Raw genomic sequence first — 57,671 nt, 5'->3', positions numbered from 1 at the left:
CCTAAGTTATATGCGAATCTCTTAATTGCTAATATTGAGCAGGAGTTTGAACATAACCTGGCTCAGCAGATCTATATAAGTAATGAATGCTGGGATTATATTAAGACTGCAAAGAATGCGACCATCACGCTCATTAGAAAAGCTGGTGCTAAGGAGAATATTGAAACGGCCGATGAACTTCGTGAAGTTATCCTTAAAAGTCTTATGGATAAGCAATCTCCTACAGACGCTGCTCTTTCTTACATAAAAAAAGAAGTTAGAAGCCTAGCTTAAACCAGGAAGATTTAGCAGCCTTCTTTTCCATTTCTTTCTTTTCTGCATACTCATAACCTTGCTGCCACCACTCTGTCATGGCTTTTTTATTGAAGACCAATGAGTTCTCAGTAAGTTTTGTTGGAGTGTAATAAATATTCAGTTTTACTTTTTTATTCATTGCGGCCAGTTTACCTTCTACAATATCGTGGTATTCAACCTGATCCATCAAAAAGCCAAAGAGGTTTACCATTAAAGAAAATGGGTTTTTACCAAGAATTTTGTTGTACTCCATATTTTCAGCTTCAAGAATAATCGCATCCACTTCAGTAGCGCCTCTTTTAATGGCTTCCCTTATTGGCACCACACAGCCCAGACCGCCATCGGCATATTCGAACCCGTCTTTTTGCGCAAGGCTCATAAATGGAATATAATTGCAGCTAATCCATATCCAGTCTAGAAAATCATCATATTCAAAATCATGGATAGACTTATATTCCACCCTGTTTTTAGAAAGATTAGACACGGTCACTACTACATCTTTCACATTATTCTTAAGCTCTGTAAAATCGTGATGCGAAAAATTCTTACGAATATTTCTTCTTAATGCCTTACTCTCACCAAATGTTCTTCTGCTTCTCACAAACTGCCAGAACATATTGAAGTAATTGATGGTCACGTATTCTCTCCCGTCTTTCTTTTTTACAATAAACGGATTAATACTAAAGATCTTTCGCTGATTTACATTGGTATAAATATCATATACCTTCTGAATATTTCCCGCGGCTAGATGAGGAATTAAGAGACTACCGGTAGATGTCCCGAGATAAAGATCATAATTACGGTTTTTTTCCTGAATGAGATATTGAGCAACGCCACCGGCAAAAGCTCCTTTGCTCCCTCCTCCAGATATTACTAATGCTCGCATTAAGGTTCGATTTGGTTCAACTCTTTATTCCTGTGTTTTGCAAACTCAAAACCACTCTCCCACCAGACTTTCATCTTCTCCTCATCAAAAATAAGTGAATTGGTAGTCAAAATTGTTGGAGTATAATAAAAATTAAGAACGGCATCTTTATTGGCTGCTGAAAATTTGCCGATCTTAATATTCTGCGTTTCAATTCGGTCAAGCATGAATGCAAACAGATTAGTGATCAACGAAAATACATTCTTTGAAGGCATTCTATTAAAGTAAGTGACTTCAGTCTGCAAAATAATCGCATCAACCTCTGTAGCACCTCTCTTTATAGCTTCCTCTATAGGAACCATAGAGCCCAGACCACCATCGGCATATTCACAACCATTTTTTTTAACAAGACTCATAAATGGTGTGTAGTTACAGGAGATCCAGATCCATTCTATAAAATCTTCATATTCATAATCCCGAATGGACTTATATTCCACTTCATTCAATGAAATATTTGAAACGGTTACCACAATTTCCTTTGGCCCCGCCTTAAGCTCTTCGAACTCCTCTTTTGTAAAAGTTTTTTCCAGTAGCTTTTTTAAATTATGGCTTTCTCCAAAGGTCTTTTTTCCTTTCAGGAAATTAAGAAACACATTAAAATGGTTGATGCTTATATTTTCATGACCGTGTTTCTTTTTTATCAAAAAAGGACGATTGCTAAAGATGCTGGACTGGTTTACAGAGGTAAACACTTTTTTAACTTTTTCAGCCTTTCCTAATGCCATATGTGCCATAAGAAGACTGCCGGTAGAGGTTCCTATAAAAAGATCATAGTCTTTTTTTAATTCTTCGGTGAGGTATTGTGCCACACCACCTGCGAATGCGCCTTTGCTACCTCCACCAGAAATTACAAGGGCTCGCATATTATTTATTAATTTTAGATCTCAGGTAAGAAGTTTCTTTATCATCCATATTTTCAGCTATCTGTACCAATTGCTGACGATATTCTTCATTCCCAAGAAGCTCATTCATCAATTGTCTGCTATAATTTCTAAAGCTATAAGTATGGTGTTGGGTGCCTTTAATTAAACTATTTAAACTTTCAGGATTGAATGCGCCAAGCTGATACAAGTAACTAAAAGCATTCTCTCTTATTTGAAATGGATGCCATTCTTTGGTATATCCAGCTAATTCTTCATAATACTCCTGAGTATGTTCAGGTTCAAATTCAGGGGTAACCAGATTTAAAGTTAGCCAGAGCATCCTGATATTCTTATTATAAAAACCATTCAGATTCCGGGTTTGTTCTAAATATTTTTTTCGGTCTTCAGGATACTGTTCCCATAATTTAAAGAGTGCTGCCTCTATAGTGATATAAGATTCATCTTTTAAAAGAGATTCAAAATTCGCTTTTAAAGATCCCGGAATCTCAACCATAGTGCTTGCTATTGCCTGACGCACAAAGAGATTATTGGTCTCAAAAGCCTTTGCATATAGATCATTAACCTTTTGTGATTGAAGTCCGGCAAGTTGATTCACAGCTTCCTGACCAATATAGTCGTTTACGGGAAAATCCAGGGCATCTTCTAAATAGTCAAATTTTTGATCTAAAGGAGTTTCCCTTAGCGCTGCTATATTTAAGTAATTGATGATAAATGAAGAATTTTTAAGAGACTCTAATGATTGGTTCGCCTTAAATGCAGCTTGTTCCAGCCAGTCCTTTACAAAATTAGAGAGATCCATACCCGATGCCGTTTCCATTTCAGCAATAAAATTATCGGTCACTACATTTTTAAAACTATAGAGTTCCAGGTAGTTTTTCACCCCCTGGCGAAAAGCTTCATCCCCAACTCTCTCCCTTAAAATATGAAGTGCCCAGGCTCCTTTTTGATAAAAAGTCAATGAACTCGCTTTAGGATTTAATAAAGCCTCCCCTTTACCAGAGTCACTAAGTTCTTTAAGACTTTCTGCAGTTTGATATAATTTCCAGTAATAATAATCCTCTCCAAAAATCTCTTTTTCGGCTAATAAGGCATAATAGGTTGCAAAACCTTCATGCAACCAGTGATGCCTGCTCTCGGTTTCAGTAACCAGGTCACCAAACCATTGATGAGCCAGTTCATGTGCATTTACATTTACATAATTGCGATCGTTAAACCCTATAGAATCTGTTAAATAGGACGAGGAAAAAATGGTTGTCCCTGTGTTTTCCATCCCTCCATGTAGAAAATCAAGCACCGGCACCTGCTTATAATTTTGCCAGGGATAGGGAACTCCTATCTCATTTTCCAAAAAATCAAACATTTCTGAAGAGTACCTATAAGTTGGCTCTGCCATCAAAGAATCTTCAGGATTATAATAAAGCTGAATTTCATCTCCACTCGCTGATATTATGCTTTGTTTCTCAAACTGCCCGGCGGCCATTCCAACCAGATAACTGCTCATTGGCTTCTCCATGTCAAACTTCCAAACTAAGGTACTGTCATTAATTTGCTCAACACTTTTCTGTAATCCGTTTGATATAAGCTCATAGCCTTTAGGAAACTCATAGCTTAGATCAAATTCTAATTTTTCGGTCATATCGTCAAAGCTGGGAAGCCAGGTTGAAGTGTATTTCCCCTGTCCCTGAGTCCAAACCTGTCTTGTTGAAGCATAGATTTCCGGAGAATTCCAATTAATAAAATACATGCCGGAGGTTGGATGCGCGGTATAAGTTAAAGTGAGTTTCTTATTTTTTGCTGGAAGAAAATCAGAAACTATATAAATTCCTTCTTCATCGGAATAAAAATTAGCAGTATTTCCATTTAGAATCACATCAGAAAACTGCATCTTTCTTCCATCAATAAAAAGCGTGTCTTCCTGTGCTAGAATATCAAAAGTATAGGTAACCTCTCCCAGAACTTTTGCTTTTGAAGGTACTATGCTAATATTAGCATCAATATGTTTAAAATCGAATTTTTCGGTTTGAGAAAAACCTAATTGCTGAGCCGTTAATGTAACTGAACAAAATATGAACAGGAAAACAAATATTTTTCGCATGTAGATATGAAGAATAACTTCTGCAAAATACAAAATTGGAGTTTTAATCCATAGAAATATAAGTTTAAACATCATCTCACCAATGCAGAAGTTCAAAAATCAAACGGTTTTAATATCTTCGTTTCTATGATCCAAAATCTGTTGCAAACCCCCATTGAATATCTAAAAGGTGTTGGACCTAATAGAGCCGAAGTTCTAAAGAAAGAACTCAATATTCAATATTACAGGGATCTCATCAATTTCTTTCCAAACAGATATATTGACAAAACAGGTTTTTACAAGATCAATCAGCTCCAACGAAACTCGTCTGAGGTGCAGGTTGTCGGGAAGATCGTTCATCTTAAAATGGTGGAGCAAAAAAGGGGAAAACGACTGGTCGCAGATTTTATAGATGACACAGGAAAAATGGAACTCATCTGGTTTCGCGGCCACAAATGGATCAGGGAAAATCTTAAACTGAATACTCCTTATGTGATCTTCGGAAAAACGAACTGGTACAATGGAATTTTTAGTATGCCGCATCCAGAAATCGAACTGGTGGCAGATTACAAAAAGAATTTGCGCACTGCTATGCAACCGGTTTATCCCTCTACAGAATTACTTGTAAAAAAAGGAATTACCAACCGGGTGATCATGAAACTGATGCAGGAAGTTTTGCAACAAACCGGCCTGAAATTTTCTGAAAGTCTAAATGCAGACCTCATCAATGAACTGAAACTGATCTCAAAAGCCGAAGCTCTTTTTAATATTCATTTTCCAAAGAATCAGGAATTACTAGCTAAAGCTCAGTTCAGGTTAAAATTTGAAGAGCTGTTCTTTATTCAGCTTCAGCTTCTCCGAAAGAATATGCTTCATAAGCAAAAGATCAAAGGTTTTAATTTTGAACAAATAGCCGATAATTTTAATAATTTTTATCAGGAGCATTTACCATTTGATCTTACCGGGGCACAAAAGCGAGTGATCAAAGAAATACGGGGCGATATGGGAAGTGGCGCCCAAATGAATCGTTTGTTACAGGGCGATGTTGGTTCAGGAAAGACTATTGTGGCGCTAATGTCCATGCTTATTGCACTGGATAATGATTTTCAGGCTTGTTTAATGGCACCCACAGAAATACTTTCTATTCAACATTACAACGGCCTGGTTGAACTTTGTAAAGATCTGGATATTGAGATATATCTTTTAACAGGTTCAACCAAAACTGCAAAGAGAAGAGAGATTCATGAAAAACTTGAAAATGGAGAAATTGATATATTAATTGGAACGCACGCTTTATTAGAAGACAAGGTAAAATTTAAGAATCTTGGACTTGCAGTGATTGATGAACAGCATCGGTTTGGAGTCGCTCAACGATCTAAACTCTGGAAAAAGAACCATATTCCACCACATATTTTAGTGATGACGGCCACACCAATCCCAAGAACCCTGGCCATGAGCTTATATGGCGACCTTGATATCTCAGTGATTGATGAATTGCCGCCGGGAAGAAAACCGGTAAAAACAGTTCATAGATTTGATAGCAATCGTCTTAAGGTTTTCAGGTTTATTAAAGAAGAGATCCAGAAAGGAAGACAGGTTTATGTAGTGTATCCACTTATCCAGGAATCTGAAAAAATGGATTATAAAGATCTGATGGATGGTTATGAAAGTATTGCTCGCGAATTTCCAGAATTTCAAATTTCCATTGTACACGGACAAATGAAACCCGCCGATAAAGATTATGAAATGGATCGTTTTGTGAGGGCAGAAACCCAGATTATGGTTGCCACAACGGTTATTGAAGTTGGGGTAAATGTTCCCAATGCCAGTGTAATGATCATTGAAAGTGCCGAAAGGTTTGGATTATCCCAGCTGCATCAATTAAGAGGACGAGTTGGTCGTGGTGCTGAACAAAGTTTTTGCATTTTAATGACGGGACATAAACTTTCGGCTGATAGTAAGACAAGACTTGAAACTATGACTTTTACCAATGACGGTTTTGAAATTGCTGAAGTGGATCTAAAACTTCGTGGCCCGGGCGATCTCATGGGAACACAGCAAAGTGGTGTTCTAAATCTCAAAATCGCCGATATCGTGAAGGACAATTCAATATTACAATCGGCCAGGAATTATGCTTCCAAACTCCTTAAAGAAGACCCCAATCTTTCTGAAGAAAAAAACACTATGGTTAAAAACGCCTATGCCAGGTTGGTTAAGAATAAAACCATTTGGAATTATATTAGCTAAATACAGCGTAATTGACCCAAAATCACATTTATTTTTTATTTGTTGATTTCCAGCTAATTAATTTTTTGTGTATCTTTAAGATATCCGAAAAATTTATCTTACCTAATACGCTATGTATTGCTTCCCCAGGCAATACTATTTTCAAATTAGCTTGACCTATATAAAAGATCTAAACTATAAGATGGAGCAGTCTGTAAACATAATTGAAAAGGGGAAATTAAAGTTCCAACCAAAGAGAAAGAGGAAGAGAAAACTTTTTGCTTCCTCTTTTTTATAGGTGTAGACCGCCAAGATCACTTTACAAAAATTAAAACTTAATTCACTCCCCACTCGTAAAGACACATACAATCCTATAAAATTTGGCCCTTATCTTTTCTTAACCACAAAAATTCGCCTCAATATTTTATTAAGAATCATTTCTAATCAATTAATAAAAACTGAAATTATGAGTGCAACTACTAGAATTAAATTGGGTTTAAGCGTACTGTTGATTTGTTTTATCTCATCACTGTTTGCTCAAAACGACACTAAAGACGACATGGCTTCCAGTCTTTATGAAATTTATAAAGACAAGGGAGCAAAAGAAGTTCTTAAGGTTTACGAGAAGAATAATGCGAATAAGGATTACGAAGGGATGGCAGAGCCTTTGAATGTTCTGGCATATCGTATCATGCAGGAGGATAAGGATTTAAAATCGGCAGAAATTTTAATGCTGGCTCAAATAGAAGAATATCCAGACGAAGCAAATCCCTATGATTCATATTCTGATGTTCTTTTAGAAATGGATAAGAAAGAAGATGCCTTAAAATATATTGAGAAATCTCTTGCTATCGCTGAAAAAAAACAGCATGAACAAGACGATCTTATTATTGAAGCCGGGAAAGCTAAAATGGCAATTCTGGAGAATAAGGATAAGCAACTCAATTTTCTAATTGGTAACTGGGATAATGAGACTAAGGTTTTTCAAAAAGGTAAAGAAGTGAATAGCTTTAAAGGTTCCAACAATGTTACTTTTGATTCTGGTGGTTCCATAATGATCGTAGATCACGATGAAGATGATAAACCCTGCTGTAAAAGAGTAATGGTCTATGATCCGGTAAACGATGAATTTGATATTGCTTTTATGAGAAGAAATCAGGCAAACGGTATTTATAATTCAAAAATGGTATTAAAAGAAGTTAAGCCAGACCATTATGAAATGATTGAAAAGTATACCAATGATAATAATGAAGAAGTTGAAGTGAAACATGATATCCTGAAAAAATCAGATCAGGTAGAATGGGTTACTTACAATTCCAGCGATTCTGGTTGGGAAAAAGTGAGAAGTATGAACCTAAAAAAGAAAGGCTAGTACTAATTCTGCAAAAGTGAAAAAGGCTGTTTAAAAAGATGATTTTTCGTCAGGCTGAACTTGTTTTCAGCTTCCATTTAAATTTGGAGTTAACTTCAAAAGAAATTCCATAAGACGAAATTTTAACTTTTTAAACAGTCTCTTTTTTATTAACAAATATGCCGACAAAATTATTTTTCAGATTATGACAAAACCATTCGTAATACTATCTTTGCTGCCTGAAAAAGATTATCCATGAAAATTTCATATAACTGGCTGAAACAGTTCATTAAACTACCTGAAGAAGCTGAAAAAACAGGAGAATTATTAACAGATCTTGGTCTTGAAGTTGAGGGCATCTCAAACTTTCAAAGTATCAAGGGAGGTCTTGAAGGTATTGTTGTGGGCCACGTATTAAGTTGCGAAACTCATCCAAATGCCGACAGGTTACAGCTTACAAAGGTGAATATTGGAAATGGTGAAGAAGTTCAAATAGTTTGTGGAGCCCCCAATATTGGAGCCGGACAAAAAGTACCTGTTGCAACTATTGGAACTGTACTTTATGATGAAAAAGGTGAATCCTGGGAGATCAAGAAAGGAAAGATTCGAGGCGAAGTAAGTTTTGGAATGATTTGCTCTGAAAAAGAATTAGGGCTGGGACAAAGTCATGAAGGGATCATGATCATGGATAATGAATTGGTTCCAGGCACACAGGTTGCCAGTATCTTTGAAGTTGAAAATGATGATGTTTTTGAAATTGGATTAACACCAAACAGGGCCGATGCTATGAGCCATTGGGGTGTTGCCAGAGATCTAAAGGCAGGTTATCAGCAAATGGGTAAGCATTTGGAATTAATCACGCCGCCAGTAAGCAGTTTTCATGTAGATAGTCGCAGCCTAAAGATTCAGATTAAAGTTGAAGATTCTAACCTGGCGCCAAGATATTGTGGTGTTACCCTATCTGAAATTAAAGTAGGTGAATCTCCAAAATGGCTTCAAAACAGGTTAAAAGCAATTGGTCTTACGCCAAAAAACAATGTGGTAGATGCTACCAATTTCGTGATGCATGAACTTGGGCAGCCACTTCACGCTTTTGATGCTGGTAAAATTGCAGGTAACGAGATCAATGTAAAAACTCTTAAAGCAGGGACAAAATTTACTACGCTGGATGATATTGAAAGAGAATTGCATGAAGAAGATCTTATGATCTGTGATGCAGAAAAACCTCTTTGTATTGCCGGGGTTTTCGGTGGAATTGGTAGCGGTGTTACAGAAAATACTACTCAGGTATTTTTAGAAAGTGCCTACTTTAATCCGGTTAGCGTTCGTAAAACAGCAAAAAGACATGCAATAAATACAGATGCTTCATTCAGATTTGAAAGAGGAATAGATATTAATGCCGTAGAATTTGCCCTTAAACGGGCAGCCTTGCTTATTAAGGAAATTGCAGGTGGTGAAATAACCAGTGATATTGATGATCTTTATTTTAAGAAAATTGAAGATTTCCAGGTGTTTCTAACCTTTGAAAAGGTTAATAAACTTATTGGTGAAAATCTGGAAGAGGAGACGATAAAATCTATACTTGCTTCTCTGGAAATTCGGGTAAATAATGTCACTGAAACAGGAATGGGACTTACAATTCCTTCTTATAGAGTAGACGTTCAACGCGAATCTGATGTTATTGAGGAGATTCTTCGGGTTTACGGTTATAATAACATTAAATTTGGAGATAAGCTTAGTCTTTCTGTTGCCAATTCCTCCAAATTTGAAGATTATAAAATTCAGAATTTAATTGCGGGTCAGCTCATTGGACAGGGATTCTATGAGACTATGGCAAATTCACTAACTACGGCAAAATACAATAAGCTAAGTGAAGAACTAAAGGATGAATATCAGGTTGAAATGCTCAATCCTCTAAGTCAGGATCTTTCTGTGCTAAGACAAAGTATGTTATTTTCCGGACTGGAAGCGATTAGTTATAATATTAACCGAAAAAGGAGCAGTATAAAGATCTTCGAATTCGGAAAAACCTATCATTCTTATGTAAGCGGAAGGGAAGAAAACAAGCATCTTTCTCTTTTTATTACAGGTGAAAGAACTATAGAAAGATGGAATAGTATTGCAGGAAATGGTAACTTTTTCTTTTTGAAAGGAGCCATCAATGCGGTCTTTGAAAAACTTGGCATCAAGGACCTGAAAAGCAAGGCTGTAAAAAGCGATGTGTTTTCTGAAGGACTGCAATTAAGCAGTAAAAAAGCAAAACTCGTTGAATTTGGAGTCGTTAAAAAATCAATTCTGAAAAAGTTTGATATCGATCAGGAAGTGATTTTTGCCGATTTTAACTGGGATGAAGTAATTGAAACTACTAAACAGCAAAAAAAGAACTTCTCTCCTATTCCAAAATATCCAAGTGTAAGGAGGGATTTCGCGCTCTTGCTTGATCAGTCTGTTAGCTATGATGAAATTGAGCAGATCGCAACTCAAACGGAAAAGAAATTATTGAAAGACATAAATCTATTCGATGTTTATGAAGGTAAGAATCTTCCGGAAGGCAAAAAGAGCTATGCCGTAAGTTTTGTGTTTCAGGATGAAAACAAGACGCTTACCGATAAGCAGGTAGATAAAATGATGAAAAAACTTCAGCATAGATTTGAAAAAGAGCTGGAAGCTGAATTGAGATAATTCAGTATTCCTTAAAACCGAAATTTTGTTTTATACCTCAGCTTGAAACTGTAAAAAAGAAACCCCGCTACTTTGGTAACGGGGTTTCGCTTTTAAGAGTTTCGAATAAACTTAATAAAGTTCTCTAAATATATCATCTATATATTCCCTGATATCACGTTGAAGTCTATTAGTCCCAATAGTTTCATCTGAAGTTCCTCTCCATAAAATTTCATTAGATCTTCTATCTATAAAATCAATTACAATAGAGCGCTCCTTATATGGAATTTGGCTTACACGCGGACCATTAATTCTTTGGATCGTGAAATAATTATCATAGGCTACATCCTTATAATATGGACCAATATAAAAACCAGGACGATAATAAGGATAATTGGTATAGACCGGATTAGCATTTACGGCCACTTTTTCATCAAACATTGGGTGAACATGCACCAATACATCCGCTTGAAGTTTATCCATACGAAATCCATTCTCCCTCATATTTGCATTGATAGTTTGTAGGATGGTTTCATTAATCGCAGTATTATCGTAATCTCTGCTAATAATAGTATCCTTATTTGGCAGATACGCGTAAGAATCATAAGATTTTAATTTCTTAACGTCATCTTTAGCCGTGGGACCACTGGATCCACATGAAGCCAGTAGGATGGTTGCAAGAAATAAAAGATTGATTTTTAAAAATTTCATAGCATTAAAAATTATTTAGTTGAAACAAAATAACCTCAAAGCTTTGAACCACAAAAGGCCTGGCGTTAATTTGACGTTTATTTAACGCAAAAAGCGGCCTGTAGCCGCTTTTTCTAAATTCTATTCACAATTGTTATTACATTGCAGGCAATAAAACTGTATCTATCACGTGGATCACTCCATTTGATTGATTTACATCTGCGACAGTTACCGTAGCAACATTTCCAGATGCTCCTTTAAGTTTTACCTTATCACCATCAAGCATTGCCCATACTTCTCCTCCGTTTACAGTCTTGAAAGAAGCTTTCCCGTTACCTTTTTTAATTGCAGCAACAATATCTGCAGCTTTATAATCTCCAGCTAGCACATGATACGTTAGAACAGCTTGCAATTTCTTCTTATTTTCCATTTTCAGTAAAGATTCAACCGTTCCTGCTGGAAGTGCTTCAAATGCTGAATTCTTTGGTGCAAAGACAGTAAACGGGCCATCACTCTTAAGAATATCAACAAGCTCAGCAGCCTTTACCGCGGCAACCAGAGTGGTGTGATCTTTAGAATTCACAGCATTCTCAACAATATTTTTTGATGGATACATTTCTGCTCCTCCTACCATTTTTGTTTCAGCCATTCCGTTTTGACCAATTGCAATTGTCCCAATAAATAGGAACATACTTAAAACAGTTAAAAATCTTAGATTTTTCATAATTAAAGTTTGATTATTTGTATAGAAAAATACGAGGAAGCAAACAAGACGGTTTTTTGAAAGACCTTAATTAGTATAGAATTAACAATTGCGCGAATAACTATAAGTGTGATGAGACTTGCCTTTTGATAAATTTCAGATTGCTATTCTGAGCTTAATTAGCTAATTTAGTGAGGCTAAAGAAAAGATAATGAAGCTGAAATTTCCCCGTACGAATATTGAAAGACAATTGCTAAAAGTTAGAAGCAAAAGTACTACTGAAGCACAAATCCTGAAAGAGGTCAATTCAATTCTGACAAATTCTAAAATTAAAGATGAAAATATTAGAAAAGAGCTGGAAAAAGGAAAAAGCACTACAGAAAATAATTTTGAACCCGACCTCCTTAAAAGCCATAAAATTTTTCACCTGGACGATATTTATAAAATTTGTGTGAATTATAGATTGCGATTTCTCGACTCCAAATTCTTTAAATCTGAAATCCCATACGAAGCATTAATAGAGATCAAGCAACTAGAGAGGGACCACCACACCAAACTAAGGGGATTTAAAATAATAGCTCCCTCCAAACTTTTTAAACTGGAAAATGCTGACGATCCATTGCTATTCGCCCCCATAGGTAATGATTACTATTATTTGGTTCATAAGTGGGGAAATGACCTTCATCCCTTTAGAAAGTTACTAATGTGGCCTTTTAAGACACTTGAAAATTTTGTGGTTTTGCTCTTAGCAACGAGTTTTTTAACTGCTTTATTTATTCCAGAGGGTCTATTTACTCCCAGGCAATCTGCTACTCAATTCTTTATGATCTTCTTTTTCATTTTTAAATGGTTTGCAGGACTCTCCATTTTCTATGGTTTTAAAATGGGTAAAAATTTCAGCACAGAGATTTGGAACAGTAAATTTTATAACGCATAAGTTAATTTGGGTTTAAAAACTGCCATAACCTATCGCTTATTTGTAATTTAGATTGATAAATCAGCATAACATGAGCGAAGAAGAAAATTATAAAAGAGTTTACACGGGTCCTGATACAAATGTTCAATACCTTCAGGAATTATATGAAAAGTCTGGTATTCACTCCAGAGTACGAAATGATTTTGATTCAGCATTAAGAGCTGGGTTTGGAGCTACTCCGGGGCAGGTTCTATTGTTTGTTCTACAAAAAGATTATGATGAAGCTGTAAAAATTGCAAAGGCAACTTTCCCAAAAGATTTTACAGATGAATAACCAGGAAATAGAAACACAAGAACAAAAACCACAAAGAAATATCTGGAATTTAATACTTGGAATCCTATTCCTGGGGTATGGAAGTTTTAGACTTTACCAAAAAACTCAACTCCAGGAACCTGATAATTTTGGCATCATCATAGCCGTGGGATTTATAGTTTTTGGGATCTATGATCTATATAAATATTTTAAAGGAGTTTAAAAGAAGGCCGGCAAAACCGGCCTTTAACTTTTTACCATTTTAAAATTGCACTTCCCCAGGTAAAACCGCTACCAAAAGCAGCTAATACCACCACATCTTCATTTTTTACTTTTCCTTCTTCCCAGGCCTCAGTGAGGGCAATAGGAATAGAGGCAGCAGTTGTATTACCGTATCTCTGAATATTATTATAAACCTGTTCGTCTGAAAGTTTAAATTTTTGCTGAACAAACTGAGAAATTCGAAGATTCGCCTGATGTGGAATAAGCATGTCGATATCAGATACCTCCAGGCCATTTTCTTTTAAACCTTCATTGATCACTTCAGAAAAACGCTGAATAGCATTTTTAAATACAAATTGCCCGTTCATATAAGGATAATAAGGAATATCGTCCCCCTGGGGATTCTCAGCTATGATCTCAGGCACCCAATGATTGGTACTTGGCCCTTTAAGAGAAAGTTCCAGAGCATGTTTTCCTTCTGAATGTAGATGTGTTGAAAGTATTCCCTGACCGTTATGATCACTTCTGGTTAAAACTGCAGCTCCAGCACCATCGCCAAAAATTACAGAAACCGATCTACCACGAGTTGTAAAATCAAGACCACCGCTATGGTTTTCACTTCCAATTACCAGCACATTTTTATACATTCCGGTTTTTATGAACTGATCTGCAACAGAGATCGCATATACAAAACCGCTACATTGATTGCGCACATCTAATGCAGGACAAGTATCTATTTCCAACATTTCCTGTACCTGTACCCCACATCCCGGAAAATAATAATCTGGACTCAAGGTGGCGAAAACTATAAGATCTATATCGTCTTTAGAAATACCTGCACGCTCTATAGCAATCTTAGCCGCCTTAACTCCCATGCTCGCAGTAGTATTGCCATCACCCTTTTTAATATGCCTGCGTTCCTTTATTCCTGTACGCTCCGTGATCCACTCATCATTGGTATCCATCATTTTAGAAAGATCTTCATTAGTGACAACATTTTCCGGAACATATTTTCCTAATCCTGCAATTTTAGTTTGATACATGAACGGTTTTTTATGATTTTAAAAATTATTCTTATTAAATTTAAGCAATTTGTAAAAAAAATGGACGAGCAATATAAGAAACATTAACATTCCTTCTGTTCTTGCCATCATTAAAATTTCAACTAAAATTTAATTTATGAACCGAATTTTTATTTGTTTTTCAACAATGTTCCTTTTTGTTTCTGGTATCATTGCCCAGGAAAATCTGGATTATCAAAAACCGCCCAAAGAAATCCTCGATCTAATAGATGTTCCCCTTGCGCCGGCAACTATTCTTGACAGTGATGCAGAAATGATGATCTTCCTGTACAGGGACCAGTTTAAAAGTATCGCTGAGCTAAGTGAAGAAGAAATGCGATTAGGTGGGTTAAGAATTAATCCTGTGACTAATATTAACAGCAGGGCAAGGTATTATAACGATCTTAAGGTTAAGCCTGTGAAAGGTGATCAACCTATAGATGTTAAAGGACTTCCAGAGACACCCAGACTAACAAATTTTAGCTGGTCTCCAGATGAATCTATGATTGCTTTCACCCACACCACCAATACAGGAGTAGAGCTTTGGGTGTTAGATATCAAAGAGGCTTCTGCAAGAAAGCTGACCGAAGGAAACCTCAATGCGAATATGAGAAGTACCATTAACTGGTTCAGAGATAATTCCGCATTACTGGTAACCATGCTTCCAACCGACAGAAAGGAGCTAATAGATACTGAAACTTCGGTACCATCGGGTCCAACTGTTTCTGTAAGTGATGGGAAGGAAGCTCAAAATAGAACCTATCAGGACTTACTGAAAAATCCTAATGATGAATATAATTTTGAACAACTGGCGAGATCTGAACTGGTTAAAGTAAATTTAGATGGAACTACTACTAAGTGGATGGCTCCAAAGATGTATAGTGATATATCTTTTTCACCCGATGGCAACTATGTAATGGTCACCAACATTAAAAAACCATTTTCTTACCTGGTTCCATATTATAGATTCCCTTCAGAAACCAATGTGTATGATGCATCTGGAAAATTGGTGAATATGATTAACAATGTACCTCTAATTGAAGACCTGCCTAAAGGTTTTATGGCAGAACGTGAGGGAAAGAGAGATTTTCAATGGCGCGATGATAAACCGGCTACTTTAGTTTATGTAACTGCTCTGGATGGCGGGGACCCAGAAGTTGAAGCAGATTATCGTGATGAATTTTTTCAGCTGGAAGCACCTTTCAATGGTGAGGGTAAATCAATGCTGAAAGTTAAGAACCGTGGCAGTAGAATTATGTGGGGAGACAAAGATCTCGCAATTGCAACAGACTACTGGTGGAATACGAGAAATACGAAAACCTATGTTTTTGATCCTTCAGATGCTTCTGAAGACCCCGAAATCATCTTTGACCGAAATTACCAGGATGTGTATAGTGATCCCGGAAACTTTGTAACCACTAAAAACGAATTCGGAAGAAACGTTTTAAAGCTTGATGGTGAAGATGGGTTCTTGATGGGTAGAGGCTTTACTGAAGATGGACAATATCCATTTGTAGACAGGATTGATCTTGAAGATGGTGATACCAAAAGGTTGTATCAATCTAAATTTGAAGACAAAAAAGAAAACCTGATCGAGGCCATAGACATAGAAAACGGTAAAGTTCTGGTTAGTATTGAAGCTTCTACTGAATATCCAAATTACTATATCAGGGATATAGATTCAGAAAATGATTTAACTCAAATCACTTCATTTGAAAATCCATTTAAAAGCCTGGAAGAAGTTAGTAAAGAAGTGATCACCTATAAGCGTGATGACGGACTGGAATTAAATGCAACTTTATATCTTCCTGCAGGATACGATAAGGAAAATCCCAAAAAACTTCCAATGTTTATGTGGGCTTACCCAAGGGAATTCAAAGACAAGAATTCAGCTTCTCAGAATACTTCCAATGCGAATGATTTCACCTATCCTTATTATGGTTCGCCTATTTACTGGGTAAATCGCGGATATGTAGTATTAGATGACGCATCTTTTCCAATTGTTGGAGAAGGAGAAGAAGAACCCAATGACAGCTTTAGAAAACAACTGGTGGATAATGCGAAAGCAGCAATAGATGCTGTAGACGACATGGGTTATGTAGATAGAGACCGTGTAGCTGTGGGAGGACATAGTTACGGCGCCTTTATGACCGCCAACTTGTTATCTCATTCTGATCTTTTTGCTGCCGGAATTGCACGTAGCGGAGCTTACAATAGAACTCTTACTCCATTTGGGTTTCAAAGTGAAGAAAGAAGCTACTGGGAAGCGCCCGATGTATATAATACGATGTCCCCTTTTATGCATACAGATAAAATGAAAACTCCATTACTTCTTATACATGGTGAGGCCGATAATAATTCTGGTACCTACCCTATGCAGAGTGAACGTTATTTCAATGCCCTAAAAGGCCTTGGAGCCACTGCAAGATTGGTAATGCTACCAAAGGAAAGTCATGGTTATAGTGCCAAGGAATCTGTACTTCATGTGCTTTGGGAACAGGATCAATGGCTGGATAAATACGTGAAGAACAAAAATGAAGCAGAAGAGAATCTGGAGGAACTGCCTGAAGAAAGCCTGAAGAATTAATTAAATAAGTTTTATTTAAAAAGAGGCTGTCTGGAAATTAAAAATATCGTCATCCTGAATTTATTCCAGCTTGACAATATTGTTAATTTTTAGACGGTCTCTTTTAATTTAAAAAAGAAAGCGCAACCAATTGGGATCGATCACGCTTTCTAACAACCTAACCAATAAATCAACCATTAGAGATACACTCTAAATTTGTTAATATCAACATTTGCTTTAAGATCATGTAATAGATTGTAAAGGCCAAAAAAGGTCCTACTCATATAGAGAAAATGCCTGCTTCCTCTATTACCATTCATTCTTCGCAATTCAGGGTCCTTTGAATATTTTTCACTTAGTTGAGTGAGGTGTTTCCAGAAATTTTCATCTGTAAAATCAAATTTTTCAGATTGAAAAGGAGTAGAAAACATCGTAAACATTTCTTTAAACATTTCTGATAGATAAGCCTTTTCCTTTCCAGTATCCTTATCGTTCAGTATTTCCAGTTCATGAAGCTTGTCGGTAAAAAAGACTTCATTATTTAAATTATCTCTATTCGTTAGAGAAAAATAAGGCGTGTAAAAATCATCGGGAATCTGCTTAATACATCCAAAATCTATAGCGATAAGGTTATAGTCTTTATCTACCATAAAATTACCAGGGTGGGGATCTGCATGAACCTGTTTCAATCCGTGGATCTGAAACATATAGAAATCCCATAGCGCCTGCCCTATCTTATCTGCCAGCTCCTGGTCTTCGTTAGACTGTGCAAATTCACTTAAATGAACTCCATCCATCCAATCCATTGTGATAATGCGTTCACTTGATAGATCTTCATAATATATAGGAAAGACCATATTTGGAATATGGGAGCAGGCTTCTGAAATTTCCTTACTCTGTTTTACTTCAAGAATATAATCTGTCTCTTCAAGCAACTTCCCTTCTACTTCCTTGAAATATTTTTCAGAATCTTTAGCCTGCATATTGAACATTTTCAATGCAATTGGCTTCACCATAGCCAGATCTGAACTGATACTATCTGCAACCCCCGGATATTGGATTTTCACAGCAAGTTTCTTCCCTTCTTTAGTAGCCTTATGCACCTGACCGATGCTGGCTGCATTTACCGACTGGGTTGCAAACGTATCATATAATTCTTCAGGATAGGCTCCATTATATTTTTTAAAGGTTTTTCTAACCAATGGAGCTGAAAGTGGTGGCACACTAAATTGCGCCAGACTAAATTTTTCAACATAGGCACCTGGCAGCAGGTTTTTTTCCATCGAAAGCATTTGAGCTACTTTTAAAGCACTTCCCTTTAAACTTTTTAAACCATCATAAATATCACCTGCGTTGTCTTCATCTAACTCATCCCGAGTAAGCTCAGAATTAAAAGCTTTCTTGCTATAATATTTTAAGTAGTTTCCTCCTATTTTCACACCGGTTTGCACCAGTTTCCCTGTTCTTCCTATTTTTCCTGTTGGTATACTATCTATCGTCTTCATTTTTTCTATCTAAGCCATTCTCTCTTTCCAGAGAAATTTTCCAAAATCTACCACGCTCTCCAATGGTGTTGTATCGAAAAGGTCAAATACCGTATGAACAGATTTTTCAATGGCTACATCTGTGCTCTCAAATGCTGCAGAGTTGTCATCTTTCCAGAATTTAAGCAAGAATAAGAATTGCACCCAAACGCCTTCAGAAAATATCGTTTCATTCTGCTGAAACAATTTCAGTGACTTTTCTTTATTCCCATCGCTAATTAGTGTTTTCGCATAACTTTTCATGCTCTTTCTAAGCGTCTTCAACTGTTCCAGATTTTTAAAAGGCATGTCGTTCTCATTCAATGCATAAAGAACATAACTTCTATTTGCGGTGAGTACTTCAAAAAATGTATAAAAAAATGTGAGTAGTTTTTCACGATTAGAGAAGTTCGCATATTCTTTAGATTTTTCCATCACAGTGATGCTGTTCTCAAAAAATTTATTCCAAATAACCTTTCTCAACCCGTCAAAACTTCCAAAAAATCCATAGAAATCCTGCTCTGTCATATCATTATCTTTCGCAAACTTGTACACACTTTTAGGTGTCTTTTCATGCTCCAGAACGTAATCCATATAAATAGCTATCAGCTTTTCTTCATTTGGCTTCTTCTTCGCTTTCGTGTTATCTGTCTTCTTTGCCATAATTCTTTATTCTACATCAAAAATACAATTTTGTTTAATTTAATATTAGAAACTTTAAACAAAACTTTGTTAAATATTTAGATCCCAGGTCTTTTCGATACTTAGACGTGTGCCATAAAGATTAATTACACCTATGCCAGTTTGACAGCGAATCGTGAATGGTATTTTTTTTGACATAGGGAGAATGAATCAAAATTTAAAAATAAACATATGGCAACCGGAAAAATAAATGTATCTGTTGAAAACATTTTTCCGCTCATCAAAAAGTTTCTGTACAGCGACCATGAAATCTTTTTGAGAGAGCTAATATCAAATGCAACCGATGCTACTCTAAAACTGAAACACTTAAGCGGATTAGGAGAAGCGAACGTAGATTACGGCAATCCTTTTATTGAGGTTAAGATCAATAAAGAAAATAACACGCTTCATATTATCGATCAGGGAATCGGTATGACAAAAGATGAAGTTGAAAAGTATATTAATGAAGTAGCTTTCTCTGGAGCTGAAGAATTTCTTGAAAAATATAAAGATTCCGCAAAAGACAGTGGAATTATTGGTCACTTTGGACTTGGTTTTTACTCTGCTTTTATGGTAGCTAATAAAGTAGAGATTATCACTAAGTCTCACAAAGATGAACCTGCAGCTCACTGGATATGTGAGGGAACTACAGAATTTACTCTGGAAGATGGCGACAAGAAAGAGCATGGTACCGAGATTATTCTCCATATAAACGAGGAGGACAAAGAATTTCTTGAAGAGAATAGAATTCAGGAGTTATTGGTGAAGTATAACAAGTTTATGCCTATTCCAATTAAATTTGGAACTAAGGAAGAAACTTTACCGCTTCCTGAAGATGCCAAGGAAGACGCTAAACCTGAAACTCAAACCGTTGATAATATTATTAACAACCCGGAGCCAGCCTGGACCAGGCAACCTACAGATCTCGAGGAAAAAGACTATAATGAGTTCTACAGGGAATTGTATCCAATGCAATTTGAAGAACCATTATTCCACATTCATTTAAATGTTGATTATCCTTTCAATCTTACCGGAATTCTTTATTTCCCAAGAATGACTCAGGATATGAACATTCAGAAAGATAAAATTCAGCTTTATCAAAATCAGGTTTATGTAACTGATAATGTTGAAGGAATTGTACCTGAATTTTTAACCATGTTACGCGGAGTTATAGATTCTCCTGATATTCCTCTAAATGTATCGCGATCTTATCTTCAGGCAGATGGAGCGGTTAAGAAGATTTCCAGCTATATCACCAGAAAGGTGGCAGATAAGCTAAAAAGCCTCTTCAATAACAACCGTGAGGATTTTGAGAAGAAATGGAATGATATTAAGATCGTTATTGAGTACGGAATGCTTTCTGAAGATAAGTTCTTTGAAAAAGCAGAGAAGTTTGCGCTATACCCTACTACTGAAGGTGATTTCTACACTTTCCCTGAGCTAGAAGAAGCGATCAAAGAAAACCAGACCGATAAAGATGGTAATATGGTAGTGCTGTATGCTTCTAATGAGAACGAGCAGCATAGTTATATTGAAGCGGCCAAGGAGAAAGGTTATAAAGTTTTACTACTGGATTCACCTATTGTTTCTCACTTACTGCAGAAACTGGAAACCTCTAAAGAGAAGATTTCTTTTGTGCGAGTAGACTCAGATCATGTAGACAATCTTATCAAAAAAGACGAAGAGAAAATATCTAAACTTTCTGACGAGGAAAAGGAAACTTTAAAATCTGATTTTGAGAAAGTGATCCCTTCAGAAAAATATACCATTCAGATGGAAGCAATGGACAGTAATGCTGCTCCATTGATTATCACGCAGCCGGAATTTATGCGTAGAATGAAAGAAATGCAACAAACCGGTGGCGGTGGAATGTTTGGAATGGGCAATATGCCAGAAATGTATAATCTGGTAGTGAATACCAATCACGAGCTCATAAATACTATTCTAAACACTAAAACTGAAAAGAAACAGCAACGTCTTATCAAGCAATCGCTGGATCTTGCCAGGCTATCTCAAAATCTCCTGAAAGGTGAAGAACTTACGAGTTTTATCAAGAGAAGTTTTGATATGGTAAAATAAACCTTCGCTATTTATAGCTTGAAGCCGCTTTCTGATAAGGAGAGCGGCTTTTTATATTACAAGAATATTCTTTTGTACTTTTGAAAAAATTTTAAACTATGAAAAAGGTCTCGCTTTTACTGATGATTCTAACGATTATTGGTTGTAAACAAAATAATTCTGAAGAAAAAATTCCTGTAGAGCCCAATAATGGTATTGGAGATGGGGCTGTTCCTCCAAAAGCACTCTCCTTCTTTGAAAATATTGAAGAAGCACATAATAAGACCTCATTTATGATGAATGAAGCGGTTGCGTTTGACATCAATTTAAACTTCGGTGGAAGCACGAGACTGGAAGGCACCGTGAGCATGACTACAAATTCTTCAAAAGTAAGATTGGATAAAGCCGATGGAACCTCTATTGTATACGACGGAGAACAGGTTTATATTTCGCCAAAAACCTCGAAGAAAGAAGGTGCCAGGTTTGATATTTTTACCTGGCAATATTTCTTTGCCATGCCTTTTAAACTGACAGATCCTGGAACCGTATGGGAAGAACAGGAACCTAAAATATTGGATAGTCTCCAGTATGAGACCGCTAAACTAAGTTTTAAATCTAACGTGGGAGACTCGCCAGATGACTGGTACGTGGTCTATAAAGAACCTGAAACAAATATGCTGAAAGCAGCTGCCTATATCGTCACTTTTAGCAGCGAGCAGGAAAAAGCAGAGGAAGATCCTCACGCTATAGTATATGCGAATTATCAAAATTTTGATAAGGTAGCAATCCCAACACAATGGAGCTTTCACAACTGGAATAAGGAAGATGGTTTTGGTGAAAAACTTGGAGAAGCGACAATCTCTAATGTAAAGTTCTTTTCTCCTGAACAGGATTTTTTCCAGGCCCCGAACAATTCTGAAGTATTGAGTAAATAGCTCTAAACTTCTTCTGGCTTCCTTTTAAGGCTCAGGTTTTTATAAACAATTTGATAGAATTTCTGGACATCATAAGGTTTTATGATGATTCCTGTCATTCCTGCCAATTGAATTTCCTCCCTAATCTCCTCTACCTCAACCGCAGTTAGAGCGAGAATAGGGATTTCTTTATTAAATTTTCTAATTTCTTTGGAAGCCTCAAGTCCTGAGATCCCTGGCATGTTCACATCCATCAGTACCAGATCAAAATTCCCATTTTTTACCTTTTGGATCGCCTGTGTTCCATCTCCCGCTACTTGACAAATAAAATCCTGCTTCTCCAGTATTCTTTTAGTGACCACCTGATTTATGCGGTTATCGTCCACAATAAGGATACTTTTTTGATCTGAATCATTCTCCAATACCAGATTTTGCTCTTGTTCCAAATTCTCGGTCTTGGCGGTATCAACATCGAATAGGATTGTAAAACTAAATGTGGAACCCTCGCCTTCTTTACTTTCCAGTTTAATGCGAGAATTGAAAAGTTTAAGTAGTCTTTTCACAATTGGTAATCCCAAACCAGTTCCCTGGTAATTATAGTTCGAATTATCTAACTGAGAAAATTCTTCAAAAATCACTTTTTTCTTACTCTCGGGAATACCAGGACCATCGTCGCGAATTTCAAAAAATATTTTAGATTGATGATCTGTTATTTTTGTTTGTTTCACCTGAAAGTAGATATTCCCTCTTTCAGTAAACTTCATGGCATTCCCTAACAAATTCATTAAGATCTGGGAAAGCCGTATGGAATCTCCCATCAAAAATGCTGGTATCTCTTCATCGAAATCCAGATGCAACTTATTTTTATTTTGTACCCGGGTAAACTCAAAACTATTCAAAATACTATTAATCTGATCGCGAAGGTTAAAGGATACACTTTCGAGTTTTACCTCATTAGACTCCATCTTGTTCATTTGGAGAACATCGTTAATAAGCGCTAAAAGATAATCTGCGGAAAACTTTAAAGATTTCAAATCAGATTTATGCTTCCCTAAACTTTTCTCCTCCAGTAACAAAGATGTAAGTCCAATAACTCCATATAGCGGAGTCCTAATTTCATGACTAACCGTGCTAAAAAAACGTGTTTTAAGTATTGAAAGATTCTCTGCTTCTACTTTCGCTTCTTTATACTGTTTATTCTTATTTTTTAATTCACGAATTAAACCTCTCCGATCACGGTTTATTTTATACAGAAAGACCAGTATAAAAACCAATATCACAGATGAAATTACCATGATAGCAACTTTTTCTTGAGATTTTTCAATAATGTCATCCTGGTATCTCTGCTCTCTTTCAGCTATATCCAGATCCTTTCGGTATTGATTGATATTGAACCTGGCATTGGCTATTTCCATTTGCCTAAGTTTTTCACCTTCAAAGACCTTTGAGTTGTATTTACTATAATTTAACTGTGCATTATAAGCCGCTTCAAAATCGCCTTTGCTCTCAAGCATCCTGGAGTATGCCCCGTAGGCTTCCGCTGCGGGAAGAATTAGAGAATCTCTAACGGCAAGTTCTATAGATTTATCGAAAAAATAAGTGGCGGTATCATACTGTTTAAAATGACCAAAATAGCGGCCATGAAGCATATACATTTGGGAATAAAAACTATTCTTTTGAATTTTATTTTCAACGCCCTCATAAGGCTTTAAAGAATCCATTAATTGGAGAGATTCAGAAATATAAGGAAAAGCCTTATTATAATTTCCCATGTCCAAATATGTCCACCCAATATTTGCCTTAGGAATAATCAGTTCAGATGGGTCTTCTAATTTCCTGGCAATATCAATTACTTTATTATAATAATCTATTCCTCTGTTTCTTGTCTCCGGAATTTCTGAGTAGATATTTCCGAGGTTATTATAAGATCGCATAACGATGGTATCATTATCAATCATTTGCGCATATTCCAGACCAAGTGTGTAATTTTTACGAGCACGTGCAGTATCCTTTAAATCTAAATAAATATGTCCAAGGCTATTATATGCATGAGATACATGATAAATATCGTCCTTCTCCTTTGCCGTGTTTAAAAGACTGTAAGCAACATCTATAGCCTGCTCATGCCGGTATTTCTCGATATGCTCCTTAATTTCAGTGAGAATATCCTCCATTGAATCCTTACCTGAAGAATGCGGTGTTTGCGCGTAACTAACGCTCCAGCATAAAAAAAACACCAGGAAAAAGGCTGAAAAGTTTTTTATCAAAAGTAACAGTTAGGTTTTTAAAATAAATTTCGGGGTCTGAAATTACTCTATTTAAAGCACTTACACAACATTTATTTTTGAAACATGTTTTAGGCTTTGTCAAATTTTTTGAATCCTGTAATTAGCTTATCTTGAAAAAAATATCTGTATATGACCTATCCATGGCACCTTTATGTAATGGCAATAATGTATATTATCGCTGGTATTTTTCACTTTATAAAACCTAAAATGTACATGCGCATTATGCCCAGGTATCTACCCGCCCATAAAATGCTGGTTTATCTTAGCGGTATAGCGGAAATTATACTGGGAGTTTGCCTTTGTTTTCCAGAAACAAAGGACTTAGCCGTTTATGGAATTATTTTAATGCTATTTATTTTCTTATTGGTACACTTTTATATGCTCTCCTCCCAGAAAGCAGCAGCAGGAATACCCAGGTGGTTATTAATTGTAAGATTACCCTTACAACTTTTATTAATCTACTGGGCATGGTTCTACCTACAATTTTAGGATATGGAAAGACAAATGATCAATCTTCCAGATGCTGAATTAGAATACTTTCCTGATTTTTTAAATGAAAGAGAAGCTGATCATATTTACGAGTTCCTATTGACCTTACAGGACTGGAAACAAGATAAGATCAAACTCTTTGGAAAGGAAATTTTACAACCCAGATTAACAGCCCTGTTTGGTGAAAAAGGAAAAAGCTATAAATATTCTGGTTTAGAAATGTTTCCAAAAGAATTTCCGGAGGAATTATTAAAAATTAAACGTAAATGTGAAGCAATAGATCAAGGAATAAAATTCAATGTTTGCCTTGCAAATCTTTATCGTGATGGAAAGGATAGTATGGGTTGGCACGCAGATGATGAAAAAGAACTGGGAAAAAATCCCGTAATAGCCTCTTTAAGCCTGGGTACCGAAAGGATCTTTCATTTAAAACATAAAAATATTTCAACTGCCAGGCATAAAATAAGGCTGCAACATGGCAGCCTTTTAATGATGAAAGGAACTACTCAAGAGTTTTGGAAGCATCAGCTTCCAAAAACAAAAAAAATAGTTTCTCCAAGGATTAATTTAACCTTTAGAAGAATCTATTAAGAATAAATATCATTTAAGATCTTTGCAAGACGTATTCCTCCTTTTTGTAATTGATTCAGAACAGTTGGCATATGTTCATACATATAGGAATACCCTAGTTTTTCACCATTCTCCACGCCACTGTATAGATCTTCAGCCATAGCCCTGGATTCATATACCCAGTCTAATAATTTACCACTAGCGATAGATTTGATTTGAGTTTTAGACAAGTCTTTAGTATTCAAAGCCAATTCGGTATAGCTCATCTGGTAAAAATTAATCATATCGCTATCCCAGACCCTGTGGATGTTAGAGCCTTCATTAAACCATCTCACCTGAATATCATTTCCTCCTTTATCTTCTGAATGTCCCGTGTGGAAAGGCTGATGCAAATCCCCTACAAAATGTACCAGCATCTTTAAATAAAACTGTTTCTGATCTCTGGTAGTATTTTTATCCTTTAGAACCTCAACACATTTTCTTATCGCCTGGACAAGATCTCCGTCTTCACTTGCCTCCTCTAGCCTATATTCTTTAGCTTCCGGTGCAATGTTTACATAATGCCATGGACCAAACTCTCTATACTCCTCGTCACTTTTAATATCATCGGCATAATTAGCAACAAAAGCCAGACCGTATCCATTTAATAGATCATCAATGGCCTGCTTAGCCTTTTTATTTAAATGATTTTCAGCAATTTCGGCTGTTGCCCGGTGTCCTGTTTTCCCCCAATCTGAATCGTTAGCGAAACCAATATTTATAATTAACAACGCTACTAAAAGCAATAAAAAATTTCTCATTTCTTTTTCATATTTCCCACAAATATAAACAAGCCATTAAAAAATAACTATAAGTAACACGGAACTTTAAAATTTAATATTATATATTTATGATATCATTTTAATATCAACTTTTCAATCATGACACAAGAAAAATCAATTACAGCATTCAATGGCTACATAATGCTCTTTCTCTTTTTATTTCTTCTTATTGGTAGCGTAATAGGTATATTTTCAACAGGAAATCCTTTATGGGGACTGGGAGTTCTACTTGCTTTTTTTATAGTTCCCGGGTTAATTCTCGTAAACCCTAATGAATCCCGGGTATTATTATTATTCGGAGATTACAAAGGAACTGTAAAAAAGAATGGACTTTTCTGGGTAAACCCATTCTATACAAAGAAGAAAATATCGCTGAGAGCTCGAAATTTTGATAGTGAAAGACTTAAAGTGAACGATAAATTAGGAAATCCTGTGATGATTAGTACCATTCTCGTTTGGAGAGTGATGGATACCTTTAAGGCTTCTTTTGATGTGGACAATTTCGAAAATTTTGTTGTAGTGCAAACAGATGCTGCGGTTAGAAAACTGGCAAGCCTCTATCCTTATGATAATTTTGCAGATGAAGGTCTGGATGAAGATATCACCCTGCGTTCCAGTATGAACGAGGTAAGTGATGCCCTTGAAAAAGAACTGGAAGAAAGGCTCAATATCGCCGGAATTGAAGTTCTGGAAGCAAGAATTGGTTACCTGGCCTATGCGAATGAAATTGCCAGTGCTATGCTAAAAAGGCAACAAGCTACCGCCATTGTGGCTGCGAGGCATAAAATTGTTGAAGGTGCTGTGAGTATGGTAGAAATGGCACTCGACGAACTTAGCAGAAAAGAAGTTGTAGATCTTGACGGAGAAAGCAGGGCTGCCATGGTTAGTAATCTTATGGTGGTACTCTGCGGAGACAGAGACGCCACGCCGGTGGTAAATGCTGGAACTCTTAACCATTAAAGATTCTTGTCTTAAAGAGAATTCTCCAAGAGGAGTCAATAAACCTGGAAAGGTAATGGAGTATTAAGCTTTTTCCAGGAAAAATAAATGATCATGAATAAATATATATTAAGTACTCTTCTATTATTGGCAGTTTTTGGGGGATTTGCCCAGGAAGAAAAGTTTAGTGAGGAGGAATTGAAAATAAATGAACTTATTGAAGGTACCCTTACCAGACCTTCTAATGAGGAAGCTCAAAGTATCGTTATTTTAATTCAGGCATCAGGACCCACAGATAGAAATGGAAATCAATCCATGGCTAAAAATGATGGCATGAAAAAAATAGCCCGTGAGCTTTCACTAAACGGGGTCGCCTCCTATCGTTTTGACAAACGGATCTTTAAAATGCAGGAATTAAAAATGAATCTGGAGGATCTTAGGTTTTCAGATCTTATAATTGATGTTCAAAATATTCTTACTTATTTTAAAGAAAAAGATGAGTTTGAAAACCTTATTGTCGCTGGTCACAGTCAGGGATCCTTAATAGGTATTATAGCAGCAAAAGAGCATGCAGATGCATTTATTTCACTCGCCGGCGCTGGACAGGCAATTGATCAAATAATCGTGGAACAGTTTTCAAAAATGGCTCCGGAATTAGGCGAAAGTACTCGTAAGAAATTCGCTGAGTTAAAAGAAAATGGCAGCACAAAGAATGACAACCCCATGCTGGCCAGTATTTTTGCTCCTTACGTTCAGCCATTTATAAAAAGCTGGGTAGCATATCAACCTTCAGAAGAAATTAAAAAATTAGACATTCCAATTTTGATTCTCAATGGCACTTTTGATATTCAAACCGAATCAAAAGAAGCAGAAATGCTACATAACGCCACTGAAAACTCTAAACTGGTACTGCTTGAAAATATGAATCATATCTTCAGAAAAGTGGATAGTAAAGACCGATTGGTGAATACCAAATCATATAATGAACCAGGCAGACCATTGCACCCGGATTTGATTCCGGTAATTACCGAATTTATCAAAGAACTTGAGTAAATTATGGGCAAAAAGAAAGCTTTCGCATTAAGAGTAGATGAAGATATGCTCAAGGCTATCGAAAAATGGGCTTCCGATGAATTTAGAAGTACCAATGGACAGCTTGAGTGGATGCTTAATAAAGCCCTTAAAGAAGCCAAAAGACACCCTAAAAATAAAAAGCAAGAAGACTAATGTTTAAGATTATTTTCTCCGATATAGATGGCACCCTCTTAAATGCCGAAAGAGACCTATCAAACTATACCATTGAAACCATAAAAAAGCTGTCAAATGCAGATATTCCCTTTATTCTTATTTCGTCCAGGATGCCTGCAGCTATGAGGCATCTTCAGAAAAAAATGCACATCGAGCATCTGCCATTAATAAGTTATAACGGAGGTTTAATTCTTATTGATGGAAAATCTGTTAGTTCTACAGAAATACCTATTCATATTTTAAACAGATTGCTCAGTTTTAATAAAGATTTTGACGTTCATCTCAGTCTTTTTCATAACGATGAATGGTATGTTCCAAGAGATGATTTCTGGACGCAAAGGGAAATCAATAACACCAAAGTTCAGCCTGAATTTGAAAACAATCAAAGTGTATTAGAAAGGTGGACAAAAGAAAACAAGGGAGCACATAAAATTATGGCAATGGGTGAAGAGGATAAAATTGATGCTATCATGGCATTTCTTCAACAAAACTTCAAAGACGAATTGCATTTATACCGTTCTAAACCCACGTATATCGAAATTGCACCCAGAGCAATATCCAAATTAACCGCTGTACAACATTTGTTAGATAATCACTATAAATTACCTTTATCCCAAAGTATGGCTTTTGGTGACAATTACAATGATGTAGAAATGATCCAGGGAGTTGGGATGGGGATCGCCGTAGGAAATGCTAAACCTGAAGTTTTGGAAATAGCGCATATGGTGACCACTCCAGGAAAAGAAGATGGAGTTGCTAAAAGCATCACAGAATTGCTAAAAATATAAGTTCAAAATCTCGTACAGTCAGATACAATAAAAATTGTATTTTGCCGACCAACCTATTCAAATTTATATGGAAACTACTACTGTGTTCACTAATGACGCTATTGTCTTTGGTTTACTAATGCTTGCTCTTGGATTTGTATTTTACACCTCATCAAAGAAAGAGGGATTCTGGAGTAAATTTTATAAAGTTGTACCGGCACTTTTAATGTGCTACCTCATCCCGGCAATTCTCAATTCATTAAACTTAATAGATGATGAAACTTCCCAGCTTTATTTTGTAGCAAGTAGATATCTTTTACCGGCAGCACTGGTACTAATGACCTTGAGTATAGATCTCAAGGCAATTTTTAATCTTGGCCCAAAAGCACTTATTATGTTCTTTGCCGGGACCGTTGGAATTATACTAGGCGGCCCCATTGCCGTTTTAATTGTTTCGGCTATTTCTCCGGAAACCGTTGGTGGTGTAGGTCCAGATGCCATTTGGAGAGGACTTTCTACCATCGCAGGGAGTTGGATTGGCGGCGGAGCCAATCAGGCTGCAATGCTTGAAATTTATGAATATAACCCAGACCTTTACGGAGGAATGGTGCTGGTAGATATTGTAGTGGCAAATCTATGGATGGCAATAATCCTCATGGGAATAGGTAAAAACGAAAAAATAGACAAGTGGTTAAAAGCCGACAACTCTGCAATTGAAGAGCTTAAAGTAAAGGTGAGTGATTATGCGAAAAGTGTAACCAGGGTTCCGGAATTACCAGATTTTATAATCATGCTTGCGCTTGCTTTTGGTGCTGTAGGAATTGCCCATTGGGGAGCCGATAATATTTCTGAATATCTACTTGCCAGTTTTGACGTATTTAATGATTCAAAAAGCGCCCTGTCTTCTTTTTCATCGCAATTCTTCTGGATGATCACTATTGCGACTGCCATTGGTATAGCCTTATCTTTCACCAAAATGAAAAAATACGAGGGGGCTGGAGCCAGTAAGATTGGAAGTATCTTCATCTATATTCTGGTAGCTACCATAGGTATGAAAATGGACTTAACAATGATACTGGACAATCCCGGACTTATCGCAATAGGACTGGTTTGGATACTTATCCATGTGATAGTTCTTCTTACTACAGCTAAGATCATCAAAGCACCATATTTCTTTCTGGCCGTTGGGAGTCAGGCCAATGTAGGAGGTGCAGCTTCAGCTCCAGTGGTAGCTGCGGCGTTTCACCCTTCTTTAGCCACTGTAGGAGTCCTACTTGCGGTCTTTGGTTATGTAGTTGGAACTTATGGCGCCATACTATGTACAATTTTAATGCAAATAGCTGCCGGCAGTTAGTATTAAACAGAAAATTATAAGATATTTGCGCTTCTTAAAATTTGATTTCAAAAAATGAAAAAATTAGCTCTTCTTTTAGTCATCCTGATCAGTATCACATCCTGTTCTGAAAAAGAAAGCAATCTTATTGTTAGTGGTGAAGTTAAGGGCCTTAAGAAAGGTACTTTATACCTGCAGAAGATCGATGATACCATTTTAGTGAATATTGATTCGGTTGTGGTAGATGGCGATCCAATGTTCTCCATGGAAACCTATATTGAGAGCCCTCAAATCATGTATCTGTACCTTGAAAAAGTAGACAATAACAGGTACGATGATCGTATAAATTTTTTCGCAGATAAAGGACAGGTAACCATTAAGACCGAACTGGAGAAATTTGAAACCAGTGCAAAAGTAACGGGGTCTGTAAACCAGGAGAAACTGATGGAGTATCGTGAAATGATCGGTAGATTCAACGATCAGAACCTTGAGCTAATCAAAGCTAGTTTTGAAGCTGAAAAAGCTCAGGACGAAGATAAATTAATGGAGATAGATAAAAAGTATGACGGTCTCCTCAAAAGGAAGTATCTATACACCGTCAATTTTGCGATCAACAATAAAGATCATGAAATTGCACCTTATCTGGCACTTTCTGAAGTATTTGATGCCAATATTAAATATCTTGATACCATCTACAATTCATTGGCTCCTGGAGTGAAGAAATCGAAATATGGAGAAGAGCTTAAAAAGTTTTTAAAAGAACGGCGTAAAGAAGAAAAATTAGAAGAGAAGGTAGAAGCTCAATCTGATGAGAACAATTCCTGATTCGCATTAAAAAATACACTGGAAAGAGGAGCTAAACGGCTCCTCTTTTTTTTGCTTAAAAAGGCTACAAGCAATTATAATAACTGAACTTTCAAAATGATGAAAAAAATCAATCATTTACTTTTTTCATTAAATTAACCTTATTATTGCTTATAGTGATCTTAAATTAAGAATAAATCCTAATAATAACAGATTTTTGAAATGAGTTCAGTAAATAAAAACCGCTGGCTAATTGCCGCATCTGCTATTGCCATTCATATATCTATTGGTGCTGCTTACGCTTATAGCGTTTACACCCAACCTTTGGTGGAAGCTAAGGGCTGGACGGTAGCATCAGTAACTACCGCATTTACCATAATGATGGTTTTAGGAGGCGGCTCTGCAGCACTCTTTGGAAAATTTGTCGAAAAAAGCGGGCCCAGGAAATCTGCTATGCTGGCTGCAGTATTATTCGGTTTGGGTCAGGCTGGTTCCGGTTTTGCCATTTCCCTAAATTCACTCCCGCTTTTTCTCCTCTCATATGGTGTACTAAGTGGACTTGGCTTAGGCATAGGATACATCTCCCCTGTTTCCACATTAGTAAAATGGTTTCCAGATAAACGCGGTCTGGCTACTGGAATGGCAGTATTGGGTTTTGGAACAGGAGCTTTGGTTACAGCACCGGTCGCAGCAAGTTTAATTGAATCTATTGGGATAAGTCCAACCTTTTATATTCTGGGAACTTCTTATTTCATAATGATGATGCTGGGAGCGTTCTACATAGCTCCACCTCCTAATGGGTGGATGCCGGCCGGAATGAAAGCTGCTGTTTCTGCAGGAACACAAAAAGTAAAGAAGGATCTAAGACAGGCTACTGGAGCTGAAGCAGTAAAAACAAAACACTTCTGGATGTTATGGAGCATGATGCTTATTAATACAAGTGCCGGTATCATGATGATTTCAGTCGCTTCTCCAATGGCTCAAAATATTGTTGGACTTTCAGCAGGTGCAGCTGCCACCATGGTAGGTCTTATGGGTATTTTTAATGGCGGAGGAAGACTTGGCTGGGCTGCAGCCTCAGATTATTTATCCAGGCCCAGGGTGTTTATTATTTTCTTCGTTATACAATTAATAGCTTTCATCACCTTGCCTGTAATTGCCAGCGCATTTATCTTTCAACTCCTAATATTCCTGGTGGTAAGTTGTTATGGCGGTGGTTTTTCTAATCTTCCTGCCTTTATTGGAGATCTATTTGGCACCAAAGAGCTGGGTGCCATTCACGGTTACCTGCTCACCACATGGTCTCTGGGTGGTTTAATCGGACCTACACTTGTCTCCCAGATCTATACCCGAACAGGGAGTTATATCCCGGTATTCTACGTTTTCACTGGATTGATCCTGGTAGCTTTAGTACTTAGTTTATTATTAAACAGAAGTATCAAAAAAGCAAAGATCAAACAGCTAAATTATGATTTAAGAACTGCTGAATAGCAGGTCTCTCTTTAATTGTAAATGCAGGGCTTCCTTTGGTTGCACTGTCGCTGCACTCAGGACCGGCTACTTACTCTCACTAGATCCAACAAAAAAACCTTTCCGAAGAAAGGTTTTTTTAAGAGCCGATGGAGGGACTCGAACCCACGACCTGCTGATTACAAATCAGCTGCTCTAGCCAGCTGAGCTACATCGGCAACTTATTAAAGTGCATTCAATTTTTCGATCAAGGCTTTTGCCTTAGTCTCCAAATCAGACTGAACTTCTTTAAAATGTTTCTGTTTATTTTCAACATCACGACGATTGATCTTCGTGATCAATTCATCATATTCTTTAATAGCCTCATCTACGATCGCCTCAGATTTCGCCGGGTCTTCCTTAGGGTTAGCCATTTGGTGAATGTAGGCAGCATCAATGATGTCTCCCATTACATAATTCACATCTTTTTTAAGCAATCTTTTACTCGCCATTATCAATAAATTTCGGGTGCGAATTTAAACTATTTTCCGAAAGGAAAATGAATTTCTATAAAATTAATTCGTCTTTTTTTTCAGGACTGCTAAAGCTTCAGGCATATGCCTGCTCGCACTCATACTATTAAACTTGTGCAGCAACTTCCCCTTCTTATCAAAAATAAAGGTTTCTCTTCCTGGTAGCAATCCCAATAAATTGGTCTTTACGCCAAAAGCCTTCCTCGCTTTCTTATCTTTATCTGATAAAAAGATATAGGGCAGCTCATATTTCTTGATGAATTTAGAATGTAATTTTGGTGAATCTGCACTAACCCCAATCACCTCAGCACCCAATTCTATAAAATCTTCATACCTATCGCGAAAACTACAAGCCTGTTTTGTACAACCAGGTGTAAAATCTTTTGGGTAAAAATAAACTACAAATGCTTTTTTGTGAATTAGATCTGAAAAATTAAAATTTTCACCATGTTGGTCTTTTAAAACAAGATCTGGGACTAATTCGCCAATTTCCATTTAATCTCCCTTATAACTTACAAAGTTTCTGGGTGTCTCATACAGTGTCACCTCCAGATCATGATCTTCCTTTATTTTTTTTCGAAGCTTATTCCAGATTACTACGGCAATATTTTCTGCAGTTGGGTTTAGATCTTTGAATTCTGCAACTTCTATATTCAAGTTCTTATGATCAAATGCTTGCTCCACTTCTTCATAAATAATTTCTTTCAGAATTTTAAGGTCCATAACGAAACCGGTCTCTGCATCTGGTTCGCCAGTCACCGATACAATCAACTCATAATTATGCCCATGATAATTAGGATTGCTGCACTTTCCGAAAACTTCCAGGTTTTTGGCATCATCCCATCCTTTCTTGTAAAGCCTGTGGGCTGCATTGAAATGAGCTTTTCTATGTACGGTAATTCTCATTGCTTGATATGTGAGTAATATTTTTCAAAGATGATCTTAAACCATTCAGTATAAATATCAGGATTTTTCTCCATATCTAACTGAAGATCTTCTAAAGAAACCCATTTCCATGCCGCAACCTCATCTGGGTTTAGATCTGGTTCACCCTCAAAGCTTCCTACAAGAATATGATCAAATTCATGCTCGGTTAAACCGTTATCAAAAGGTGCTTTGTAGATAAATGAAATGGTATCCTTTAGATCTGTAGAAAATCCCATTTCTTCCTGAAGTCTTCTTTTACCAGCCTTAATATTAGATTCACCTTCTCTTTGATGACTACAGCAGGTATTAGTCCATAATCCCGGTGAATGATATTTGGTCAACGCTCTCTGCTGGATCATCAGCTCATTCTTATCATTAAAAACGAAAACAGAAAAGGCCCTGTGAAGTAATGCTTTTTCATGTGCTTCGATCTTCTCCATCAAACCGATTTGCTCATCTTTTTCGTTTACCAATATTACTTTTTCTTTTGCCATTTTTTTATTTGAAGCTCAAATGTACAAAAAGAGTCATTTCTATCACAAGGAAGCTGATTAAGCAATTCCTAAAGTTTTAATTTACCAGTATAAAGGTCACAGTTAATGGAAAGAATAAATTCTGATCGCCTGTTTTGTTTATGTTGTCCCTCTGAACAGGGAACACCATTTCTGCAGTCATTGACCAGCTCAGTTTCGCCATATCCTCTGCCTGAAATGCGCTCTTCCCCTACTCCCATATTAACAAGGTATTGTTTTGTAACTTCTACACGACTCTGTGAAAGTTTTATATTGTAGGCATCGTCTGCCCTACTATCAGTATGCGATCTAATATCGATAAGAAGTTCAGGATATTCCAGCATGTACGCTGCGATATGATCTAACTGCTCGGCTTCTTTCGGTTTGATCTCAGCCTTATCTAAATCAAAAAGAATAGGATCCAGATTAAGCATTATAGCCAGATCGTCCCCTACTCTTGCGGCAAAGATCTTATCACCTTTCTCATTTTGGAACCTAATAATATTCTCTTTTCTTTTCACTTCTGCTGCATAAAAACTCCAGTTAAAAAACACTCTTATGGCGGCAATATTCTCTGGAGCCTCCCCTGAAAAATCGTGGGAAACCTGATACATCACCAATCCGTTTTTGGGATCTTCAAATCCGTTTCCATAGACAATCACACCACCTGCACCATTGGACAAAGAAGGAACATCAGGGGCCGTAGGATCTATCACAATCAACTTTGTTCCATTACGCCATACATTGGCTTTTTTGGGATACAAGATCCTTTCTGAACCATTTATCATCGCTTTATCTGTTCTACCCAAATATTGAGCAACAGGATCGGCTGGATGTTGATGAGAATAAGGCGGAGTAGCATATCTATGCTCATAATATGGAATAAGTCCGGTAGTTCTTGCACCGGCAGCTCCTGCAGACAGAAAGTTCAACTGAATCACTGGAGCATTTTTTTCTTCTGAAACTGCGCCGTATAAATTTTCTAATTCACTTCCGGCATGACAGCCCGCCCAAATAGCTCCTTTAAATTTTCGATTCCAGAAGTACAGATTCTTATGAGAATCGAATTTAGGTTCCGCATGAGGCATCACAAAAATATCATCGCAAACCCCCAATTCACCTGGTGTTTTCCAATTCTTAACACTATAACCGCCATGAGCTGATCCGGGAATTCCGGCGGCTCTAAAATAAGCCAGGGCGATACTGCCATTTTGCTTATCGAGCGTCCACTTTGGAGCAACTGAAAGATTTGTAAAAACCGGCAATGGCTTATCTTCGCTAAGATAACTGCCAATCATACCTCTTTGCTCCCAATTTTTAATAGTGTTTTTTACATCTTCGGTAAGATAGGAAACCGGGATCACAAAAGATCCGGCTCTAAAATCTTCATCTTTTAGCCTGAAGTCAATGCCATCTTTACCTTTTTCTGAATTGATCACCCACTTTATTTCCACAGGATACCTCGTAAGAAGTTCATAAACAAAACCATAAGGTTTTAAAGCATTAGAACGTGTTTGCGGAGTAATTCCCAGGTTTACCGCGTAGGAACCGCTTGCAATAATTTCAGTTTTAGATTGAGAAAATAATGAGAGGCTGAAAATAAAATTTACAGCAAATAAAAAGACTAAATCTCTTAGGTTTTGTAGGGCAAAGACCTTCATTTCTTAAAGGAATTAAATCAAATATCTGTCAAAAACCACACATACTAAATAAAGTTAATAATTAATGGTTTAAAAGGTATATTCTTTCGATAAAAAGGCTAGTTCAGAAAAATGAAATTTCATCAAAATAATAGTATTTTTGCCGCTCCAATAGCCGCAGATATGAAGCATTATCAAAAAGAGATCAATAAAAGGAGAACATTTGGCATCATTTCCCACCCCGATGCCGGTAAAACAACACTTACTGAAAAACTTCTGCTTTTCGGAGGTGCTATACAGGAAGCTGGTGCGGTAAAATCTAATAAGATCAAAAAGGGTGCTACCAGTGACTTTATGGAAATTGAGAGACAGAGAGGGATTTCTGTCGCTACTTCTGTACTTGCTTTCGAATACAGGGATATTAAGATCAACATTCTGGATACTCCCGGTCACAAGGATTTTGCCGAAGATACTTTTAGAACACTTACAGCTGTAGATAGTGTTATTGTGGTAATAGACGTTGCGAAAGGTGTTGAGGAACAAACTGAAAAACTGGTGGAAGTTTGTAGAATGCGAAACATCCCAATGATCGTTTTCATCAATAAACTTGACCGTGAGGGTAAAGATGCTTTTGAACTGCTTGATGAAATTGAACAAAAATTAAATCTTACCGTAACCCCTCTAAGTTTCCCCATTGGAATGGGTTACGATTTTAAAGGAATTTACAACATCTGGGAAAAGAATGTGAACCTTTTTACCGGAGATCCAAGAAAAGATATAGAGGAAACCGTTGAAATAAGTGATCTTAAGTCTGAAGAACTTGACGGCCTAATTGGAGATACTGCTGCAGATACTTTAAGAGAAGAATTAGAGCTTGCGCAAGGTGTGTATCCTGAATTTGACAGGGATGCTTATCTGGAAGGAAGATTACAACCAGTTTTCTTTGGTTCTGCCCTGAATAATTTTGGAGTAAGAGAACTACTGGATTGCTTTATCAAGATAGCTCCACCGCCAAGACCAAAAGAAAGTGATACCCGCCTGGTAAAACCGGAAGAAAAAGATTTCACCGGTTTTGTATTCAAGATCCACGCGAATATGGATCCTAAGCACCGGGACAGGCTTGCTTTTATTAAGATCGTATCTGGTAAGTTCGAAAGAAACAAGAACTATCTTCATGTTAGGAATAACAAGAATATGAAGTTCTCATCTCCAAATGCTTTTTTTGCTGAAAAGAAAGAGATCGTAGATGTTTCTTATCCGGGTGATATTGTTGGGCTTCATGATACTGGAAACTTTAAAATTGGAGATACGCTTACAGAAGGTGAAAACCTGGCTTACAAGGGAATTCCCAGTTTCTCGCCTGAACATTTTAGGTATATCAATAACGCCGATCCTATGAAGTCCAAACAACTAGAAAAAGGTATCGATCAGTTGATGGATGAGGGAGTTGCCCAATTGTTCACTTTAGATCTGAACGGACGAAAAATCATTGGAACGGTAGGTGCATTACAATTTGAGGTAATTCAATATCGATTAGAACATGAATACGGGGCGAAATGTACGTATGAGAATTTGAATGTACACAAGGCTACCTGGATTGAGGCAGAAGATGAAAAAAGTGAAGAGTTCAAGGATTTCAAAAGAGTAAAATCTAAGTACCTGGCAAAAGATAAACACGGGCAATTAGTATTTTTAGCTGATTCCCAGTTTTCACTGCAAATGACTCAGCAAAAATATCCTTCAATTAAATTCCATTTTACTTCAGAATTTTAAGATTTCAGTGACTATACGAGTCATATTGAACTAGTTTCAGCATCTCATATCGGAGACCCTGAAACAGGTTCAGGATGAGGCATTTTTTTAAAAGTCATTTTAATTCGATAATTACCCCCTCAAAATTTATTATTTTCGGGATAAATTAAATACATGTCCCAAATAGATCAGTTTATTGCAGATTTTGCTTCGGCAGTCTGGGGAATTCCACTCGTCGTACTTCTTATTGGTGGCGGAATTTTTCTTCTCATATATTCACGTTTTTTACCATTTAGATATTTAGGCCATTCTATAGAGGTACTGCGTGGAAAATATAATAATCCTGATGATCCTGGAGATATTAATCATTTTCAGGCATTATCTACCGCCCTTTCTTCTACCGTGGGAATGGGAAATATTGCTGGTGTAGCCGTGGCAATTGCCATAGGTGGCCCCGGGGCGATTTTCTGGTTATGGGTGAGTGCTATCGTTGGGATGGCCACCAAATTCTTCACAAATAGCTTGGCAGTGATGTATCGTGGTAAGGATACAGAAGGTAAGTTACAGGGTGGTGTGATGTATTTTATTGTGGAAGGCCTCGGAAAAAAATGGAAACCTCTGGCAGCATTTTTCGCTATTGCTGGATTGGTAGGTGCCTTACCTGTTTTTAATGTAAATCAGCTTACCCAGGCGATCAACTATATTCTTTTAGAACCTAACAATATCGAAACAGGATTTATGAGCAGCCTAATTATTGGAATTGCTCTTACGCTTATTACCACCGTAGTTATTATTGGCGGATTGGATAGAATAAGTAGAACAGTTTCAAAACTAGTTCCGGCGATGGTGGCATTATATTTTGTTTCAGTGTTGGTGATCTTATTTGTGAATTATGACGTAGTTTTCCATTATTTCGGAATGATCTTCACCGATGCTTTTGCGGCCAATAATTATAAAGGAGATCCACTCCTAGGTGGCGTTCTTGGCGGACTCATACTCCTTGGAATTCGTCGTGGCGCATTTTCTAATGAGGCCGGTATCGGAACCGCTACAATGGCTCACGGAGCTAGTAAAACTTCTGAACCTATTAGAGAAGGATTAATTGCCATGTTGGGTCCGGCTATAGATACGCTGGTGGTTTGCACTTTAACCGCGATGGCCATTCTGGTTACCGGAGTATGGCAAACGGAAGATGTGAATGGAGTAAGCCTGACTGCCGCAGCCTTTGAGCAAGGGATTCCTTATATTGGAAATTATTTACTATTGTTATGCATTCTCGCATTTAGTATTTCCTCACTTTTCTCTTATTCTTACTACGGAACAAAATGTCTCTCCTTTTTAATAGGAGCTAAAAATAAGAAGTATTACAACTATGTCTACATTCTAAGTATTATAGTTGGAGCTACTACTTCATTAAGCTTTATTCTGAATTTGATCGATGGATTTTTTGCTCTAATGGCGATCCCAACGATGATTTCAACCCTGATTCTCGCCCCACGAGTGATGAAAGCTGCGAAGATCTATTTTAAGAAGTATACTCCTTGATAATTGAGTTTCAAAAAATATGATAAAATAAAAAAGAGATTTCTCAGTCGCTTATCTACTTCGAAAAGACAATCATTTATGTATGTCATTTCGAACGAAGCGAGAAATCTCTTTTTTTTAATTTAATAGTCTATAAAATTGCCTGCTGCTACTGCAAGCTTTCAACTAAATCAAGCCTGCCCTGTAGGACCAAAATTAAGTGGTAAAGGCGCTTTATCATAATCCCTGATCTCGCCATGCGCCTGCTCAAATTTATTAATGTTATCTCCCAGAGCTTTCAAAAGCCGTTTGGCATGTTGCGGTGTTAAGATAATCCTGGATTTAACTTTACTTTTAGGCCTTCCCGGCATGATATTTACAAAATCTACCACAAATTCTGAAACAGAATGATTGATAATAGCCAGATTGGAATAAGTTCCTTCAGCCACCGCTTCATCCAGTTCTATATTAATCTTTCCTTTCTGGTTTTTATTTTTTTTCTCTTCGTCCATGATTTAAATTTTAATCAATTTAATATATAATTTATTAGCACTTATTTATTCAGCTTATAATATACAAAGTCTGAAACTATTGGATCTATTCCCTGTTTTCTAAATTCAGTTGCTATCTGTCCCCGGTGATAGGTAGAATGATTTATAATATGAAATATAATATCGCGAACAGAATTTTGATAGCTTTCTCCTTTTGTATTTTTATAAGGCACCACCCTGTCCAGATCTTCATTTTCGAGAATTGCCAATGTTTTCTCGAAATTTTGGTTTTCTACAGACTCTAAATTTTCAACCTGAAGGTTTCCCCAAACTTCCACTTTATCTTCTTTTCCAGTTAATCTATAGTTCCAGATCTTCTGAGCATTCAGTGTATGGGACAAGAGTGACATTGCCCTCTCCGGAATCATAAACTCCAGATCACCATCATTAAATTTTTTAATAATCTCCAGGTTGTAATAATGTGAATATTCCAGTAATTCCTTAAAGTAGTTCTTCATACCTCAAATATCGTTATAAATAAAAAAAGGCCCCGCTTGAGCAGGGCCTTTTCACTAATTATTATCAGGATTTAGTTATAATTAACTTCCTGTTTCTTCTCAAGCATCTGGTCAAATTCTTCTTTAGAACCAACAATAATGCTATCGTACTTTCTCATACCTGTACCTGCAGGAATTCTGTGTCCTACAATTACATTTTCTTTCAGTCCTTCAAGAGAATCAATTTTACCGCTTACTGCGGCCTCATTCAATACCTTGGTCGTTTCCTGGAAGGAAGCAGCCGAGATAAATGATTTGGTCTGAAGCGAAGCTCTGGTAATACCCTGAAGTACTGGATTAGCTGTTGCCGTGATCACGTCTCTAGCTGTTGCAAGATTCTTATCTTCTCTTCTAAGAATAGAGTTTTCATCTCTAAGATCTCTTGGAGTAATGATTTGTCCTGCTTTCAGTTTTTCAGAATCACCGGCATCTTCGATCACTTTCATTCCGAATAGCTTGTTGTTCTCTTCGATGAAATCATCTTTATGAACCAATTGATTTTCAAGGAAAATAGTATCTCCCGGATCAACGATTCTCACTTTACGCATCATCTGTCTCACAACAACTTCGAAGTGTTTATCGTTAATCTTCACACCCTGTAATCTATATACCTCCTGAACTTCGTTCACAAGATACTGTTGTACAGCGTTTGGTCCTTTGATATTCAAGATATCCTCAGGCGTGATAGAACCATCAGAAAGTGGCATTCCAGCTCTCACGTAGTCATTCTCCTGAACAAGGATCTGGTTAGAAAGTTTTACTAAATACTTCTTAACCTCTCCAAGCTTAGACTCCACGATGATCTCACGGTTACCTCTTTTAATTTTTCCGAAGGAAACAACACCATCAATTTCAGACACAACTGCCGGGTTAGATGGGTTACGTGCTTCAAAAAGCTCGGTTACCCGTGGAAGACCACCCGTAATATCTCCTGCTTTAGAAGATTTACGTGGAATCTTAACCAAAATCTTACCGACTCCAATTTTCTCAGCATTGTCTACCATAAGGTGAGCACCTACCGGAAGGTTATAAGAACGAATTACTTCGTCTTTTTTACCCAGAATATGTAGTGTTGGAATTAATTTCTTGTTACGAGATTCAGAAATTACTTTCTCCTGGAATCCTGTTTGCTCATCGATTTCAACCTGGTAAGTAACACCTTGTTCAACGTTTTCGTACTTGATCTTCCCGGCAAATTCAGAAATAATTACACCGTTATATGGATCCCATGTACAAATCACATCACCTTTCTTTACAGCTGCTCCATCATTAATATTGATTTGAGAACCGTAAGGGATGTTGTTATTACTTAATACAACTCCAGTTTTCTTATCTTTAATTTTAAGTTCAGCAGTACGAGAGATCACGATGTCTGCAGTTCCGCCACTTGGAGCTTCACCTTTAACCACCTTAAGATCTTCGATCTCAGCAATACCATCAAACTTAGCCTCTAATTTATTATCTTCAGAAATGTTACCAGCAATACCACCCACGTGGAACGTACGTAGTGTAAGCTGTGTACCAGGCTCACCAATAGACTGTGCAGCAACAACACCAACAGCTTCACCTGTTTGTACGATCTTGTTGGTTGCAAGGTTTCTACCGTAACACTTGATACAGATCCCTTTCTTCGCCTCACAGGTAAGTGGTGAACGTACTTCAACACCCTCAATTGGCGCAGCTTCGATCTTAGCTACAATTTCTTCAGTAATCTCTTCGTTCGTTCCAACTATAAGTTCTTCTGTAGATGGGTTTATCACATCATGCAGAGAAATACGTCCAAGGATTCTCTCTCCTAATGATTCTACAATTTCTTCGTTCTTCTTAAGTGGCTTAACTTCTACTCCTCTTAAAGTTCCACAGTCATCTTCATTAACAATCACATCCTGAGAAACATCTACCAGACGACGGGTTAAGTAACCAGCATCGGCAGTTTTAAGTGCGGTATCGGCAAGACCTTTACGAGCACCGTGAGTAGAAATAAAGTATTCAAGAATTGAAAGACCTTCCTTAAAGTTAGAAAGAATCGGGTTTTCAATAATTTCACCTCCACCAGAGTTAGATTTTTTAGGCTTGGCCATCAAACCACGCATACCAGTAAGCTGACGAATCTGCTCTTTCGAACCACGCGCACCAGAATCAAGCATCATATAAACCGAGTTGAATCCTTGCTTGTCTTCACGAATTCGCTTCATGGCTAAATCGGTAAGACCTGCGTTAGTTGAAGTCCAGATATCAATTACCTGGTTATAACGCTCGTTATTGGTAATAAGACCCATGTTATAGTTACCAATGATGCCTTCAACCTGCTCGTTAGCTTCATCGATCATAGATTGTTTCTCTTCAGGGATAATAATATCACCTAAACTGAAGGAAAGTCCACCACGGAAAGCGAATCCATATCCAAGACCTTTGATCTCATCAAGGAATTCAGAAGTTTCTGGTACACTGGTAATTTTAAGGATCTTACCAATGATTTCACGAAGTGATTTTTTAGTCAATACCTCATTGATATACCCAGCTTTTTCCGGTACAGCTTCATTAAATAAAACTCTACCTACCGTGGTATCCTTGATCATATAAACCAATTCACCTGCTTCGTTATAATCTTTTGTTCTAATCTTAATACCCGCATTAAGATCTACTCTCTTCTGGTTATAAGCTATTACAAGCTCTTCTGCAGAATAGAAAGTAAGCCCTTCTCCAACCACAGTTTCTTCAGCAGTAGATTTTTTATGCTTGGTCATATAATAAAGACCAAGAACCATATCCTGAGATGGTACAGTAATAGGAGATCCGTTTGCAGGATTCAATATGTTATGAGAAGCAAGCATTAATAACTGTGCCTCCAGTATAGCTTCTGGCCCAAGTGGTAAGTGAACTGCCATCTGGTCACCATCAAAATCGGCGTTGAATGCAGTACACGCAAGTGGGTGAAGTTGAATTGCCTTACCTTCAATAAGTTTAGGCTGGAATGCCTGGATACCCAGACGGTGAAGTGTAGGAGCACGGTTCAATAATACCGGGTGTCCTTTAAGCACATTCTCCAATATATCCCAAACTACAGGTTCTTTCTTATCGATAATCTTTTTAGCAGACTTCACAGTTTTTACAATACCTCTTTCAATCAGTTTTCTGATGATAAAAGGCTTATAAAGCTCTGCTGCCATATTCTTTGGAAGACCACATTCGAACATTTTCAATTCCGGTCCTACAACGATTACCGAACGTGCTGAATAATCCACACGTTTACCAAGCAGGTTCTGACGGAAACGCCCCTGCTTACCTTTCAATGAATCTGAAAGTGATTTAAGAGGACGGTTAGAATCAGTTTTTACTGCTGATGATTTTCTTGTATTATCGAATAATGAATCTACAGATTCCTGAAGCATACGTTTTTCGTTACGCAAGATCACTTCAGGAGCTTTGATCTCCATTAATCTTTTCAGACGGTTGTTACGAATAATTACACGACGGTAAAGATCGTTCAAATCTGAAGTCGCGAAACGCCCACCATCAAGAGGCACTAAAGGTCTAAGTTCCGGTGGAATAACCGGTACTACCTTCATGATCATCCATTCTGGATTGTTCTCACGATTTTTATTTGCATCACGAAGTGCTTCCACAACCTGAAGTCTCTTAAGAGCCTCCGTTTTACGTTGCTTTGAAGTTTCGTTATTAGCTTTGTGTCTTAATTCATAAGAAAGTTCATCAAGATCTATTCTCTTAAGAATTTCGATTAGACATTCAGCTCCCATTTTAGCGATAAACTTATTTGGGTCGCTATCGTCTAAATATTGATTTTCCTGAGGAAGTTCATCTAAAATATTCAGATATTCTTCTTCAGTTAAGAAATCCATTTTCTTTAATGGTTCTCCTTCTTCATTCTTCGCATTACCTGCCTGGATCACTACATATCTTTCGTAGTAAATGATCATGTCAAGTTTTTTAGACGGAAGACCTAGCAAATAACCAATTTTGTTAGGTAAAGAACGGAAATACCAGATATGAGCAACAGGTACTACAAGGTTGATGTGACCAACACGATCTCTACGCACCTTCTTCTCTGTAACTTCTACACCACAACGGTCACAAACGATTCCTTTATAACGGATTCTTTTATATTTTCCGCAGGCACATTCATAATCCTTAACAGGACCAAAAATACGCTCACAGAACAACCCGTCACGCTCTGGTTTGTGCGTACGGTAATTGATCGTTTCAGGCTTAAGAACTTCACCACGAGATTCCGCAAGGATGGACTCTGGAGAAGCTAAACCTATAGAGATCTGGTTGAACCTCTGTACTGTATTTTTATCATTATTTCTAGCCATAATACTTTTTATATAGTAATCAGTAGTAGTATCCAGTAAAATTTACTGAATACTACCAACTGGTGACTTTTTATTCTTCTAATTTAATATCCAATCCAAGACCTTTCAATTCGTGCATAAGTACGTTGAAAGATTCTGGCAATCCAGGTTCTGGCATTGGCTCACCCTTCACGATTGCCTCGTAAGTTTTAGCTCTACCTATCACATCATCAGATTTTACGGTCAAGATCTCACGCAGGGTTGCAGAAGCTCCATAAGCCTCTAGTGCCCAAACCTCCATCTCTCCAAAACGCTGACCACCAAATTGTGCCTTACCACCAAGCGGCTGCTGGGTAATAAGTGAGTATGGTCCAATAGATCTGGCGTGCATCTTATCGTCGATCATATGACCTAATTTCAGCATATAGATCACACCAACCGTTGCACGCTGGTCAAATCTCATTCCGGTTCCACCATCATACAGGTAAGTATGACCGTATCTTGGAATTCCTGCTTTATCTGTAAGATCATTGATCTCATCGATTGTGGCACCGTCAAAAATTGGGGTCGCATATTTCTTCCCGTTTTTCTGACCAGCCCATCCAAGAACTGTTTCGTAGATCTGTCCAATGTTCATACGCGATGGTACCCCAAGTGGGTTCAACACGATATCTACCGGAGTTCCGTCTTCAAGGAATGGCATATCTTCCTGACGAACAATTCTAGCAACAATACCTTTGTTACCGTGACGTCCTGCCATCTTATCCCCTACCTTCAGTTTACGTTTCTTAGCGATATAAACTTTAGCAAGTTTAAGAATTCCTGATGGAAGTTCATCTCCAACAGAAATGGTGAATTTCTCTCTTCTTAGGTTACCCTGAAGATCGTTTTCCTTGATTTTATAATTATGTAAAAGATCAGCTACAAGCTCATTAAGATGGTCATCTGTAGTCCATGTACCCGTAGTTAGGTGAGTATAATCATCTACAGCGTTTAACATCTTAAGCGTGTACTTCTTACCTTTTGGCATTACTTCTTCACCAAGATCATTCTGTACTCCCTGAGCAGTTTTACCACCTATAATGGCGAATAATTTCTCAACAAGTTCAGCTTTTAGATTAGCGAATTTAGCGTCGTACTTTTTCTCTAATGCTGCAACATCTTCTTTATCCTGAGCTCTCTTACGCTTGTCTTTGATTGCTCTCGCGAACAACTTCTTATTGATAACAACACCGCTTAATGATGGAGAAGCTTTTAAAGAAGCATCTTTTACATCACCGGCTTTATCACCAAAGATCGCGCGTAGAAGTTTTTCTTCCGGAGTTGGATCGCTTTCTCCCTTAGGAGTGATCTTACCAATAAGGATATCACCAGGTTTTACTTCAGCACCAACTCTAATCATTCCGTGCTCATCAAGGTCTTTCGTAGCCTCTTCTGAAACGTTTGGAATATCATTAGTCAGTTCCTCGTTACCAAGTTTAGTATCTCTAACTTCAAGAGAATATTCATCGATATGGATAGAGGTGAAAATATCATCTCTTACCACTTTTTCTGAAATCACGATCGCATCCTCAAAGTTGTAACCTTTCCACGGCATAAAGGCAACCTTCATGTTTCTACCTAAAGCAAGTTCACCCGCTTCAGTAGCATAACCCTGGCAAAGAACCTGTCCTTTAGTTACTCTGTCACCTACACTTACGATTGGTTTCAGGTTGATACAGGATCCCTGGTTAGTTTTACGGAATTTGATAAGGTTGTAAGATTTTGAATCATCATCAAAACTTACCATTCTCTCCTCATCGGTACGATCGTACTTAATTACGATCTTGTTTGCATCTACATATTCTACTTCTCCCTCTCCTTCAGCATTGATCAACACTCGGGAATCTGTAGCTACCTGTCTTTCAAGACCAGTTCCAACAATAGGAGAATCTGTTCTTAAAAGCGGTACTGCCTGACGCATCATGTTTGATCCCATCAGTGCACGGTTGGCATCATCATGTTCCAGGAATGGAATTAATGAAGCCGAAATAGATGAGATCTGGTTTGGTGCAACATCGGTATAATGAACCTCTTTAGGATCAACTACCGGGAAGTCACCTTCCATACGTGCAATTACACGATCTGTATCTATCGTTCCATCCTCTTTTAATGGGATGTTCGCCTGAGCGATCTTCTTACCTTCTTCCTCTTCTGCACTTAAATAAATAGGCTCTTCAGAAGAATTAATTCTACCGTCAGTAACACTTCTATAAGGAGTTTCAATGAATCCCATTCCGTTCACCTTTGCATAAACAGAAAGTGAAGAAATAAGACCAATGTTCGGACCTTCAGGAGTTTCAATCGGACAAAGTCTTCCGTAGTGAGTATAGTGAACATCACGTACCTCGAAACCAGCTCTTTCTCTTGACAGACCACCTGGTCCTAATGCCGAAAGTCTACGCTTATGCGTGATCTCTGCAAGAGGGTTAGTTTGGTCCATGAACTGAGATAACTGATTGGTACCAAAGAAAGAGTTAATCACAGAAGATAAGGTCTTCGCGTTGATCAAATCTATTGGCGTAAACACCTCGTTATCACGAACGTTCATTCTCTCACGAATGGTTCTTGCCATACGTGCAAGACCAACACCAAACTGCTGAGATAACTGCTCACCTACAGTTCTAACACGACGGTTAGATAAGTGATCAATATCATCAATCTCAGCTTTAGAGTTGATAAGTTCTATAAGATATTTTACAATGGTAATGATATCTACCTTGGTAAGCACCTGCTTATCCATCTCAACATCAAGACCAAGTTTTTTATTCATTCTATATCTACCAACTTCTCCAAGGCTGTAACGTTGATCTGAGAAGAAAAGCTTGTCTATAATTCCACGAGCAGTTTCCTCATCTGGCGGTTCAGCATTACGAAGCTGACGGTAAATATGTTCTACCGCTTCTTTTTCAGAGTTGGTAGGATCCTTTTGTAATGTATTATGAATGATCGCATAATCGCCGGTCTGGTTATCTTCTTTATGAAGAAGGATAGTTTTAGATCCGGTTTCAAGAATTTCTTCTATGTGATCTTTTTCAAGTTCTGTATCACGGTCAAGAACGATCTCGTTACGTTCGATAGAAACAACTTCTCCAGTATCTTCATCTACGAAATCTTCATACCATGTATTCAATACTCTCGCCGCAAGTTTACGACCAAGATATTTTTTAAGTCCTGTTTTAGACACCTTCACTTCTTCCGCAAGGTCAAAGATCTCCAGGATATCCTTATCACGCTCAAATCCGATAGCACGGAAAAGGGTGGTCACAGGTAATTTTTTCTTACGATCGATATACGCATACATTACGCTGTTAATATCGGTCGCAAATTCAATCCATGATCCTTTGAAAGGAATTACACGGGCTGAATAAAGTTTAGTTCCATTAGCATGGAAAGACTGTCCAAAGAAAACCCCAGGAGAACGGTGTAGCTGAGATACTACTACTCGCTCGGCACCGTTGATGCAGAAAGTTCCGCTAGGTGTCATATAAGGGATAGTTCCCAAATAAACGTCCTGTACGATGGTTTCAAAATCTTCGTGTTCAGGGTCGGTACAGTATAACTTAAGTCTCGCCTTAAGCGGTACACTGTAGGTCAATCCGCGTTCTATACATTCCTGAATGGAATATCTCGGCGGGTCCACAAAATAATCTAAGAATTCTAGTACAAATTGATTACGGGTGTCCGTAATGGGGAAGTTTTCTAGGAAGGTGTTGTAAAGACCTTCATTTCCCCGTTCTTCTGATTTTGTCTCTAATTGAAAGAAGTCCTGAAAAGACTTAATCTGCAGATCCAGAAAGTCCGGATAAGCAGGCTTGTTCTTAACAGAAGAGAAACTCAATCTTTCAGTTTGCTTTGCTAACATCAATGGACGGGATTATAATTTATATAAAAAATGCTGCGCTTTTAAACCATTAAGTTTTATATACGCAAAATGGTTTAGACCTCCAGGAGTATATCCTGAGGTCTAAACCTAAATAATATTGCTTGTGTTAAGCTTATTTAAGCTCAACCTCAGCTCCTGCTTCTTCTAATTGTGCTTTAAGAGCTTCTGCTTCGTCTTTAGCAACTCCTTCTTTAACTGCTTTAGGAGCACCGTCTACTAATTCTTTAGCATCCTTAAGACCTAGTCCTGTAAGTTCTTTTACAAGTTTAACTACAGCTAACTTAGATCCACCTGGAGCAGTAAGAATTACGTCGAATTCAGTTTGCTCTTCAGCTTCTTCACCACCACCAGCAGCACCGCCAGCAACAGCTACTGCAGCAGCAGCAGGCTCTATACCATATTCTTCTTTTAAAATATCAGCTAATTCGTTTACTTCTTTTACAGTAAGATTAACTAATTGTTCTGCGAAATCTTTTAAATCTGCCATTTTCTATCGTTTTTAAAAAGTTCTTTAATTTATAATTGTTAAAAAGTGCGTACTATTTTATCCCTCTTTTTCTGAAAGGGTTTTAAGGATTCCTGCGATCTTTCCACCACCTGATTTAAGTGCAGAAACAACATTTTTAGCAGGAGATTGAAGTAATCCAACGATATCCCCGATAACTTCTTCTTTAGACTTGATATTAACAAGTGTGTCAAGATAGTCATCACCTACATAAATAGCTTCTTCAACAAAAGCTCCTTTAAGTAGAGGTTTCTCAGATTTCTTTCTAAATTCCTTAATAACTTTCGCAGGAGCATTTCCTGTTTCAGAAAGCATTATTGAGGTATTGCCTTTTAAAACTGTTGGAAGGTCACCGAAATCTTTTTCAGCTGCCTCCATAGCCTTAGCAAGCAATGTATTTTTAACTACCGCCAATTTTACGTCTGCTTTAAAACAAGCTCTACGTAAGTTAGAAGTACTTCCAGCATCAAGGCCAGAAATGTCAGCCAAATAGATTGTTGGATTTTCGGCTAACTGGGCAGTTAAAGCTTCTATAACTTGTGCTTTTTCTTCTCTTGTCATAATCTTAAATTATTGCTCAGTAAACCTTTTAGTATCTATTGCTACACTCGGGCTCATGGTACTTGACATATAAATACTCTTTATATATACACCTTTTGCTGCCTGAGGTTTCAATTTTACCAGCGTAGTTAATAATTCCTTTGCGTTACCTGCAATTTTCTCAGCATCAAAAGATGCTTTTCCAACTCCAGCGTGCACAATTCCGTGCTTATCTACCTTAAAGTCAATCTTACCAGCCTTCACATCAGAAACCGCTTTAGCGATATCCATAGTTACTGTACCGGTCTTTGGGTTAGGCATTAAACCTCTTGGTCCAAGAACACGTCCCAAAGGTCCAAGTTTACCCATAACGCTTGGCATAGTGATGATCACATCAACATCTGTCCAACCGCCTTTGATCTTATCAAGATACTCATCTAATCCAACGTAATCGGCACCAGCTTCTTTAGCTTCTTCTTCCTTATCTGGAGTAACAAGAGCCAAAACTTTAACGTCTTTACCAGTACCATGCGGAAGTGTTACCACTCCTCTTACCATTTGATTTGCTTTTCTAGGATCTACGTTCAAACGAACCGCTAAATCTACAGAAGGATCAAAATTTGCGTTGGTAACTTCTTTTATCAAAGCTGAAGCTTCGGCAACTGTATAAGTTTTGCCGTTCTCAATCTTAGACTGAGCTTCTTTTTGCTTTTTAGTTAATTTTGCCATTTCTTAATTTCTTTTAGGATTAAAACGGTGCATCACCTTTTACAGTTATTCCCATCGAACGAGCTGTTCCGGCAACCATTTTCATTGCAGATTCTACAGTAAATGCATTAAGATCCTGCATCTTGTCTTCTGCAATCGCTTTAACCTGATCCCAAGAAACACTAGCTACTTTTTTTCTGTTCGGCTCACCAGAACCTTTTTTAGTCTTAGCCGCTTCCATCAATTGTACTGCTGCAGGAGGAGTTTTGATCACAAAATCAAAAGACTTATCCTTATAAACAGTAATTGCAACTGGAAGTACCTTTCCTTGCTTATCCTGAGTTCTACCATTGAATTGCTTACAGAATTCCATGATGTTTACTCCGGCAGCACCTAAAGCAGGTCCAACTGGTGGTGATGGGTTAGCAGCACCTCCGCGAACTTGTAGTTTTACAACTTTACTTACTTCTTTTGCCATTTTTCAAATTTTTAAATGATCGTTTATTGAGTGGAAGCTTAAAAAACAATCAAAAAATATGTAACAGTTATTATTATACTTTTTCTACTTGCATATAGCTTAATTCTAATGGTGTTTTTCTTCCGAAAATCTTCACCATTACTTCAAGCTTACGCTTTTCTTCATTAATCTTCTCTACTGTACCATTAAATCCATTGAACGGTCCGTCAATAACTTTAATAGTCTCACCAATTGTAAACGGAATTGCAACATTATCAGCTTTCACAGAAAGCTCATCTACTTTCCCTAACATTCTATTCACTTCAGACTTTCTAAGTGGCACAGGATCCCCTCCTTTGGTTTCACCTAAAAATCCAATAACTCCATTTATCCCCTTAATAATATGAGGAATTTCCCCTCCAATATTTGCCTGAATCATTACATAACCCGGAAAATAAACACGTTCTTTATTTACTTTCTTTCCATTACGTATCTGAATTACTTTTTCAGTAGGAACAAGAACCTGATCTATCGCATCCTGAAGACCTAAGTATTCGATCTCTTTCTCGATATAATCTTTTACTTTATTCTCCTGTCCGCTAACGGCACGAACCACATACCACTTTTTATCCTTTGCTTCTGCCATAGCTATCTAAATTATGATTTAACCCATTCAAAGTATTGCTCAATCGCTCCACTAAAAAGCGTATCAACACCCCAAATAGCTAATGAAAAAATAATCGAGAAAACTGCAACAATCACTGTAAGCCTTTGAGCTTCAGACCAGCTTGTCCAGGTAACGTGGTTTCTTAACTCGTTATATGATTCTGATATGTAATTAACAATTCCTGCCATTTTATAAAAAGATATTTGCACGGGTTGAGAGGCTCGAACTCCCGACACCTGGTTTTGGAGACCAGTGCTCTACCAACTGAGCTAAACCCGTAAATATAAGTGAAGGTATCCCGCTCTTCACGGGATACCTTTTTATATTAAGATAATTCTTAGTCTAGAATTTCAGTTACCTGACCAGCACCTACAGTTCTACCACCTTCACGGATAGCGAAACGAAGTCCCTGGTTCATTGCGATAGGCTGAATAAGCTCAACTGTAATTGTAAGGTTATCACCTGGCATTACCATTTCTACACCATCAGGAAGATTAATTGTTCCTGTAACATCAGTTGTACGTACGTAGAACTGAGGACGGTAGTTATTATGGAATGGAGTGTGACGTCCACCTTCTTCTTTCTTAAGGATATAAACCTCTGCTTTGAATTTAGCGTGAGGAGTTACAGATCCAGGCTTAGTGATTACCATACCTCTAGAAATCTGAGTCTTTTCAATACCTCTTAGAAGGATACCAACGTTATCTCCAGCTTCACCTCTATCAAGAATCTTACGGAACATCTCAACTCCAGTAATAGTAGAAGTAAGTTTTCCAGCTCCCATACCAATGATCTCTACAGGATCTCCAGTGTTAGCTACACCAGTCTCAATACGACCAGTTGCAACAGTACCACGACCTGTAATAGAGAATACATCTTCGATAGGCATTAAGAATGCTTTATCAACATCACGCTGAGGAAGTTCAATCCAAGTATCTACAGCTTCCATAAGATCAAGAACAGTCTTAGACCATTTCTCATCACCTTCTAAAGCTCCAAGTGCAGAACCTGAAATTACAGGACCATTATCACCATCATACTCGTAGAAAGAAAGAAGATCTCTTACTTCCATCTCAACAAGCTCTAAAAGCTCCTCATCATCAACAAGGTCAACTTTATTCAAGAATACAACAATTCTTGGGATACCAACCTGGCGTCCAAGAAGGATGTGCTCACGAGTTTGTGGCATAGGACCATCAGTCGCAGCAACAACAAGAATAGCACCGTCCATCTGAGCAGCACCAGTTACCATGTTCTTTACGTAATCGGCGTGACCTGGACAGTCAACGTGCGCATAGTGACGCTTCTCAGTTGAGTACTCAACGTGAGAAGAGTTAATAGTAATACCTCTTTCCTTCTCTTCTGGAGCGTTATCAATTTGATCAAACGCACTAGCTTCTGAATATCCAGCATCAGCCATCACTTTAGTAATCGCTGCAGTTAAAGTAGTTTTTCCGTGATCTACGTGTCCAATTGTACCAATATTTAGGTGCGGTTTGGAACGATCGTAAGTTTCCTTTGCCATAATTAATACTTATTTAATCTTAGTTATATATTAGTGTTCAATTTTATACAAAACTAGAGCCAACGATGGGAATTGAACCCATGACCTCTTCCTTACCAAGGAAACGCTCTACCCCTGAGCTACGTCGGCCAGACAATTGACTGTTTCAAACAGCAATAACCATAAACCTACTAGGGCTTATGGACACGATCAAGACTGAGGTAACATTGCCGACACAACCCATAATTTGGTTTTAAAAGAATAGATTCAAAATTAAAGGCTACAAAACCTGAATTTCAAACTACCCTGTACCGGGGGACATCTTGATTCAATTTAATTTAGAGCGGGAGACCGGGTTCGAACCGGCGACATTCAGCTTGGAAGGCTGACGCTCTACCAACTGAGCTACTCCCGCATTACATATATTTAAGGATTATCAAATAAATTTGATGATCCGTAAGGGTGACCCCTTACTAAGCTTTTTATTCAATCGCTTTAGAAAATGAGTTTTCTTCGCAATTTTCATAAAATCTTTGTGGGGAGAGCAGGATTCGAACCTGCGAAGACGTAGTCAGCAGATTTACAGTCTGCCCTCGTTGGCCGCTTGAGTATCTCCCCAATTTTACCACTATTTCATAGAACCGTAGCTGAAACAGCTAAGCTTCTGATGGTTTTAAAACGGCTGCAAATTAAAGTAAATTTGAAGCACCATCCAAAGCATTTTTTAAAATTTCAGAAGATTTTTTTCAATTTATTAATCCTTAAGGACTTAAATTTCAAATTATCTCTGAAACTTCGGTGATTTCAGTATTTCAAGAGCCGATGGAGGGACTCGAACCCACGACCTGCTGATTACAAATCAGCTGCTCTAGCCAGCTGAGCTACATCGGCCTTTTATGCTACTTTTTCAGCATAAAAAAGTCCGCTATTTCTAACGGACTGCAAATGTATATAAATTATTCCTTTATCAAAAAATAATTTTAAAAAAAATTAGCTAAACATGTGAGCTCATTTTTTCCTTTTTCTTAATTAACTGTCTTTGAAGCGAACTAACACATTCATCTACACAAGCTTCAAATTTATTACAGGTCTTTTTAACCATAATATCTCCACCAGGAACACTTAGCAAAATTTCGGTAATCTTATTATCTTTCCCACTAGTATTTTGAACTTTAAAATAAACATCGGCATGAATAATCTTGTCAAAGTAAGTATCCAGTTTATCAAGTTTCTTTTGAGTGAAGTCAATTAGCTTTTGGTCGGCATTGAAGTTCACAGACTGCAAATTCATTTTCATATCCAATAGAATTTAATTAAACAAAAGGTTAAGTTAATTCTTATTGTTCCGGGGATGAGCGTTTTGGTGAATTTTACTCAATTCGGCAATGCTGTTATGGGTGTAGACCTGAGTCGCTGCTAAACTGGAGTGACCCAATAATTCTTTTACCGCATTTAAATTCGCGCCCTGGTTCAATAAATGAGTGGCAAAAGAATGTCGCAAAATATGCGGACTTCTTTTCAATTTGCCAGACACTTTACTAAAATAATTATTTATAATTCTATAAACAAAACTTTCATAGATTTTATCTCCTTTGGAAGTTAGAAAAAGATAGTCTGATCCTGATATATTCTCCGTATGCCTTCTGCCTTCAAGATATTTGGAAGCGGTATCTTTTACGGAAGCAATCAGGGGAATATATCTCTCCTTATTTCTTTTCCCCAAAACTTTTAGTACTCCCCCATCGAGATCCAAATCTGAAATTTTAATATTGATCAGTTCTGCCCTTCTAATCCCTGTTGAATAAAATAGCTCAACGATCAATCTATCCCTGATACCTTCTAACGTAGAATCATCTATCGTTTCCAGTACCCGCACAATCTCATCTTCTGAAAAAGGAATCTGAATCTTTTTTGGTGTTTTTAAAGCTTTATGTTTTGTAAGTGGAGAAGACTCTATTTGTTCGGTTTTTAAAAGAAACCGATAATAAGCCTTTAGAGAGGAAATTTTTCTATTGATCGTTCGGTTAGAAATATTTGATTCAGAAAGCTCAACGATCCAACTTCGAATCTGAGCATAATTTACATCATCAAGTGTTTTCTGCTCAAAAGCGGTTTCTATATAAAGCTGAAAATCACTAAGATCTGCTTTATAAGCCGTAATGGTATGTACGGAGTATTTTTTCTCAAGCTGAAGATAATCCAGGAAAGCAGAAAACGGCATAAAAAAAACTGTTGATAAACAAAGTTACTAAACTTTAGCCTATCAACAGTTTTTAAAGTTTTAATCAATACTTACAAAGTGGACCATATAGAATAAGAGTTCGCGGGAACTTCTATTTTAACCCAACCATCTCCCTGTGTCGTTGGCTGCCAATTAGAATTACCTGTGTATTCTTTTATGGTTTGGTTATACCAATTTGTTGGCACCCATCTTTCTAATCTACTATTACTATCGTTTAAATAAACTATCAAACCGGGAGCTCCATTTCTACGGGCTACATACTCGTCCTGATCTGCATGCAAAATATCTGTAGATCCACCGGCCTTATTATTGTGAATCCAAATAAGATTATTCAATTTATCCTTATCCAGCCATTCTTCGTAATCCTGGTAAAAAACAGTAGGATAACCTTCATGTGTCATAATATAAGCGTAGGCCAGCATTTTCCCGGTATAGATTTCATCTGTATCATGGTTTGTTACAAAAGTAACGGCCTTCATAGGTTTTCTCTTCCAGAGCATATCATCCTGTAATCTGGAAAGATCATTCCTTCAAAGGCATCCTTCATTCTATAATAACAAGCAAAATCGAATGCAGAGGCTCCAGATTGGTTTACCCAGGCTTCCAGAGTAGCGGCATTTCCATCCCAATACTCTCCAACGGCAAAACCTCCTACTTCATCAGTCCAGCTGTTCACCACCCATGGTGCAAAACCTTTTACATAATCAAATCTCCAACCATCAAATCCCATGGTATTCTTGTAGTACTTCGCAACCGAATTCGGTTTATTCCAAAGCCAATCCTGCACATAGGTTTTATCGTGACATAGATCTGCAAAGCCGCCAAATACTCCAGAATCATTGCTATGGTATCATTAGGATGAAAATCTGCAGCAGACCTGTAAAATAAACCTGAAGCAGGATCATAATCGGTATAAGTAGATGTACCGGTGTACGATTATTTTCAGAAGCACCGCCACTATTATGATTTAGCACGATATCTGCTATTACACTAATATTATTGGAATGTGCAGTTGAGATCATTGATTGAAGCTCTGTTCTGGAACCAAACCTGGTCTCGGTAGATCCCATTGATTAAAATCACCAAATCATAATAATCAAAAGGATCGTACCCATAGAAAAGGTCCGTTTTGTGCTTTAGAAGCCGGAGGAACCCAAATAGCATCTTATACCGGCATTACTCCAGGCCGGATCTTATTTTCAATAGTTTCCCACCAGGTACCACCAGCAGGAACATCCCAGTAGAAAGCCTGCATCATTACTTTACCACCCACCTGGGCTTTGGTAGTATTGGAGTTTTTAGTTTGGGATCTTAAAGTGTTCTGATTCTGGATCTCTTCTGAAGCAATTTTTCTCCTGCTCACACGAGCTGAAGAATAAGATTGAAGAAGCCAAACAGCGTAAAGGTTAAGTTTTTTCATAATAAATTATTTAGGGTTATCCTCAAATTATGAAAAACCGAAGTTTTTAACGATCTAAAAAAGAGAATCACATAAACGAAAACGTTTTCGTGTTGACAAGTTTTTAAATAAGAGCACATTAAATAAAAAAACCACCGAAATAATCGGTGGTTCTTCTTAAATGATATTAGCTTTTTACTAGATATCTTCTGCGTCTCTCAGATGCTGAATGTATTCAGCTTTCTGAACCTGAGCTCTACGCTCTACAGAAGGTTTCGTAAAATGCTGACGATCTCTTAGCTGACGCATAGTTCCTGTTTTGTCGAACTTACGCTTAAAACGCTTAAGAGCTCTATCTATATTTTCTCCGTCTTTAACTGTATAATTAACATAGTGTCATCACCTCCCTTCTTTTGGAATCGGCTGCAAAGATAATGCATTTATACAAAACACCCAATATTTTTATTATTTTATTTCAATTTATAAAGCATACATTTAAATACTAAGTTCCAGTTTTTCTGTAAATTAGAAATCTATAAACTAGCCATCATGAAATACTCTTTTAAAATTCTGTTTTCAATACTTTTTAATAAACTCTTCTCTGTTTGCCTTTCAGGATATGAAAGATGTAGAGATCAGGATCATTCCTGTAAATGAGAATGTATATATGTTACAGGGCGCTGGAGGAAATATTGGAATTCTAAC

At 37.4% G+C, this 57,671-nt stretch carries 54 protein-coding genes and 6 tRNA genes (1 of these 60 running past the window's edge); 21 read left to right on the top strand and 39 right to left on the bottom strand.

All coding sequences use genetic code 11. From position 1 onward, the window contains the following. Nucleotides 1–273, top strand: the 3' portion of a protein-coding gene (locus BLT95_RS00290) for a hypothetical protein (RefSeq protein WP_089664089.1). 249 nt of this gene lie to the left of the window's left edge; only the last 273 of its 522 coding nucleotides appear in the window; its start codon lies beyond the left edge, outside the window; the stop codon is at nt 271–273. On the opposite strand, the gene BLT95_RS00285 is transcribed toward BLT95_RS00290, so the two are convergent. The 3 genes from BLT95_RS00285 to BLT95_RS00275 are packed head-to-tail and all read right to left on the bottom strand — an operon-like array spanning nt 257 to nt 4,198. After that, nucleotides 257–1,180, bottom strand: coding sequence for a patatin-like phospholipase family protein (locus BLT95_RS00285; protein ID WP_089664088.1), 924 nt, complete (start codon nt 1,178–1,180; stop codon nt 257–259). The genes BLT95_RS00290 and BLT95_RS00285 overlap by 17 nt on opposite strands. Next, on the bottom strand, nt 1,180–2,082 hold the full coding sequence (locus BLT95_RS00280; RefSeq protein ID WP_089664087.1) for a patatin-like phospholipase family protein: 903 nt from the start codon (nt 2,080–2,082) through the stop codon (nt 1,180–1,182). Before BLT95_RS00280 ends, BLT95_RS00285 begins: the two co-directional genes overlap by 1 nt. 1 nt (nt 2,083) lies before the next feature. Then, nucleotides 2,084–4,198, bottom strand: a complete 2,115-nt coding sequence (locus BLT95_RS00275; protein WP_172822553.1) for a M1 family metallopeptidase — start codon at nt 4,196–4,198, stop codon at nt 2,084–2,086. A gap of 126 nt (nt 4,199–4,324) precedes the next feature. On the opposite strand from BLT95_RS00275, the gene recG reads away from it, so the two are divergent. The 3 genes from recG (at nt 4,325) to pheT (ending at nt 10,436) form a co-directional block, all read left to right on the top strand. Then, nucleotides 4,325–6,424: an ATP-dependent DNA helicase RecG gene (recG, locus tag BLT95_RS00270; protein WP_089664086.1), complete on the top strand. Its 2,100-nt coding sequence runs from the start codon at nt 4,325–4,327 to the stop codon at nt 6,422–6,424. Between the two features lie 445 nt (nt 6,425–6,869). Next, nucleotides 6,870–7,775, top strand: a complete 906-nt coding sequence (locus BLT95_RS00265; RefSeq protein ID WP_157717994.1) for a tetratricopeptide repeat protein — start codon at nt 6,870–6,872, stop codon at nt 7,773–7,775. A gap of 234 nt (nt 7,776–8,009) precedes the next feature. Further along, the gene (gene pheT, locus BLT95_RS00260) at nt 8,010–10,436 is read left to right on the top strand and encodes a phenylalanine--tRNA ligase subunit beta (protein ID WP_089664084.1); all 2,427 of its coding nucleotides are present in this window, start codon (nt 8,010–8,012) and stop codon (nt 10,434–10,436) included. Between the two features lie 111 nt (nt 10,437–10,547). Here the strand turns inward: pheT and BLT95_RS00255 are convergent, their stop codons facing one another. Then, nucleotides 10,548–11,126: a DUF4136 domain-containing protein gene (locus BLT95_RS00255; RefSeq protein WP_089664083.1), complete on the bottom strand. Its 579-nt coding sequence runs from the start codon at nt 11,124–11,126 to the stop codon at nt 10,548–10,550. A 136-nt stretch (nt 11,127–11,262) separates the two neighbouring features. Beyond that, the gene (locus tag BLT95_RS00250) at nt 11,263–11,829 is read right to left on the bottom strand and encodes a fasciclin domain-containing protein (RefSeq protein WP_089664082.1); all 567 of its coding nucleotides are present in this window, start codon (nt 11,827–11,829) and stop codon (nt 11,263–11,265) included. A gap of 190 nt (nt 11,830–12,019) precedes the next feature. Between BLT95_RS00250 and BLT95_RS00245 the strand changes: the two genes are divergently transcribed. The 3 genes from BLT95_RS00245 to BLT95_RS00235 all read left to right on the top strand — a co-directional run bounded on the left by BLT95_RS00245 (nt 12,020) and on the right by BLT95_RS00235 (nt 13,260). Then, nucleotides 12,020–12,745, top strand: a complete 726-nt coding sequence (locus tag BLT95_RS00245) for a hypothetical protein (RefSeq protein ID WP_089664081.1) — start codon at nt 12,020–12,022, stop codon at nt 12,743–12,745. A gap of 70 nt (nt 12,746–12,815) precedes the next feature. Further along, nucleotides 12,816–13,058: a DUF2007 domain-containing protein gene (locus BLT95_RS00240; RefSeq protein WP_089664080.1), complete on the top strand. Its 243-nt coding sequence runs from the start codon at nt 12,816–12,818 to the stop codon at nt 13,056–13,058. Continuing rightward, complete coding sequence (locus BLT95_RS00235; protein WP_089664079.1) at nt 13,051–13,260, top strand: hypothetical protein; 210 nt, start codon at nt 13,051–13,053, stop codon at nt 13,258–13,260. Before BLT95_RS00240 ends, BLT95_RS00235 begins: the two co-directional genes overlap by 8 nt. Before the next feature lie 31 nt (nt 13,261–13,291). Here the strand turns inward: BLT95_RS00235 and BLT95_RS00230 are convergent, their stop codons facing one another. Then, complete coding sequence (locus BLT95_RS00230; RefSeq protein WP_089664078.1) at nt 13,292–14,302, bottom strand: beta-ketoacyl-ACP synthase III; 1,011 nt, start codon at nt 14,300–14,302, stop codon at nt 13,292–13,294. Between the two features lie 136 nt (nt 14,303–14,438). On the opposite strand from BLT95_RS00230, the gene BLT95_RS00225 reads away from it, so the two are divergent. Beyond that, nucleotides 14,439–16,907 carry a prolyl oligopeptidase family serine peptidase gene (locus tag BLT95_RS00225; RefSeq protein ID WP_089664077.1) on the top strand — a complete coding sequence of 823 codons (2,469 nt, stop codon included), beginning with the start codon at nt 14,439–14,441 and terminating at the stop codon, nt 16,905–16,907. 176 nt (nt 16,908–17,083) lie between these two features. On the opposite strand, the gene BLT95_RS00220 is transcribed toward BLT95_RS00225, so the two are convergent. Together BLT95_RS00220 and BLT95_RS00215 are read right to left on the bottom strand one after the other, a co-directional pair. Beyond that, on the bottom strand, nt 17,084–18,391 hold the full coding sequence (locus tag BLT95_RS00220; RefSeq protein WP_089664076.1) for a lipopolysaccharide core heptose(II) kinase RfaY: 1,308 nt from the start codon (nt 18,389–18,391) through the stop codon (nt 17,084–17,086). 9 nt (nt 18,392–18,400) lie between these two features. Further along, nucleotides 18,401–19,072 (bottom strand): TetR family transcriptional regulator C-terminal domain-containing protein, encoded by a 672-nt coding sequence (locus BLT95_RS00215; protein ID WP_089664075.1) that lies wholly within the window; start codon nt 19,070–19,072, stop codon nt 18,401–18,403. 210 nt (nt 19,073–19,282) lie between these two features. Between BLT95_RS00215 and htpG the strand changes: the two genes are divergently transcribed. Then, on the top strand, nt 19,283–21,169 hold the full coding sequence (gene htpG / locus BLT95_RS00210) for a molecular chaperone HtpG (protein WP_089664074.1): 1,887 nt from the start codon (nt 19,283–19,285) through the stop codon (nt 21,167–21,169). A gap of 98 nt (nt 21,170–21,267) precedes the next feature. Beyond that, entirely contained in the window at nt 21,268–22,083 is an 816-nt protein-coding gene (locus BLT95_RS00205) for a DUF6503 family protein (RefSeq protein ID WP_089664073.1), read from the top strand. A gap of 2 nt (nt 22,084–22,085) precedes the next feature. Here BLT95_RS00205 and BLT95_RS00200 read toward each other — a convergent pair whose 3' ends face one another. After that, nucleotides 22,086–24,236 carry a response regulator gene (locus BLT95_RS00200; protein ID WP_231896381.1) on the bottom strand — a complete coding sequence of 717 codons (2,151 nt, stop codon included), beginning with the start codon at nt 24,234–24,236 and terminating at the stop codon, nt 22,086–22,088. Nucleotides 24,237–24,479: 243 nt separating this feature from the next. On the opposite strand from BLT95_RS00200, the gene BLT95_RS14455 reads away from it, so the two are divergent. Then, nucleotides 24,480–24,839 (top strand): MauE/DoxX family redox-associated membrane protein, encoded by a 360-nt coding sequence (locus BLT95_RS14455; protein ID WP_089664071.1) that lies wholly within the window; start codon nt 24,480–24,482, stop codon nt 24,837–24,839. 3 nt (nt 24,840–24,842) lie between these two features. After that, a complete protein-coding gene (locus BLT95_RS00190; protein WP_089664070.1) occupies nt 24,843–25,430 on the top strand; it encodes an alpha-ketoglutarate-dependent dioxygenase AlkB in 588 nt (195 codons plus the stop codon). Here the strand turns inward: BLT95_RS00190 and BLT95_RS00185 are convergent. Next, nucleotides 25,427–26,209 (bottom strand): S1/P1 nuclease, encoded by a 783-nt coding sequence (locus BLT95_RS00185; protein ID WP_089664069.1) that lies wholly within the window; start codon nt 26,207–26,209, stop codon nt 25,427–25,429. The two genes, BLT95_RS00190 and BLT95_RS00185, sit on opposite strands and share 4 nt — an antisense overlap. A gap of 120 nt (nt 26,210–26,329) precedes the next feature. Between BLT95_RS00185 and BLT95_RS00180 the strand changes: the two genes are divergently transcribed. From BLT95_RS00180 to BLT95_RS00150, 7 genes are all read left to right on the top strand, one after another. After that, complete coding sequence (locus tag BLT95_RS00180; RefSeq protein WP_089664068.1) at nt 26,330–27,190, top strand: SPFH domain-containing protein; 861 nt, start codon at nt 26,330–26,332, stop codon at nt 27,188–27,190. Nucleotides 27,191–27,283: 93 nt separating this feature from the next. After that, entirely contained in the window at nt 27,284–28,222 is a 939-nt protein-coding gene (locus BLT95_RS00175) for an alpha/beta hydrolase (RefSeq protein WP_089664067.1), read from the top strand. A gap of 3 nt (nt 28,223–28,225) precedes the next feature. Continuing rightward, entirely contained in the window at nt 28,226–28,396 is a 171-nt protein-coding gene (locus BLT95_RS00170; RefSeq protein ID WP_089664066.1) for an Arc family DNA binding domain-containing protein, read from the top strand. After that, the gene (locus BLT95_RS00165) at nt 28,396–29,205 is read left to right on the top strand and encodes an HAD family hydrolase (RefSeq protein ID WP_089664065.1); all 810 of its coding nucleotides are present in this window, start codon (nt 28,396–28,398) and stop codon (nt 29,203–29,205) included. Before BLT95_RS00170 ends, BLT95_RS00165 begins: the two co-directional genes overlap by 1 nt. Before the next feature lie 67 nt (nt 29,206–29,272). Further along, complete coding sequence (locus BLT95_RS00160; protein WP_089664064.1) at nt 29,273–30,538, top strand: DUF819 family protein; 1,266 nt, start codon at nt 29,273–29,275, stop codon at nt 30,536–30,538. Between the two features lie 54 nt (nt 30,539–30,592). After that, complete coding sequence (locus BLT95_RS00155; RefSeq protein WP_089664063.1) at nt 30,593–31,342, top strand: DUF4369 domain-containing protein; 750 nt, start codon at nt 30,593–30,595, stop codon at nt 31,340–31,342. A gap of 201 nt (nt 31,343–31,543) precedes the next feature. Beyond that, complete coding sequence (locus tag BLT95_RS00150; RefSeq protein WP_089664062.1) at nt 31,544–32,812, top strand: OFA family MFS transporter; 1,269 nt, start codon at nt 31,544–31,546, stop codon at nt 32,810–32,812. Nucleotides 32,813–32,935: 123 nt separating this feature from the next. Here BLT95_RS00150 and BLT95_RS00145 read toward each other — a convergent pair. The 6 genes from BLT95_RS00145 to BLT95_RS00120 all read right to left on the bottom strand — a co-directional run bounded on the left by BLT95_RS00145 (nt 32,936) and on the right by BLT95_RS00120 (nt 36,403). Further along, nucleotides 32,936–33,009: transfer RNA gene (locus BLT95_RS00145), tRNA-Thr, on the bottom strand. Between the two features lie 6 nt (nt 33,010–33,015). Then, a complete protein-coding gene (locus BLT95_RS00140; protein WP_089664061.1) occupies nt 33,016–33,282 on the bottom strand; it encodes a hypothetical protein in 267 nt (88 codons plus the stop codon). Nucleotides 33,283–33,345: 63 nt separating this feature from the next. Then, entirely contained in the window at nt 33,346–33,798 is a 453-nt protein-coding gene (locus BLT95_RS00135; RefSeq protein WP_089664060.1) for a peroxiredoxin, read from the bottom strand. Next, on the bottom strand, nt 33,799–34,209 hold the full coding sequence (locus BLT95_RS00130) for a 6-carboxytetrahydropterin synthase (protein WP_089664059.1): 411 nt from the start codon (nt 34,207–34,209) through the stop codon (nt 33,799–33,801). It lies immediately after the preceding gene. Then, nucleotides 34,206–34,724, bottom strand: a complete 519-nt coding sequence (gene idi / locus BLT95_RS00125; RefSeq protein ID WP_089664058.1) for an isopentenyl-diphosphate Delta-isomerase — start codon at nt 34,722–34,724, stop codon at nt 34,206–34,208. The genes BLT95_RS00130 and idi overlap by 4 nt, the downstream gene beginning before the upstream one ends. A 68-nt stretch (nt 34,725–34,792) precedes the next feature. Then, nucleotides 34,793–36,403: an OmpA family protein gene (locus BLT95_RS00120; RefSeq protein WP_089664057.1), complete on the bottom strand. Its 1,611-nt coding sequence runs from the start codon at nt 36,401–36,403 to the stop codon at nt 34,793–34,795. A gap of 162 nt (nt 36,404–36,565) precedes the next feature. On the opposite strand from BLT95_RS00120, the gene BLT95_RS00115 reads away from it, so the two are divergent. Both BLT95_RS00115 and BLT95_RS00110 read left to right on the top strand, forming a co-directional pair. Next, nucleotides 36,566–38,155 carry a peptide chain release factor 3 gene (locus BLT95_RS00115; RefSeq protein ID WP_089666797.1) on the top strand — a complete coding sequence of 530 codons (1,590 nt, stop codon included), beginning with the start codon at nt 36,566–36,568 and terminating at the stop codon, nt 38,153–38,155. 153 nt (nt 38,156–38,308) lie between these two features. After that, the gene (locus BLT95_RS00110; RefSeq protein WP_089664056.1) at nt 38,309–39,679 is read left to right on the top strand and encodes an amino acid carrier protein; all 1,371 of its coding nucleotides are present in this window, start codon (nt 38,309–38,311) and stop codon (nt 39,677–39,679) included. Nucleotides 39,680–39,849: 170 nt separating this feature from the next. Here the strand turns inward: BLT95_RS00110 and BLT95_RS00105 are convergent, their stop codons facing one another. The 23 genes from BLT95_RS00105 to rpsU form a co-directional block, all read right to left on the bottom strand. Beyond that, nucleotides 39,850–40,170, bottom strand: coding sequence for a DUF3467 domain-containing protein (locus BLT95_RS00105; RefSeq protein ID WP_026933832.1), 321 nt, complete (start codon nt 40,168–40,170; stop codon nt 39,850–39,852). A gap of 41 nt (nt 40,171–40,211) precedes the next feature. Further along, a complete protein-coding gene (locus BLT95_RS00100; protein ID WP_089664055.1) occupies nt 40,212–40,667 on the bottom strand; it encodes a DinB family protein in 456 nt (151 codons plus the stop codon). A 71-nt stretch (nt 40,668–40,738) separates the two neighbouring features. Beyond that, nucleotides 40,739–45,040 (bottom strand): DNA-directed RNA polymerase subunit beta', encoded by a 4,302-nt coding sequence (gene rpoC / locus BLT95_RS00095; RefSeq protein ID WP_089664054.1) that lies wholly within the window; start codon nt 45,038–45,040, stop codon nt 40,739–40,741. Nucleotides 45,041–45,110: 70 nt separating this feature from the next. Beyond that, nucleotides 45,111–48,923 carry a DNA-directed RNA polymerase subunit beta gene (gene rpoB / locus BLT95_RS00090; protein WP_089664053.1) on the bottom strand — a complete coding sequence of 1,271 codons (3,813 nt, stop codon included), beginning with the start codon at nt 48,921–48,923 and terminating at the stop codon, nt 45,111–45,113. A gap of 133 nt (nt 48,924–49,056) precedes the next feature. Next, entirely contained in the window at nt 49,057–49,431 is a 375-nt protein-coding gene (gene rplL / locus BLT95_RS00085) for a 50S ribosomal protein L7/L12 (RefSeq protein WP_089664052.1), read from the bottom strand. Nucleotides 49,432–49,488: 57 nt separating this feature from the next. Further along, nucleotides 49,489–50,010, bottom strand: a complete 522-nt coding sequence (gene rplJ, locus BLT95_RS00080; protein ID WP_089664051.1) for a 50S ribosomal protein L10 — start codon at nt 50,008–50,010, stop codon at nt 49,489–49,491. Between the two features lie 9 nt (nt 50,011–50,019). Then, complete coding sequence (gene rplA / locus BLT95_RS00075) at nt 50,020–50,718, bottom strand: 50S ribosomal protein L1 (protein ID WP_089664050.1); 699 nt, start codon at nt 50,716–50,718, stop codon at nt 50,020–50,022. A 19-nt stretch (nt 50,719–50,737) separates the two neighbouring features. After that, nucleotides 50,738–51,175, bottom strand: coding sequence for a 50S ribosomal protein L11 (gene rplK / locus BLT95_RS00070; protein ID WP_011710241.1), 438 nt, complete (start codon nt 51,173–51,175; stop codon nt 50,738–50,740). Between the two features lie 73 nt (nt 51,176–51,248). Next, nucleotides 51,249–51,800 carry a transcription termination/antitermination protein NusG gene (nusG, locus tag BLT95_RS00065; RefSeq protein WP_089664049.1) on the bottom strand — a complete coding sequence of 184 codons (552 nt, stop codon included), beginning with the start codon at nt 51,798–51,800 and terminating at the stop codon, nt 51,249–51,251. Between the two features lie 11 nt (nt 51,801–51,811). Continuing rightward, the gene (gene secE, locus BLT95_RS00060) at nt 51,812–52,009 is read right to left on the bottom strand and encodes a preprotein translocase subunit SecE (RefSeq protein ID WP_011710243.1); all 198 of its coding nucleotides are present in this window, start codon (nt 52,007–52,009) and stop codon (nt 51,812–51,814) included. Between the two features lie 18 nt (nt 52,010–52,027). Then, nucleotides 52,028–52,100, bottom strand: a tRNA-Trp gene (locus tag BLT95_RS00055). Between the two features lie 58 nt (nt 52,101–52,158). Next, the gene (tuf, locus tag BLT95_RS00050; RefSeq protein WP_089664048.1) at nt 52,159–53,346 is read right to left on the bottom strand and encodes an elongation factor Tu; all 1,188 of its coding nucleotides are present in this window, start codon (nt 53,344–53,346) and stop codon (nt 52,159–52,161) included. A 57-nt stretch (nt 53,347–53,403) separates the two neighbouring features. After that, a tRNA-Thr gene (locus tag BLT95_RS00045) sits at nt 53,404–53,475 on the bottom strand. A gap of 192 nt (nt 53,476–53,667) precedes the next feature. Continuing rightward, a tRNA-Gly gene (locus BLT95_RS00040) sits at nt 53,668–53,740 on the bottom strand. A 121-nt stretch (nt 53,741–53,861) separates the two neighbouring features. Then, nucleotides 53,862–53,943: transfer RNA gene (locus BLT95_RS00035), tRNA-Tyr, on the bottom strand. 199 nt (nt 53,944–54,142) lie between these two features. Beyond that, nucleotides 54,143–54,216 (bottom strand) — tRNA-Thr (locus BLT95_RS00025). 103 nt (nt 54,217–54,319) lie between these two features. Further along, complete coding sequence (gene raiA, locus BLT95_RS00020) at nt 54,320–54,622, bottom strand: ribosome-associated translation inhibitor RaiA (protein ID WP_089664046.1); 303 nt, start codon at nt 54,620–54,622, stop codon at nt 54,320–54,322. A gap of 33 nt (nt 54,623–54,655) precedes the next feature. Next, the gene (locus tag BLT95_RS00015; RefSeq protein ID WP_089664045.1) at nt 54,656–55,546 is read right to left on the bottom strand and encodes a tyrosine-type recombinase/integrase; all 891 of its coding nucleotides are present in this window, start codon (nt 55,544–55,546) and stop codon (nt 54,656–54,658) included. Nucleotides 55,547–55,617: 71 nt separating this feature from the next. Then, nucleotides 55,618–56,067, bottom strand: a complete 450-nt coding sequence (locus BLT95_RS14450; RefSeq protein ID WP_231896380.1) for an alpha-amylase domain-containing protein — start codon at nt 56,065–56,067, stop codon at nt 55,618–55,620. Next, complete coding sequence (locus BLT95_RS14445; protein WP_231896379.1) at nt 56,043–56,354, bottom strand: hypothetical protein; 312 nt, start codon at nt 56,352–56,354, stop codon at nt 56,043–56,045. Before BLT95_RS14445 ends, BLT95_RS14450 begins: the two co-directional genes overlap by 25 nt. A gap of 55 nt (nt 56,355–56,409) precedes the next feature. Then, a complete protein-coding gene (locus tag BLT95_RS14440) occupies nt 56,410–56,637 on the bottom strand; it encodes an alpha-amylase family glycosyl hydrolase (RefSeq protein WP_231896378.1) in 228 nt (75 codons plus the stop codon). A gap of 95 nt (nt 56,638–56,732) precedes the next feature. Further along, entirely contained in the window at nt 56,733–56,987 is a 255-nt protein-coding gene (locus BLT95_RS14435) for a hypothetical protein (RefSeq protein ID WP_231896377.1), read from the bottom strand. A gap of 177 nt (nt 56,988–57,164) precedes the next feature. After that, nucleotides 57,165–57,326, bottom strand: coding sequence for a 30S ribosomal protein S21 (gene rpsU, locus BLT95_RS00005; protein WP_089664044.1), 162 nt, complete (start codon nt 57,324–57,326; stop codon nt 57,165–57,167). Between the last annotated feature and the right edge of the window lie 345 nt (nt 57,327–57,671).

The sequence above is a fragment of the Gramella sp. MAR_2010_147 genome (assembly GCF_900105135.1).
Classification (GTDB): domain Bacteria; phylum Bacteroidota; class Bacteroidia; order Flavobacteriales; family Flavobacteriaceae; genus Christiangramia.
This window is presented reverse-complemented; position numbering and strand designations above follow the sequence as displayed.

What these genes read in the sequence shown, in the direction of transcription:
- BLT95_RS00285 (WP_089664088.1), bottom strand. Translation starts at nt 1,180, where the DNA reads ATGCGAGCATTAGTAATATCTGGAGGAGGGAGCAAAGGAGCTTTTGCC.
- BLT95_RS00280 (WP_089664087.1), bottom strand. Translation starts at nt 2,082, where the DNA reads ATGCGAGCCCTTGTAATTTCTGGTGGAGGTAGCAAAGGCGCATTCGCA.
- BLT95_RS00275 (WP_172822553.1), bottom strand. Translation starts at nt 4,198, where the DNA reads ATGCGAAAAATATTTGTTTTCCTGTTCATATTTTGTTCAGTTACATTA.
- recG (WP_089664086.1), top strand. Translation starts at nt 4,325, where the DNA reads ATGATCCAAAATCTGTTGCAAACCCCCATTGAATATCTAAAAGGTGTT.
- BLT95_RS00265 (WP_157717994.1), top strand. Translation starts at nt 6,870, where the DNA reads ATGAGTGCAACTACTAGAATTAAATTGGGTTTAAGCGTACTGTTGATT.
- pheT (WP_089664084.1), top strand. Translation starts at nt 8,010, where the DNA reads ATGAAAATTTCATATAACTGGCTGAAACAGTTCATTAAACTACCTGAA.
- BLT95_RS00255 (WP_089664083.1), bottom strand. Translation starts at nt 11,126, where the DNA reads ATGAAATTTTTAAAAATCAATCTTTTATTTCTTGCAACCATCCTACTG.
- BLT95_RS00250 (WP_089664082.1), bottom strand. Translation starts at nt 11,829, where the DNA reads ATGAAAAATCTAAGATTTTTAACTGTTTTAAGTATGTTCCTATTTATT.
- BLT95_RS00245 (WP_089664081.1), top strand. Translation starts at nt 12,020, where the DNA reads ATGAAGCTGAAATTTCCCCGTACGAATATTGAAAGACAATTGCTAAAA.
- BLT95_RS00240 (WP_089664080.1), top strand. Translation starts at nt 12,816, where the DNA reads ATGAGCGAAGAAGAAAATTATAAAAGAGTTTACACGGGTCCTGATACA.
- BLT95_RS00235 (WP_089664079.1), top strand. Translation starts at nt 13,051, where the DNA reads ATGAATAACCAGGAAATAGAAACACAAGAACAAAAACCACAAAGAAAT.
- BLT95_RS00230 (WP_089664078.1), bottom strand. Translation starts at nt 14,302, where the DNA reads ATGTATCAAACTAAAATTGCAGGATTAGGAAAATATGTTCCGGAAAAT.
- BLT95_RS00225 (WP_089664077.1), top strand. Translation starts at nt 14,439, where the DNA reads ATGAACCGAATTTTTATTTGTTTTTCAACAATGTTCCTTTTTGTTTCT.
- BLT95_RS00220 (WP_089664076.1), bottom strand. Translation starts at nt 18,391, where the DNA reads ATGAAGACGATAGATAGTATACCAACAGGAAAAATAGGAAGAACAGGG.
- BLT95_RS00215 (WP_089664075.1), bottom strand. Translation starts at nt 19,072, where the DNA reads ATGGCAAAGAAGACAGATAACACGAAAGCGAAGAAGAAGCCAAATGAA.
- htpG (WP_089664074.1), top strand. Translation starts at nt 19,283, where the DNA reads ATGGCAACCGGAAAAATAAATGTATCTGTTGAAAACATTTTTCCGCTC.
- BLT95_RS00205 (WP_089664073.1), top strand. Translation starts at nt 21,268, where the DNA reads ATGAAAAAGGTCTCGCTTTTACTGATGATTCTAACGATTATTGGTTGT.
- BLT95_RS00200 (WP_231896381.1), bottom strand. Translation starts at nt 24,236, where the DNA reads ATGGAGGATATTCTCACTGAAATTAAGGAGCATATCGAGAAATACCGG.
- BLT95_RS14455 (WP_089664071.1), top strand. Translation starts at nt 24,480, where the DNA reads ATGACCTATCCATGGCACCTTTATGTAATGGCAATAATGTATATTATC.
- BLT95_RS00190 (WP_089664070.1), top strand. Translation starts at nt 24,843, where the DNA reads ATGGAAAGACAAATGATCAATCTTCCAGATGCTGAATTAGAATACTTT.
- BLT95_RS00185 (WP_089664069.1), bottom strand. Translation starts at nt 26,209, where the DNA reads ATGAGAAATTTTTTATTGCTTTTAGTAGCGTTGTTAATTATAAATATT.
- BLT95_RS00180 (WP_089664068.1), top strand. Translation starts at nt 26,330, where the DNA reads ATGACACAAGAAAAATCAATTACAGCATTCAATGGCTACATAATGCTC.
- BLT95_RS00175 (WP_089664067.1), top strand. Translation starts at nt 27,284, where the DNA reads ATGAATAAATATATATTAAGTACTCTTCTATTATTGGCAGTTTTTGGG.
- BLT95_RS00170 (WP_089664066.1), top strand. Translation starts at nt 28,226, where the DNA reads ATGGGCAAAAAGAAAGCTTTCGCATTAAGAGTAGATGAAGATATGCTC.
- BLT95_RS00165 (WP_089664065.1), top strand. Translation starts at nt 28,396, where the DNA reads ATGTTTAAGATTATTTTCTCCGATATAGATGGCACCCTCTTAAATGCC.
- BLT95_RS00160 (WP_089664064.1), top strand. Translation starts at nt 29,273, where the DNA reads ATGGAAACTACTACTGTGTTCACTAATGACGCTATTGTCTTTGGTTTA.
- BLT95_RS00155 (WP_089664063.1), top strand. Translation starts at nt 30,593, where the DNA reads ATGAAAAAATTAGCTCTTCTTTTAGTCATCCTGATCAGTATCACATCC.
- BLT95_RS00150 (WP_089664062.1), top strand. Translation starts at nt 31,544, where the DNA reads ATGAGTTCAGTAAATAAAAACCGCTGGCTAATTGCCGCATCTGCTATT.
- BLT95_RS00140 (WP_089664061.1), bottom strand. Translation starts at nt 33,282, where the DNA reads ATGGCGAGTAAAAGATTGCTTAAAAAAGATGTGAATTATGTAATGGGA.
- BLT95_RS00135 (WP_089664060.1), bottom strand. Translation starts at nt 33,798, where the DNA reads ATGGAAATTGGCGAATTAGTCCCAGATCTTGTTTTAAAAGACCAACAT.
- BLT95_RS00130 (WP_089664059.1), bottom strand. Translation starts at nt 34,209, where the DNA reads ATGAGAATTACCGTACATAGAAAAGCTCATTTCAATGCAGCCCACAGG.
- idi (WP_089664058.1), bottom strand. Translation starts at nt 34,724, where the DNA reads ATGGCAAAAGAAAAAGTAATATTGGTAAACGAAAAAGATGAGCAAATC.
- BLT95_RS00120 (WP_089664057.1), bottom strand. Translation starts at nt 36,403, where the DNA reads ATGAAGGTCTTTGCCCTACAAAACCTAAGAGATTTAGTCTTTTTATTT.
- BLT95_RS00115 (WP_089666797.1), top strand. Translation starts at nt 36,566, where the DNA reads ATGAAGCATTATCAAAAAGAGATCAATAAAAGGAGAACATTTGGCATC.
- BLT95_RS00110 (WP_089664056.1), top strand. Translation starts at nt 38,309, where the DNA reads ATGTCCCAAATAGATCAGTTTATTGCAGATTTTGCTTCGGCAGTCTGG.
- BLT95_RS00105 (WP_026933832.1), bottom strand. Translation starts at nt 40,170, where the DNA reads ATGGACGAAGAGAAAAAAAATAAAAACCAGAAAGGAAAGATTAATATA.
- BLT95_RS00100 (WP_089664055.1), bottom strand. Translation starts at nt 40,667, where the DNA reads ATGAAGAACTACTTTAAGGAATTACTGGAATATTCACATTATTACAAC.
- rpoC (WP_089664054.1), bottom strand. Translation starts at nt 45,040, where the DNA reads ATGGCTAGAAATAATGATAAAAATACAGTACAGAGGTTCAACCAGATC.
- rpoB (WP_089664053.1), bottom strand. Translation starts at nt 48,923, where the DNA reads ATGTTAGCAAAGCAAACTGAAAGATTGAGTTTCTCTTCTGTTAAGAAC.
- rplL (WP_089664052.1), bottom strand. Translation starts at nt 49,431, where the DNA reads ATGGCAGATTTAAAAGATTTCGCAGAACAATTAGTTAATCTTACTGTA.
- rplJ (WP_089664051.1), bottom strand. Translation starts at nt 50,010, where the DNA reads ATGACAAGAGAAGAAAAAGCACAAGTTATAGAAGCTTTAACTGCCCAG.
- rplA (WP_089664050.1), bottom strand. Translation starts at nt 50,718, where the DNA reads ATGGCAAAATTAACTAAAAAGCAAAAAGAAGCTCAGTCTAAGATTGAG.
- rplK (WP_011710241.1), bottom strand. Translation starts at nt 51,175, where the DNA reads ATGGCAAAAGAAGTAAGTAAAGTTGTAAAACTACAAGTTCGCGGAGGT.
- nusG (WP_089664049.1), bottom strand. Translation starts at nt 51,800, where the DNA reads ATGGCAGAAGCAAAGGATAAAAAGTGGTATGTGGTTCGTGCCGTTAGC.
- secE (WP_011710243.1), bottom strand. Translation starts at nt 52,009, where the DNA reads ATGGCAGGAATTGTTAATTACATATCAGAATCATATAACGAGTTAAGA.
- tuf (WP_089664048.1), bottom strand. Translation starts at nt 53,346, where the DNA reads ATGGCAAAGGAAACTTACGATCGTTCCAAACCGCACCTAAATATTGGT.
- raiA (WP_089664046.1), bottom strand. Translation starts at nt 54,622, where the DNA reads ATGAAAATGAATTTGCAGTCTGTGAACTTCAATGCCGACCAAAAGCTA.
- BLT95_RS00015 (WP_089664045.1), bottom strand. Translation starts at nt 55,546, where the DNA reads ATGCCGTTTTCTGCTTTCCTGGATTATCTTCAGCTTGAGAAAAAATAC.
- BLT95_RS14450 (WP_231896380.1), bottom strand. Translation starts at nt 56,067, where the DNA reads ATGCTCTGGAAGAGAAAACCTATGAAGGCCGTTACTTTTGTAACAAAC.
- BLT95_RS14440 (WP_231896378.1), bottom strand. Translation starts at nt 56,637, where the DNA reads ATGGGATCTACCGAGACCAGGTTTGGTTCCAGAACAGAGCTTCAATCA.
- BLT95_RS14435 (WP_231896377.1), bottom strand. Translation starts at nt 56,987, where the DNA reads ATGAAAAAACTTAACCTTTACGCTGTTTGGCTTCTTCAATCTTATTCT.